The organism is Dokdonella fugitiva (assembly GCF_014138265.1).
GTDB classification, from domain to species: Bacteria; Pseudomonadota; Gammaproteobacteria; order Xanthomonadales; family Rhodanobacteraceae; genus Dokdonella_A; species Dokdonella_A fugitiva_A.
On sequence record NZ_JACGXL010000002.1, the window covers coordinates 911737 to 968144 of the forward strand.

The window sequence follows — 56408 nt, forward strand, 5'->3', positions numbered from 1 at the left end:
TGCACGGTGATCGCGAGCTTCACGATCGACACGCACACGGTGACGCCGAGCGTCTCGGGCGGCAACGGTGCGATCAGCCCGTCGACCCCGCAGGCCGTGAACCACGGTGCGACCATCGCGTTCACGTTGACACCGGCCGCGAACTACCACATCGGCAGCGTGGCCGGCACCTGCGGCGGCAACCTCGCCGGCAACGTCTACACGACGAACGCCGTCACGGCCGACTGCACGGTGATCGCGAGCTTCGCGATCGACACGCACGTGGTGACGCCGAGCGTGAGTGGCGGCAACGGCACGATCAGCCCGACGACGCCGCAGACCGTCAACCATGGCGCGACGGTGAACTTCACGCTGATGCCGGTGGCGGGCTATCACGTCGTGACGCCGCTCGGTGGCAGCTGCGCCGCGGGCACGCTCGTGGGCACGAGCTACACGACCGGGCCGGTCACCGCCGACTGCACGGTCGTGGCGAGCTTCGCCGCGAACCCGCCCGACCACATCAAGTTCCTGCAGCAGCCGGCCAACGTACCGCGCGGCGACCGCCTCGGCGCCGTGCAGGTAGCGATCGTCGATGCGTTCGACAACGTGATCACGACCGATTCGACCTCGCAGGTCACGCTCGCGACGACCGCGTGCGGCGGATCGATCGCCCTCGAGCAGGCCACCGTGAGCAGCGGCATCGCCTCGTTCCCGGCGAACGCGACGCAGCGCTTCTACACGCTGACCAGCGGCAGGACCTTGAGCGCGACGAGTGCCGCCCTGAGTGGAACGAGCGGGGTGTTCGGCGTGGCGCTCGCCGGCAGCGAGCTCGTGTTCGCCGACGACTTCGATCTCTGCCGACTCTGAGCCGGCCTGTTGGACTCCTATTCGACCCCGCTTCGGCGGGGTCTTTTTTTTTTCGGGACCCGCCAGCGCTTGCGTTCATGCGCGCGCCTGTCGAAGATCGGCGCACCCGATGGAGGTGTCGATCGTGTCCGAATCCGCCTTGCGCCTCGGCGTGCGCAGTGCCGGCAGCGTGCTGCTGATCTCGAGCGGCGTGCACGCGAGCGTGCATTACCGCGCGTTCGTCGACACCGCGTCGTTCGACGCGCCGCGTCGCGCGCTCATGCAGGCGATGCGCGGGTACGCGATCCTGCCGCGCTGGGGTGTCGACGCGTGGACGATGCTGTGCGGCTACAGCCTGTGCTTCGCGATCCTGCTCATGCTGAGCGGAACGCTGCTGTGGTGGATGGGCAAGCACCTCGTCGCGAACCGCCTGCGGCCGCTCGCGACCGCGACGGCGCTCGTGCTGTCCGCCGGTGTCGCATTCATCGCGCTGCTCGACCCGATGCCGGTGCAGATGAGCGTGCTCGCACTCGCGGCAGCGAGCCTGGCCGCCGGTGCCCTGTTCGGTCGCGTCCCGCGCGCCTGACGGCGCGCCACGAAGCGTCGCCTACCAGCGCGCCTCGAGGTCGAACAGAACGCGTCGCGTGTGATCGGCGATGCCGTCGCGCTGCTCGCGGAACCCGGCGAGGCGCAGGCTCACGCGGTCGGTGATGCCGTAGCCGATCCACGGCATCGCGCCGTGCGCGAAACTGTGGAACCACCAGTCGTCTTCGCTGAATGCGGCGAGCACCGCGTCGCGCTGCTGGCGCTGCCAGGCGAAGCCGAGTTCCCATCCGTGCGCGCGGCGGCGATCGCCCGCGACGAGGCTCAGGCGCGCGCCGTCGGCGTCGTCGTCGGCGCCGAGGTTGCGCACGAGGTCGATGCGCGCCTCGAATGGCCAGTCGCCGAATGCGTGCCGGCCGACGAGCTGCAGGTCGAGCAGGCGGAAATCGCTGGTGAAGCCGCTCGGCGTGCGCAGGTTGGTGCGGCCAAGGCCGTTGTTCGCGAGCCGGTCGATGTCGTCGAAGTCGATCAGCGAGAGCAGCACGGCGCCGTTGCTCGGCGCGCCTTCGTGCCAGCGCCAGGCGACCTGCAGCGCGCCGATGCGCGAGTCGTCGCCGTACAGGTGCTCGCCGGCGAACGCACCGGCGGTCAGCTGCAGGCGATTGAAGTCGCCGAGCGCGATGCCGTGGTCGATGCTGATGCCGGCCGGGCGCAGGTCGCGGTCCCACACCAGCGGCGACAGCTCGAGCGGCAGTGGCGCCTTGCCGAACAGCAGCGAGGTCGCCTCGCCCGGACGCCAGCGCACGAACAACTGGTCGAGCGCGGCGGCGTCGCTGCGCTCGTTGTCGTTGTTGATGCGGTTGTCGCGGTTCGCATCGGAGCCGAGCGCGAACTTGAGCGCACCGCCGATCTCGAGGTCCGCGCGCGGCGTCCACGCGACGCCCGCCCGCACGCGGCTGCGCGCGCGTTCGAGCGTCGGGCTCGGCCGCACGCCGGGTATGCCGTTCGTGTGCTCGTAGCGCACGGTTGCGTCGCCCGACCAGTTCAGCGTCGACGCGGGCGGCACGTCGGCCGGCGCCGCGAGCAGGGGGTCGTCGGTCGCCTGCGCCGCGGCGCAGGCGGGTCCGGCGAGCAGGGCGAGGCGGCACAACAAGGCGAGGCGGCGCATGCTCAGACCCTCAGGCGGGCGAGATCGGCGGCGAGTTCGGCCGCGGAAGCGTAGCGTTCGTCCGGCACGCGCTGCAGGCAGCGCAGGATCACGCTTTCGAGATCGGGCGGCACCTCGGGCCAGAGCGCCGAGGGTCGCGTCGGCTCCTGCTGCATCTGCGCCATGTAGATGTCCATCGTCGACTTGCCGCTGAACGGCAACCCGCCGCAGAACATCTCGGTCATGAGCACGCCGCAGGACCAGATGTCGGCACGCTCGTCGACCTCGCCGCCGGCGAGCTGTTCGGGCGCGCAGTAGTTCGGCGTGCCGAGGAAGGTGCCCGGCTCGGTGTGGCCCGGCTGGACTCGCGCGGTCGGTCGCGCGATGCCGAAGTCCATGAGCTTGGCGTTCGCGTTCGCCTCGAGGATGAGGTTCTCCGGCTTGATGTCGCGGTGCAGGACGCCGACCGCGTGCGCGGCGCCGAGGCCGGCCGCGAGCTGGCGCGCGATGCGCAGGCCGGCCGAGTAGGGCACGCGCTTGGCATCGCGCAGCAGGTAGCGCAAGGTGAGGCCGCGCACGTATTCCATCGAGATGTACGGCACGCCGCCGATCTCGCCGAAGTCGAACGTGCGCAACACGTTCGGATGGGTGATGCGGCGGGCGAGCTTGATCTCGTCCTTGAGGCGCTCGAGCTGGCTGCCGTCGGTGAGCGCGCCGGGCTTGACCATCTTCAGCGCGACGAGGTCGTTGAGCTCGAGGTCGTTCGCCTTGTAGACGACGCCCATGCCGCCTTCGCCGAGCACCGAGACGATGCGGTAGCGGTTGCCGAGCACGGCGCCCGGGACGATGCCGAGCGCGGTCTTCGCGCCCGGTGCAGGGGCCTGTGCGCGACGTGCCTCCGCGCGCACGACCGTGTGGTCGGTCGGCAGCTCGCTCGCGGCGCGTTGCCAGACGCCGGCGAGCACGGCCGCGCGCGGCTTCGCGCTGTACGCGCCGGTGACGGCCTGCACCGCGGTCGCGCCGTGTTCGCGCGCGAGCGCCTCGCCGAGCGTGCCGAGCGTGAGCAACTGGCCGGGTGCGGCGTCGCAGAGCAGGCGGTGCACCTGCGCCTGAGGCATGCCGAGCAGCGCGTCGCCGCCGTGCAGCAGCTCGCCTTCGACGACGCTGCCCGCCGGCGCCGGCTGGCGCTGCGCGGTCGAGGCGTCGAGCAACGCGCCCCAGCACGCGAGCGCGCGGCGGTGCGCCTCGTCGCCGTCGAACGCGAGCAGCCAGCGCGCGCCCTCGGCAACGTGCAGCTCGGCCGCGTGCGTGCGCGCGACGTCGTCGAGCCGCGCCTGCAGCGCGCCGAGGTCGGCGATCGCCTGCGCCGGCGTCGCGTCCGCGCGTTCGGCCAGCAGGTGGCGGAACTCGACGCCGAGCAGGGTCGCCGGCGCGCGCCGCGGCACCGTGTCGGTCGCCGCGCGCCGGCGCGTCGGTGCATCCGGCACGACGTCGGCCACGGGTTCGGGCAGGAAGCGCGCGAGGTGGCCGACGTAGCCTTCCATGTCGCTCTTCTCGCGCAGTTCCGACAGCAATGTGTCGAACGAGCGCGAGAGGCGGCCCAGATCATCATTGCCGCCGCTGCCGATGCGCGCCTGGTAGTTGCCCGCAGCGGCTTCCTCGGCCGCCTGCGCCATTCGCCGCACCGGACTCAGGATGCCGCGCGAGAGCAGCAGCGAGAGCAGCAGGGCGGCGATCATCGAAGCGAGGCCCGCGAGCGCGACCCAGTTGAGGATCGCGCGATAGCCCGAGACGAAGCGGTCCGCGGACGCGAGCACGAGCACGCTGCCGAGCTTGCCGTCCGCGCTCGTGCCCATCGGCCGTGCGCGGCCGATCCATTCCTGGCCGGCGAAACGCACGCGGAACTGGTCGACGCCGCGACCGCCGTCGAGTGCCGAGCGCACCGACGGTTCGAGCGCGGCGATCGCCGGCGCGAGCTCGGCGCTGTTCGCCGCGTCGAGCGAACTCGCCGCGAGCGTGACCTTGCCGCCGGCGGGGATGCGGAACGCGACCTGCGCGCCGCTCGCCTGCGCGACTTTCTTCGCGAGCGCGTCGTCGACGCCTTGCGCGAGCAGCAGGTAGCCGAGCAGGTCGCGGTCCTGCACGATCGGCATGATCGTCGCCTGGTAGAGCTGGTCGCGCTGGCGCCAGTAGCCGGCGAACGGCGGCGTGTCGTGCAGCGCGGCGGCGACGAGCGGATCCTCGGCGAGCGACTCCTGCACCGACTCGTTGCGGTCGCTGCGCACGAGCGTATTGCCCTGGCCGTCGAGCAGGATGCCGAGGTCGAAACCGAACTCGCGCTGGCGCTCGAGCAGCAGGTCGCGCATCGAGCTGAGGTCGGGGCCGCTCTGTCCTTCGACGCCGGGCAGCGCGCCGCCGCCGGCGGCGCTGCCGATGTAGCGCGCAAAGCCGGAATCGGACGCGACGAGGCGCGCGTTCGACTGCAGCGTCTCGAGGCGGTGCTGTTCGAACTCGCGCTGCACCGCGTCGCTCGTCGCGACCGCCTTGTCGAGCGCGTCGGTCGCGATGCGCTGGCCTTGCGTGTAGGTGACGAACACCGCGGCGCCGAGCGCGAGCGCGATCAGCAGCGCGGTCGCGAGGAAGAAGCGCAGCGCGAGCGGCAGGGTGAAGCCCTTCGCAGGGGAATTCTCAGTAGCCGGCATCGCTGGCCCTTCCGTATGGCTTGCCGAATTTGTTGAGGTGCGGCGGCACGCGTTTCTGCGTGAGGTCGAGCTGGATCGCGAGCGGCTTGCCGCCGGCCGCGAGCTTCTGGTGCCACGGTGTCGCGCGGTCGTGCCAGACGACGAGGTCGCCGCTGCCCGAAGGCAGGCCCTTGAGCACGAACTTGCCGGCCGCGTCGGGGTGGGTGAAGTACGGCGTGTCGAGCACGAGGATGTGGCCGACCATCGACTGGTGCACGTTGCAGAACACGCGCACGTAGCCCGCCTGCGGGAACGCGACCGTCTTGCCGTCGCCGTTGCCGTACACGCCGACGTCGAAGGTGTTCGCCGGCGAAGTCGAGAACGCGTTGTGCAGGATCGGGTCGCGGTTCGGGAAGCGCACCTCGCTGCCGACCGTGATCGGCAGGATGCGCGGCGTGAACTGCTTGCGCTGCGTGCCCATCACGTAGGGTTCGCTCGCGGGCGCGACCTTGGGCGGATTCGCCGGCCGGAAGTAGACGACCGCATCGGCCGCCTCCTCGCTGCGCAACGCCTGCCCGTCGGAGACGAGCGCCACGCTGCCCGAAAGCTCCGCCGACCACACCGGAGCCGACACGACCATGGCCAGAGCCAGCCAACAAGCACGCATCCGTCTTTCCCCTCAGTCGCGGCGGATGGACGACGACCGCAGGGCGGCCTCCCGCGTCGATCCCGCCTGCATCATAGAACAAGGCACCGCGCCGGCGCCGGACCGCACACGATGCGGAACGGCGGACCTCGGACCCCAGTGGACCGGGCATCGCGGCATTGCATGACACGTCGCGACGCAGGATGCACGGGCGATCGCCGCAAAAGGAAAGGCCGCCCGGAGGCGGCCTTTCGACGTTGCCGGTGACGCGTCCGCTTACAGCAGCGGCACGAGCAGCAGGGCGACGATGTTGATGATCTTGATCAGCGGGTTGACCGCCGGGCCGGCTGTGTCCTTGTACGGATCGCCGACGGTGTCGCCGGTGACCGCGGCCTTGTGCGCATCCGAGCCCTTGCCGCCGAAGTGGCCGTCCTCGATGTACTTCTTCGCGTTGTCCCACGCGCCGCCGCCGGTCGTCATCGAGATCGCGACGAACAGGCCGGTCACGATCGTGCCGATGAGCAGGCCGCCGAGCGCCTGCACGCCGGCCAACGGTCCGCCGATGAAGCGGAATCCGAATGCGACGACGATCGGCACGAGCACCGGCAGCAGCGACGGCACCATCATCTCCTTGATCGCCGACTTGGTCAGCAGGTCGACCGCGCGCGAATAGTCCGGCTTGGTCGTGCCTTCCATGATGCCCTTGATCTCGCGGAACTGGCGGCGCACTTCCTCGACCACCGCGCCGGCCGCGCGGCCGACCGCTTCCATCGCCATCGCGCCGAACAGGTACGGGATGAGGCCGCCGATGAGCAGGCCGATGATCACGTAGTGGTTGGAGATGTCGAACGTGTAGATCTGGTCCGGATGCTCGACGCCGAGCTTGTGCGTGTAGTCGGCGAACAGCACGAGCGCGGCGAGGCCGGCCGAGCCGATCGCGTAGCCCTTGGTGACCGCCTTGGTCGTGTTGCCGACCGCGTCGAGCGGATCGGTGACCGCGCGCACTTCCTTCGGCAGCTCGGCCATCTCGGCGATACCGCCCGCGTTGTCGGTGATCGGGCCGTACGCGTCGAGCGCGACGATCATGCCGGTCATCGACAGCATCGCGGTCGCGGCGATCGCGATGCCGTACAGGCCGGCGAGGTGGTAGGCGCCCCAGATCGCCGCGCACACGGCGAGCACCGGCCACGCGGTCGACTTCATCGAGATGCCGATGCCGGCGATGATGTTGGTCGCATGGCCGGTCGTCGATGCCTGCGCGACGTGGCGCACCGGGGCGTATTCGGTCGCGGTGTAGTACTCGGTGATGACGACCATCGCGCCGGTCAGGATCAGGCCGATCACGGCGCAGCCGAACACGTTCATTGCGCCGTACTGGCTGCTCGCCATGAGCTGCGTCGTGACCGGGTAGAACGCGATCAGCGCGAGGACGCCCGAGACGATCACGCCCTTGTACAGCGCGGTCATGATCTTCCCGCCGGAATGCTTGACGAAGAACGTGCCGATGATCGACGCGACGATCGACACGCCGCCGATCACGAGCGGATAGAGCACCGCGTTCGCGCCCGCCTGCGCCGCCATCACGCCGCCGAGCAGCATCGTCGCGATCAGGGTGACCGCGTAGGTCTCGAACAGGTCGGCCGCCATGCCGGCGCAGTCGCCGACGTTGTCGCCGACGTTGTCGGCGATCACCGCCGGGTTGCGCGGATCGTCCTCGGGGATGCCGGCTTCGACCTTGCCGACGAGGTCGGCGCCGACGTCGGCGCCCTTGGTGAAGATGCCGCCGCCGAGGCGCGCGAAGATCGAGATCAGCGAGGAGCCGAACGCGAGGCCGACCAGCGCGTGGAGCGCCTGGTCCTGCGTCTTGCCCATGTGCACGAGCGTGACGAAATAGCCGGCGACGCCGAGCAGGGCGAGGCCGACGACGAGCATGCCGGTGATCGCGCCGCCGCGGAACGCGACGCTGAGCGCGGCCGGGATGCCGCTGCGCGCGGCTTCTGCGGTGCGTACGTTCGCGCGCACCGAGATGTTCATGCCGATGTAGCCGGTGAGGCCGGACAGGATCGCGCCGAGCGCGAAGCCGATCGCGGTCGGCCAGTCGAGGGCGAAGCCGATCACGACGAACAGCACGACGCCGACCAGGCCGATCGTGCGGTACTGGCGGTTGAGGTAGGCGCGCGCGCCTTCCTGGATCGCCGCCGCGATCGCCTGCATGCGCTCGTTGCCGGCGGGCTTGGCGAGAATCCAGCGTATCGACCATCCGCCGTACAGGATCGCGAGCACCGCGCAGGCCAGCGCGATCGTCAAACCGTGTTCATGGAACAGCATCGAACCCTCCCTTGACTCACAGGACTGATAGGAAACCCCGGGAAACAGCGCGGTTACTCCGCCGGAGTATAGCCATGCCCCGAAGCGACGCGCATTGGCGCGGCGCAACACGCCGCTGAGGTCGATGCGGGCGGGATTTCGCTCGCGGAAAGGGGCGCCCGCGGCCGGCCCGGCCGGCGGGTCGGATGGCGCGCTCGGGCTGCGGTGGGGCGTGGTCGACCGGCCGGGTCGATCAGTCGGCGCCCATCAGTCGGCGCCGATCAATCGGCGATGTCGTAGCGCGGCAGCTTGCGGCGCACCGCCGCGTTCTTCAGGCGCACGTAGTCGGGCAGGCCGTCGCGCAGGTACGTCGGCGGGTCCTCGCCGCGGATCAGCGGTTCGAGGTAGCGGCGCGCGGCCGCGGTGATGCCGTAGCCGTCGCGCGAGATGAAGTTCTTCGGCAGCTTCTTCTCGTGGTTGGCGACGCGTTCGAGCGACGCGGGTTCGATCTTCCAGCGGTACGGCGCGTCGGACGTGCGCACGATCACCGGCATGACCGCGTTCCTGCCGGCGAGCGCGTACTCGACCGCGGCCTTGCCGACCGCCCAGGCCTGCTCGGCGTCGGTCTTCGAGGCGAGGTGGCGCGCCGAGCGCTGCAGGTAGTCGGGCAGCGCCCAGTGGTACTTGTAGCCGAGCTTCTGCTTGACGAGCTGTGCGAGCACGGGCGCGACGCCGCCGAGCTGGGCGTGGCCGAACGCGTCGCGCGTGCCCGCTTCGGCGAGGAACTGGCCCGCGGTGTTCTTCAGCCCTTCCGACGCGACCACGGTGCAGTAGCCGACGCGTTCGACGGTCGCCTTCACGCGCGCGAGGAAAGCATCCTCGTCGAACGCGACCTCGGGGAACAGGATCAGGTGCGGCGGATCGCCCGCCTTGCGCGCGGCGAGCCCGCCCGCGGCGGCGATCCAGCCCGCGTGCCGGCCCATGACCTCGACGATGAACACCTTCGTCGAGGACGCGCACATCGACTCGACGTCGAGGCTCGCCTCGGCCACCGACACCGCGGTGTACTTCGCGACCGAGCCGAAACCGGGGCAGCAGTCCGTGACCGCGAGGTCGTTGTCGACCGTCTTCGGCACGCCGATCACGTTGACCGGGTAGCCGAGCTCGCGACCGATCTGCGAGATCTTCAGCGAGGTGTCGGCGGAGTCGTTGCCGCCGTTGTAGAGGAACCAGCGGATGTCGTGCGCCTTCAGCACCGCGATCAGGCGCTCGTACTGGGCGCGGTTCTGCTCGAGCGACTTCAGCTTGTAGCGGCACGAGCCGAACGCGCCGCCCGGCGTCCGGCGCAGCGCCTTGATCGCGGCGGCGCTTTCCTTCGAGGTGTCGATGAGGTCCTCGCGCAGGGCGCCGATGATGCCGTTGCGCGCGGCGAGCACGGGCACCTTGCGCCGGCGCGCGGTGTCGATGACCGCGGCGGCGGTCGCGTTGATGACCGCGGTGACCCCGCCCGATTGCGCGTACAACAGCTTGCCCTGGCTCATTGCCGATCCTTTTCGTCCACGTTCCGGCGCGGTCGGCGTGGTTTGACACCATTCTGGCCAGCCGCTAGCGTTGTCGCCATTCTAGGCGCGCCGAGGGGCGCGTCGCGTCCCCCATCGTGAGCATGAGCGCCGCGCGGCGCCATCGGAGCACCATGCGACTCGTTCTACTCGGCGCGCCCGGTTCGGGCAAGGGCACCCAGGCCGAGCTGCTCAAGGCCACGCTCGGCGTGCCGCACGTCTCCACCGGCGACCTGCTGCGCGCGGCGGTCAAGGCCGGCACGCCGCTCGGCCTCAAGGCGAAGGCGGTCATGGAGGCCGGCCAGCTCGTCTCCGACGACATCGTGCTCGCGATGCTCGAGGAGCGCCTCGCCCAGCCGGATGCGAAGGCCGGTTTCATCCTCGACGGCTATCCGCGCAACGTCGCGCAGTGCGCCGCGCTCGAAAAACTGCTCGCGCGCATCGGCCAGCCGCTCGAGGTCGCGATCAAGCTCGACGTGCCGAGCGAACTCATCGTCGAACGCATCGCCGGCCGCGCCGCGGCGCAGGGCCGCAAGGACGACACGCCGGAAACCGTGCGCGAACGCCTGCGCGTGTACACCGAACAGACCGAGCCGGTCGCCGGCCACTTCGCCGAGATCGGCAAGCTCGCGGTCGTCGACGGCGTCGGCGAGCTCGCCGAGGTGTCGGCGCGCATCGTCGCGGCGCTGCCGCGCGCCTGATCGAACGCGGCGCGCACGCGTCGCGACGGACGCGGGCATGGACGAACGGCACGATTCCCTCTTCGCGCGCGTGCTCGGGCTGTGCCTGCTGCGCACGGCGCCGCAGGACTTGCCGCATGCGCCCGCGCTCGTCGCCGGCTTCGGCGTCGCCGGTGTCGCGCTCGCGACCGTCGTCGGTGCCGCGGTCGGTGAAGCCGACGACCTGCTGCCGCGCGCGCTGCTTTCCACCGCGGTCCTGCTCGGCTCCAGCGCGATCGCACTCGCGGTACGGCGTCTCGGCCACCGCTGGGTGCAGACCGCGACCGCGCTGCTCGCGAGCGACTTCGTCATGTCGCTGGTGCAGACGCCGTTCCTGCTCGCGATGCTGCCGATCACCGATCCGCCCACCGCAACCCAGGCGCTGCTCGGCTGGGTCCTCGTCCTGACGTTCTTCTGGCAGCTCGGCGTCAACGCGCACATCATGCGCCACGCGATGGATGCTGGTTTCGGCTTCGCGCTCGTGCTCGTCGCGACCTGGGCGATCGCGAACTGGTCACTCGCCCACCTGCTGCTCGGCGGCTGAGCGGACGCGCCACACGGAGACATCGAGTCTTGAAGCTGCACATCCTCGGCATCTGCGGCACCTTCATGGGCGGCATCGCCGCGCTCGCGCGCGAACTCGGCCACGACGTCGAAGGCTCGGATGCGAACGTGTATCCGCCGATGTCGACCCAGCTCGAACGGCTCGGCATCGTGCTCAAGCGGGGTTACGCCGCGGAGAACCTCGTGCCGCCGCCGGAGCTCGTCGTCGTCGGCAATGCGATGACGCGTGGCAACGCCGCGGTCGAGCACATGCTCGACGAGCGCCTGCGCTACGTGTCGGGCCCGCAATGGCTCGGCGAGACCGTGCTTGCGACACGCCGCGTGCTCGCGGTCGCCGGTACGCACGGCAAGACGACGACGACCTCGCTGCTCGCGTGGATCCTCGAATCGGCCGGCCGCGATCCGGGTTTCCTCGTCGGCGGCGTGCCGGCGAACTTCGGTGTGTCGGCGCGACTGGGCGGCGTTTCCCTCACCCCACCATCAGCATCCGCCGATGGTCCCCCCCTCTCCCGCTTCGCGGGCGAGGGACGGATGTCGCCGCCTGCGGCGGCGGATTTCGTGATCGAGGCGGACGAGTACGACACCGCGTTCTTCGACAAGCGCTCGAAGTTCGTGCACTACCGGCCGACGATCGCGATCCTCAACAACCTCGAATACGACCACGCCGACATCTTTCCCGACGTCGCGGCGATCCAGCGCCAGTTCCACCACCTCGTGCGCACGGTGCCGCGCAACGGGCGGTTGATCGTCAATGCCGAGGACGCACGCCTCGCGGAAGTGCTCGCGCAAGGCTGCTGGACGCCGGTCGAGACGTTCGGCGTCGACGCCGGCGACTGGCGCGCGCGGCTCACCGCGCCGGACGGCTCGTCGTTCGTCGTCTCGCACGCAGGCAGCGAGCTCGGCTTGGCCGAGTGGACACTGGGCGGTCGCCACAACGTGATGAATGCACTCGCCGCGATCGCGGCCGCGCACGCGGCCGGCGTCGCGCCGGCCGACGCGATCGCCGCGCTCGCGACGTTCCGCAACGTCGCGCGGCGCATGGAACTCGTCGCCGAGCACGCGGGCATCCGCGTCTACGACGACTTCGCCCACCATCCGACCGCGATCGCGACCACGCTCGCCGGCCTGCGCGCGAAGGTCGGCACGGCGCGCATCCTCGTCGGCATGGAGCCGCGCTCGAACTCGATGCGCATGGGCGCGCACGCGGACGAACTCGCGCCGTCGCTCGCCGATGCCGACGCGGTCGTATTCCTCAAGCGACCGGAACTGCCGTGGGACGCCGCGCGCATCGTCGACGCGCTCGGCGGCCGCGGCCGCACTGCAGCGAGCGTCGACGCGCTCGTCGACGCGCTGCTCGCGCAGGTGCACACGGGCGACCACGTCGTGTTCATGTCGAACGGCGGCTTCGAGAACGCGCCGCGCCGGTTCGCCGCGGCACTCGCAGCGAAGGGGTGAGGCGAGACCGGGGACAGCCGTCGTCGGCGATCGATCGGCGCGGCGCTGCGCCGCGTTCCGCCGCCGTGCTTTTTCGCTAGACTGGCCGCGTGCCGCTCGTCGACATACCGCTGTTCCCGCTGTCCGCCGTGCTCTTCCCGGGCGGCCCGCTCAGCCTTCGCATCTTCGAACGCCGTTACCTCGATCTCGTGCGCGACTGCGCGCGCGACAGCGCCGGCTTCGGCGTCTGCCTGATCCTCGCCGGGCGCGAGGCGGGCGAGCCGGCCGTGCCCGCCGCGATCGGCACGCTCGCGCGCATCACCGACTTCTGCACCTTGCCGGACGGCCTGCTCGGCATCAGCGCCGAGGGCGGCGAGCGTTTCCAGGTCGCGACGACGCGCGTGCGCGACAACGGCCTCGTGCACGGCGAAGTCCGCCTCTGGCCGGACGAACCCTGCGTCGAGGTCCCGCCAGAGCACGGCCTGCTCGCAACGATCCTGGAGCGCCTGCTCGACCAGGTCGGCGGTGCGGTGGCGAAGGTCGATCGCGCGCGTTTCGACGACGCGAGCTGGGTCGGCTTCCGCCTCGCCGAGATGCTGCCGCTCGCGCAACCGGAGAAGCAGCACCTGCTGCAGATGACCGACCCGCTGCAGCGGCTCGCCCAGTTGCAGCACTACATGCCGCGTTTTCAGCGCGGTTAGGAAAATCGGGGCGGGGAAAACCAGGGTCGGAGTGGACTTTCGGCGACATGCAGGGTTTCATGCCGGCGTCGCTTCCGAAGTCCACTCCGACCCCGGTTTCCTTCTTCACGTGAGTGATCGTCCGCGCCGCCACCCTTGCGAGGAACACGAATGAAATACCTGCACACGATGATCCGCGTGCACGACCTCGACGCCGCGCTGCGATTCTTCCGCGACGGCCTCGGCCTGCGCGAGACGCGGCGCAAGGAGAACGCCGCCGGCAAGTTCACGCTCGTCTTTCTCGCCGCCGACGAAACGCCGGATGCGGAGATCGAACTGACCTGGAACTGGGGCTCGGACGAGGACTACGGTTCGGCGCGCAACTTCGGCCATCTCGCGTTCCGTGTCGACGACATCTACGCGACCTGCGCGCACCTCGCGTCGATGGGCGTCGCCATCAACCGGCCGCCGCGCGACGGCCACATGGCGTTCGTGCGTTCGCCCGATCGCATCTCGATCGAACTGCTGCAGAAGGGCGACCCGCTGCCGCCCGCGGAGCCGTGGGCGTCGATGCCGAACAGCGGCAGCTGGTGAGGCATCGACAGCGCGCAAGAAGCGGAGCGCGCGCGTCGCGCGACGGCGGCAATCTCGCGCTTCGTCCGCACGCAGGTCCACCGATGACGCCTTCCGTTCCGCCACCGCCCGGCGCGGCCTTGCACGCATTCGACGACGGGCGCATCGAGCGCGCGCTCGATGCAGAAGGACACGCGCACGTCGCCGGGTTCATCGATGCGCGGACCTGCCGCGAACTCGCCGCGTGCTACGGCGACGACGCGCGCTTCCGCAGCACGGTCGTGATGGCGCGCCACGGCTTCGGTCGCGGCGAGTACCGTTACTTCGCGTATCCGCTGCCGCCCGTGCTCGCGCAATGGCGCACCGCGCTGTACGAGCGGCTCGCTCCGATCGCGAACCGCTGGCACGCGGCGATGGGCTTGCCGGCCGACTTCCCGCCCGCGCATGCGGACTTCCTCGCGCGTTGCCACGCGGCCGGACAGCGTCGGCCGACGCCGCTGCTGCTGCGCTACGGCGCGGACGACTACAACTGCCTGCACCAGGACCTCTACGGCGAGCACGTGTTCCCGCTGCAGGTCGCGATCCTGCTGTCGCAGCCGGGCGAGGATTTCGACGGCGGCGAATTCGTGCTGACCGAGCAACGCCCGCGCATGCAGTCGCGCGCGCAGGTCGTGCCGCTGCGGCAGGGCGACGCGGTCGTGTTCGCGGTCGCCCAGCGGCCGGTGCAGGGCTCGCGCGGCACGTATCGCGTCGCGATGCGCCACGGCGTGAGCCGCGTGCGGCGCGGGCGGCGCCACACGCTCGGGCTCATCTTCCACGACGCGCTCTGAGCGCGCCGCGGACTCAGCGCTCGCCACGGCGGGCGAGGCGGAAGCGGCAGGCATGGCCGCCGCGCACGAGGCATTCGAGATGCTGCACGGGCCGGCCGGTCGCCGCCTCCATGAAGGCGAGGTCGAACCGGCAGACGTCCGGATGCGCTTTCGCGAGCGCATGGAACACGCAGTTGTACGCCTCCACCTGGGTCTCGCCGTCGCGGCGCACCGCGAACGCCTCGTAGCCGAGCGCGTCGAGCTGCTCGGCGAGCGCGTGCGCGGTTTCGTCGTCGTCGACCGCGGCGACGCGCTCGGCCGCGGCGGCGCCGAGTTCGCGCCCGATCGTTCCGAGCAGATCCTGCACCCCGGCCTTGCCGCTGGACGCGTACAGGTGCTCGAGCACGCTCGTCGCGACCAGGCCGTAGTTGCGCGGGAACAATTCGCGTCCCGCCGGCTGCAGCACGTAGCGCGCTTGCGGCCGGCCGCCGCTCGGCAACGCGGTGCCGCGTTCGACGTAGCCGGCGGCGATCAACGCGGTCAGGTGCTGCCGGACCGCGTTGTGGCTGATGCCGAGCGCATCGCAGAGCGTCTCCACGGTCGCTCCCTGCGGTGAAAGCAGCAGCCGGCGCAGCAGGCGCTGCTGCGTCGGACCGAGCCGGGCGAGCGCGCTCGCATGCTTCATCGCGTGCTCAACCCGCCTTCGCCGGGAACTGCCTGGCGATGCCGTCGGCGAGCGCGTCGGCGATCGTGTCCATGTGCGCCTGCATCGCGCTCCAGGTCTTGGTCGCAGCAGCGGCATCGCCCTTCATGATGTCGCCGATCAGGTTCGCGTGGTGACCGGCGTGGGTGACGAGCAGGCCCTTCACCGCGCTTTCGGGCAGGTTGGGATTCGCGGCGGACAGGAATTTCGCGATCGCGTCCGCGTTCGCGGCGAGGTCCTGCATCGCCTTCGCGCCCGCCGCGCCGTCGCCCGCCTTGCCGGCATCGGTGAGCGCCTTCACGCCAGCCCAGTGGCCGGCGAGGAGTTCGAGCATCCGCTTGCCCGCGGCGTCGCCGTAGAAGCCGCCGACCGCATCGGCGATCTTCTTCGCGTTGCCGACGACCGCGTCGGCCGCCTTCTTCGCGCCGGCCGCATCGCCGGCCTTCACCGCGTCGGCGTAGTCGCGCGTGGTCGCGGCATGGCCTTGCCAGAGTTCGCGCATCGCCGCGTGCAGCTTCGATGCGGCGGGTGCGGTGGCCGGCGCAGTCGTCGCGGGAGCGGCTTGCGACGTCGTCGCGGCCCACGGCGCGGCGACGAGTGCGAGGGTCAGCGCGAATGCGCCGACGAGGGTCGGGTGTGCGTTCATCGGTAGGTTCCTCGAAGGGTCCGCCATGGGGCGGAGCACCATCGTGCCGGCCTGCGCCGGATAGTAAACCCACCTATGTGTAAAGTCCCCCGTGGCGGTGTCAGGCGGCTGCGGCGGCGTCCCTGAAGGCCGCGCGCGCGGCTTCGATCGTCACCGCGATGACCTCGTCCGAATGCGCGATCGAGACGAAACCCGCTTCGAATGCGCTCGGCGCGAGGTAGACGCCGCGCTCGAGCATCGCGTGGAAGAAGCGGTTGAACATCGCGACGTCGCAGGCGGTCGCCTGTGCGTACGTCTGGACCTTCGCGACGTCGGTGAAGAACAGGCCGAACATGCCGCAGATGCGGTTGACGCTGAGCGGTACGCCGGCCTCCGCGGCAGCGGCGACGAAACCGTCGGTGACGAGGCGGGTGCGGCGATCGAGTTCGGCGTGGAAGTCCGGTGTGCGGACCAGGTCGAGCATCGCGAGGCCGGCGGCCATCGCGACCGGATTGCCGCTCAAGGTGCCGGCCTGGTAGATCGGGCCGGCGGGCGCGATCTGCTGCATGATCTCGCGTCGTCCGCCGTAGGCGCCGACCGGCATGCCGCCGCCGATGATCTTGCCGAACGTGCTGAGGTCGGGCGTGATGCCGTAGTGCGCCTGCGCGCCGCCGAGCGCGACGCGGAAGCCGGTCATGACCTCGTCGAAGATGAGCAGCGCGCCGTGCTTCGTGCACAGCTCGCGCAGCGCGGCGAGGTAGCCGTCGCGCGGCAGGATGCAGTTCATGTTTCCGGCGACGGGCTCGATGATCAGCGCGGCGATCTCCTCGCCGCTCTCGGCGAACAGCTGCTGCGCGGCCGCGAGGTCGTTGTACGGCAACGTCAGCGTGAGGTCGGCGAGCGCCTTCGGCACGCCCGGCGAGGTCGGTACGCCGAGCGTGAGCGCGCCGGAGCCGGCCTTGACCAGGAACGCGTCGCCGTGGCCGTGGTAGCAACCCTCGAACTTCACGATGCGCTGCCGGCCGGTGTAGCCGCGCGCGAGGCGGATCGCCGACATAGTCGCTTCGGTGCCCGAGTTGACCATGCGCACGACGTCGATCGACGGCACGATCGCGGCGATCGCCTCGGCCATCGTGACCTCCGCCGGGCACGGCGTGCCGAACGAGAGGCCGTCGCGGATCGCGCGCTCAACCGCGGCGCGCACGGTCGGATGGTTGTGGCCGACGACCATTGGCCCCCACGAGCCGACGTAGTCGATGTAGCGCGTGCCTTCGACGTCCCACAGGTACGCGCCGTCGGCGCGCGCCGTGAAGAACGGTTCGCCGCCGACCGACTTGAACGCGCGCACGGGCGAGTTCACGCCGCCGGGGATGCGCGCCTGCGCACGCTGGAACAGTTCGTGGTTGGTCGTCATCGTCGGCTCGCGTCGGGATCGAAGAGGTCGCTGAAGCGGCGCGCGGCCGCGCGCACGTCGCGCGCGCCGAACAGCGCCGAGATCACCGCGACGGCGTCGGCGCCGGCGTCGATGAGTCCGCGTGCATTGTCGTGCGTGATGCCGCCGATCGCCACCAGCGGCAGGCCGAATGCCTTCGCTTCGCGCAGCAGGCGTGGCGTCGCCACGCGTGCGTGCGGCTTGGTCGGCGAGGCGAAGAACGCGCCGAACGCGAGGTAGTCGGCACCGGCTGCGGCGTAGTGTCGCGCCCGCTCGATCGAGTCGTAGCACGACACGCCGATGATCGCCCGTGCGCCGAGGCGCGCGCGTGCGGTGGCCGGCGTCGCATCGTCCTCGCCGAGATGGACGCCCGCGGCGCCGCAGGCGAGGGCGAGGTCGACGTCGTCGTTGACGATCAGCGGCACGCGATGGCGCGCGCACAATGCCTGCAGCGCGCGGGTCTCAGCGAGCCGGCGCGGCGCATCGGTGGTCTTGTCGCGGTACTGCAGCACGCTCGCGCCGCCGGCGAGTGCGGCCGCGCAGGCGTCGACGAGGTCGGCGCGCGGACCGTCGCTGATCGCGTACAGGCCGCGCAGGCGGCCGCTCGTGCTCGTCATCGTCCGTAACGTCCCGTTCGCGCACGGCCGGGTCGGCCGTGCTTCCGCGCGCGCGCGCAAGCTGCGAGAATACAAGGCCTTTCGATACCGATCGCCGTCCCCGCAATGTCCGATACCGCTTCCGCCGCCGTCGACGCGCCCTACCGCACCTTCATGTGCGTGGTCTGCGGGTTCATCTACAACGAAGCCGAAGGCTGGCCCGCGGACGGCATTGCGGCCGGCACGCGCTGGGAAGACGTGCCCGAGACCTGGACCTGCCCCGATTGCGGCGTGACCAAGTCCGACTTCGAGATGGTCCAGATCTGAAGCCTTCCCTCGAGGCGAGGGTCCTGCGCCAGCAACGCGCCATCTGGCGTCCCGATTCCGTCATGCGTGCGACGCGGCCACGGCACGGCCGGCTGATTGACTGTGGTCGTCAATCAGCCGGAGTCGTCATGCGCGTATTCGTACCGGTCGAGGATGCCGTCCTCGACCTTGCTTCCGACCAGTCGCTCGTACCATATCGCTGCGGGCTCGCCTGCGCGCACGAACTGCGCGGCGAGCTCGTCCTGCGCGACGGCGTGTGGAGCGAGCGCGTCGCGCTCAGCGCTGGATCGTCAGCTCGTCGCCCGGAACCAGGCCCAGCTTGCGAGCCTGCCCTGCGTTGAGCTCGAGCACGTAGCGCGCGGGCGCGCCGCTCGAGTAGGCCGGGCACGGGTCGGCCAGGCACGGCGGCACGTCGTGCTGCACGCTCACGAGGTGGCGGTCGGCGTCGAAGAACAGCATGTCGAGCGCGATCTTCGTGTTCTTCATCCAGAACGCGCGCGGGATGTCGTCCTGGAACACGAACAACATGCCGTGGTCGATCGCCATCTCGGTGCGATCCATGAGGCCGTGCTCGCGCGCGGCGTCGTTCTCGGCGACCTCGATCGAGTAGCGCTGGCCCTTGAGTTCGACGTACGGGCCCTTGGCCGCGCAGGACTGGATCAGCGCACCGAGCACGAGGCCGGCGGCGAGGCGTGCGAAGAGGGACGGGGTGCTCATCGATGGACTCCTGCGATGGTCGCGAAGGTTCAGCCGAGCGCGTAACCGAACTGCTGGCGGAACTGGTCGGCGAACTCGGAATAGGTGAAACGCTGGTTCTGCGTGCCCGGATGCTCGATCTTGAGCGTGCCCATCAGCGAGGCGATGCGCCCCGTGGTCGGCCAGTCCATGTCGCGCATGAGGCCGAAGATGAGCCCGGCGCGATAGGCATCGCCGCAGCCGGTCGGGTCGACGACGCGGCGCTCCTGCGCGGGCGGGATCACGTGGGTGTTGCCGTCGGCATGGATGGTCGAGCCCTTCGGGCCTTGCGTGACGATGTACGCCTTCACGCGCTGCGCGATCTCGGCCGCGCTCCAGCCGGTGCGCTGCTGCAGCAGCTGCGATTCGTAGTCGTTGACGATCGCGTAGTCGGACTGCTCGATCATCGTGCGGAATTCCTCGCCCGAGAACAGCGGCATCGCCTGGCCCGGATCGAAGATGAACGGCGTGCCGCGCTCGGCGAACTCGCGCGAATGCTGCAGCATGCCGTCGCGGCTGTCCGGCGCGACGATGCCGAAGGTGACGCCCTCGACGTCGCGCACGTGGTGCTCGTGCGAGTTGAGCATCGCGCCCGGATGGAAGGCGGTGATCTGGTTGTTGTCGAGGTCGGTCGTGATGAAGCACTGCGGCGTGAACAGGTCCTCGAACACGCTGACGTGGTCGAGGCGGATGCCGCACTGCTTCATGTGCTCGCGGTACGGGCCGAAGTCCTGGCCGACCGCGGCGAACGGGATCGGGTCGTCGCCGAGCAGCTTGAGGTTGTAGGCGATGTTGCCGGCGCAGCCGCCGAACTCGCGGCGCATCCTCGGCACCAGGAACGACACGTTCAGGATGTGCACCTGGTCGGGCAGGATGTGTTTCTTGAACTGGTCCTGGAACACCATGATGGTGTCGTAGGCGAGCGAACCGCAGATCAGTGCAGACATCGAAGGCATCCGGGGATGGTGGGCAGGGCGCGAAGGCGACGCCCAAAACCGGCGAAGCTTACCGGTCGCCGCGCCGCTCGGGAATCCTCGCGCGCAGGCGGAGCGCGCGCCGCCCGGGCCGAACGCGGCCGGAAACCCGCTTCGGGGAAGGGTTTGTTAACTCGAATGTCCTTGCCCGCGCATCGGCACACGACTAAAATCGCGCGCTTTTCCCGCATTTGGAGCGCCCGCGGGGGCGTTCCGACGCACAAGGAGTGCGGCCGCGCCGGCTACCTGGCCCGGCACGGCGGGCCAGGCGGGCGTCCGCGCCCCGACCATTGCATGCGAACCGGACAGGACGAACCGGCATCGCGCCCCCACCCGATATTCCCAAAGGCTCGCGCCGCACACATGTTCAAAGGTCTCCGCGGACTCTTCTCCAACGATCTCTCGATCGATCTCGGCACCGCCAACACGCTGATCTACGTGCGCGGCCAGGGCATCGTCCTCAACGAACCGTCGGTCGTCGCGATCCGCCAGGACCGCGGTCCGGGCGGGCCGCGCTCGATCGCCGCGGTCGGTGGCGACGCCAAGCTCATGCTCGGCCGCACGCCGGGCAACATCATCACCAAGCGGCCGATGAAGGACGGCGTGATCGCCGACTTCACGATGACCGAGGAGATGCTCAAGCAGTTCATCCGCAAGGTGCACCGCGCGCGCATGTTCCGGCCGAGCCCGCGCGTGCTCATCTGCGTGCCGTGCGGTTCGACCCAGGTCGAGCGCCGCGCGATCAAGGAATCGGCCGAGTCGGCCGGCGCGCGCGACGTCTACCTGATCGAGGAACCGATGGCCGCGGCGATCGGTGCCGGCATCCCGGTGCACGAGGCGCGTGGCTCGATGGTGCTCGACATCGGCGGCGGCACTTCCGAAGTCGCGGTGATCTCGCTCAACGGCATCGTCTACTCCGCGTCGGTGCGCATCGGCGGCGACCGTTTCGACGAGGCGATCATCAACTACGTGCGCCGCAACCACGGCACGCTGATCGGCGAAGCGACCGCCGAGAAGATCAAGGTCGAGATCGGTTGCGCGTTCCCGCAGTCCGAGGTCAAGGAGATCGAAGTCTCCGGCCGCAACCTCGCCGAGGGCGTACCGCGCATGTTCACGGTCAACTCGAACGAAGTGCTCGAGGCGCTGCACGAGCCGCTCTCCGGCATCGTCAGCTCGGTGCGCAGCGCGCTCGAGCAGACCCCGCCGGAACTGTGCTCGGACGTCGCCGAGCGCGGCATCGTCCTGACCGGCGGCGGCGCGCTGCTGCGCGACATCGATCGCCTCATCTCGGAAGAGACCGGCCTGCACGTGCACGTCGCCGACGATCCGCTCACCTGCGTCGCCCGCGGCGGCGGTCGTGCGCTGGAGCTGATCGACCTGCACGGCAGCGATTTCTTCGCGCCGGAGTGACGGCCGTGCAGGAGGCGGCCGGCTGACATCGCCGGCCGCGTGGCGCAGCATGATCCACCCGCCATCCGCCCGAACCCCGTCCTGACGCCACCCACGTGCCGCTCGCCCGCACCGACAATGCCACCACGCTGTTCGCCGAGGGCGCGGTCAGCACGTTGCGGCTGATCGTCTACCTCGCCTGCGCGATCGGCCTCATGGTGCTCGATCATCGCGGCAACTACCTCGAGTCGCTGCGCCGCACCGGCGGCGTGCTGATCGAACCGGTGTACCGCCTCGCCGCGCTGCCGGCGAACCTCGCGCGCGCGACGCGCACCGCCGTCGCGACGCAGGACCAGCTCGCGAGCGAGAACCGCGCGCTGCGCGAACAGCTGCTGTTCGCGCAGGCGCGCCTCAACCGCCTCGACGCGCTGGTCGCGCAGAACGCGCGCCTCAAGGGCCTGCTCGACGCGCAGAAGAACCTCGGCCTCACCGTGCAGTTCGCGCGCCTCATCAATGTCGACCTCGACCCGTTCCGCCATCGCATCGTGCTCGACGTCGGCGCGAGCCAGGGCATCGACGTCGGCCAGCCGGTCATCGACGCACAGGGCGTGATGGGGCAGATCGTCGAAGTGCTGCCGAACAGCTCGATCGCGATGCTGATCACCGACGCGACGCACGCGATCCCGGTCGTGATCGAACGCACCGGCTTGCGCACGATCGCCTACGGCAGCGGCGCGATCGATGAACTGCAATTGCCGACGATCCCGATCAGCGCCGACGTCAAGGTCGGCGACCGCCTGCTCACCTCGGGGCTCGGCGGGCGCTTCCCGGCCGGCTTCCCGGTCGGCGAAGTGCGCCAGGTCGGCCAGGACAAGAGCGGCATGTTCATCGCCGCGGTCGCGCAACCGGCAGCGGCGCTCGACCGCAGCAGCGAAGTGCTGCTGCTGCGCGACCAGCCGCAGCCGTACGGACCGCCCGCGCCGCAGGACGAAGTCGGCCCGCCGTCCGACCTGGCCGGACCCGCGCCGGCCGCCGCGCCGGGGACGCCGACGCCATGAGTCGCCTGCGCGCTCGCACCTGGCTGTTCGCCGGCAGCATCGTCTGCGCGTTCCTGCTGCAGCTGATGCCGTTGCCGCCGCTGCTCGAACCGCTCAAGCCGTACTGGATCGGCCTCGTCCTCGTGTACTGGGCGATCGAGACGCCCGAGCGCGTCGGCCTCGGCTTCGCGTTCCTGCTCGGCGTCTCGGCCGACCTGCTCGTCGGCGAGCTGCTCGGCGAGCAGGCGCTGCGCCTGCTCGTGATCGCGTTCATCGTGCTGCGCTTCCGCGCGCGCCTGCGCTTCTTCCCGGTCTGGCAGCAGGCGCTCGCGGTGCTCGCGCTGCTGCTCAACGATCGCATCGTCATGCTGATGGCGCGCGGGTTCTCCGGCGAGCCGATGCCGCCTTCGTCGTTCTGGTTGGCGCCGCTGACCGGCATGCTCGCGTGGCCGTTCGTGTTCCTGCTGTTCGACGACCTGCGCGCCCGCCTGCGCGCGCACGAATGACGGCGGCCGATCGATGCGCATGCGCCGCTCCCGCGTTCGTGAAGGCCGTTACAAGCCGCTGAAGGAAGCGCGCCACGAGGAGGCGCTGTTCCGCCGGCGCGCGCTCGCCGGCTTCCTCATCATCGTCGCCTGCCTGGTCGCGCTCGGCGTGCGCTTCTCGTTCCTGCAGATCGAGCGGCACGACGAGTTCAGCGCTCGCTCGGAGGCGAACCGCGTGCTAACGCGGCCGCTCGCGCCCGCGCGCGGCCTCATCTACGACCGCAACGGCGTGCTGCTCGCCGAGAACGTCGCTGCGTTCCGCCTCGAGATCACGCCCGAGCAGGTGCACGACCTGCCGGCGACGATCGCGCGCCTCGGCGAGGTCGTGCCGATCAGCGACGACGACGTCGAGCGCTTCAACGCGTTGCGCAAGAGCAAGCGTTCGTACGAGGGCACGCCGATCCGCCTCAAGCTCTCGGAAGAGGAGATCGCGAAGTTCTCGGTCAACCGCTGGGCCTTCCCTGGCGTCGACGTCGTGCCGTACCTGACCCGCTCGTACCCGCTCGGCGAGGAATTCGCGCACACGGTCGGCTACGTCGGACGCATCGACGAGGCCGACCTCGGCAAACTCGACAAGGGCGACTACGCCGGCACCACGCACGTCGGCAAGACCGGCATCGAGCGCTACTACGAGGATCGCCTGCACGGCGAGGTCGGCTACGAGAAGATCGAGGTCAACGCCGACCACCGGCCGATCGGCGAGCCGCTCGGCCGCGTCGCACCGAAGCCGGGCGAGAACCTCTACCTGAGCATCGATGCACGCCTGCAGGAAGCGACCGAGGCCGCGTTCGAGGGCCGCGCCGGCGCTGCGGTCGCGATCGATCCGCGCACCGGCGAAGTGCTCGCGATGGTCAGCGTGCCGAGCTTCGATCCGAACCTGTTCGTCAACGGCATCGCGAGCGTCGACTACGCCGCGCTGCTCGACGCCGAGGACAAGCCGCTGCTGAACCGCCTGCTGCGCGGCAACTACGCGCCGGGCTCGACGATGAAGCCGTTCGTCGGCCTCGGTGGCCTCGAGCTCGGCCTGCGCCGTCCCGAGGACACGGTGCTGTCGACCGGCGAGTTCTTCATACCCGGCCAGTCGCGCGCGTATCGCGACGACGTCCGCGGCGGCCAGGGCCGCGTCGACCTCGTGCAGGCGATCGCCAAGTCGGTCAACACGTATTTCTATTCGCTCGCGCTCGACATGGGCATCGACCGCTTCAGCGGCTTCATGAGCCGCTTCGGTTTCGGCCAGCCGACCGGCATCGACCTCATGGGCGAGGGCAGCGGCGTGCTGCCGTCGCGCGAGTGGAAACGCGGGCGTTTCAACCAGGCGTGGTATCCGGGCGAAACGGTGATCGCGGGCATCGGCCAGGGCTACTGGGTGGTCACGCCGCTGCAGCTCGCCAACGCGGTGTCGACGCTCGCCGCGCGCGGCGTGCCGCACACGCCGCACCTGTTGCGTGCGGTGCAGCGCGGCGTCGATGCGCGGATCGAGCCGCTGCCGCCCGCGCCGCCGCGCAAGAACGTGATCGAGCGCGCGGCGAACTGGGCGTCGGTGCAGCAGGGCATGCAGGAAGTCGTGCGCAGCGGCACCGCGCGCGGCATCGACGCGGGCTTCCCGTATCCGATCGCGGGCAAGACCGGCACGGCCGAACGCTATTCGCGCACCGGCACCGAATGGACGAGCATCAGCGCGAGCCCGATCGAGCGCCACCAGGTGCTGTTCGAGGCGTTCACGCCGGCGGACGACGCGCGCATCGCGGTGATCGTCGCGCTCGAAGCGGGCCGCAGCGGTGCGCACGACGCCGCACCGATCGCGCGCAAGATCCTCGACGCGTGGCTGCCCGGCGACCAGCAGCGCCAGGCCGAGCGCGTCGCCGGCGGCGGTGAAGGAGCGGCATCGCCGTGATCGACGAACTCTTCCATGAATGGCGCCATCGCCTGATGTCGATGTGGCGCAAACCGCGTCTGGACCTGCCGCTGCTCGGTGCGCTGCTGCTGCTCATGGGCATCGGCCTGGCGACGCTGTACAGCGCGAGCGACCTCGATCGCAGCCAGGTGATCTCGCAGGCGCTGCGCTTCATGCTCGGCCTGCTGCTGATGACGGTGATCGCGCGCGTACCGCCGCTGACCTTGCGCAACTGGACGCCGTGGCTGTACGCGGCGAGCGTCGTGCTGCTGGTGATCGTCGTGATCCACGGCGAGGGACGCGGCGCGAACCGCTGGCTCGACCTGCGCATCGTCCGCTTCCAGCCGTCCGAGCTGCTCAAGCTGACGATGCCGATGATGATCGCGTGGTACCTCAACGGCCGGCCGCTGCCGCCAGGCTGGATCACGCTCGGCGCCGCCGGCGCGCTGATCGCCGTGCCCGCGGCGCTGATCGCCAAGCAGCCCGACCTCGGCACCGCGCTGCTGATCGTCGCGAGCGGCGCGTTCGGCATCTTCCTGTCCGGCCTCGCCTGGTGGCGCATCGGCGCGCTGCTCGCCGCGTTCGCGGGCGTCGTGCCGGTCGCCTGGCATTTCCTGCACGACTACCAGAAGAACCGCGTGCTCACGCTGCTCGACCCCGAGGCCGATCCCCTCGGCAACGGCTGGCACATCATCCAGTCGAAGATCGCCGTCGGCTCGGGCGGCCTGTGGGGCAAGGGCTGGCACCACGGCACGCAGTCGCGCCTGGAGTTCCTGCCCGAACACACGACCGACTTCATCTTCTCGGTGTTCGCCGAGGAGTGGGGCCTCGTCGGCGTGCTGCTGCTGCTCGCGCTGTACATCTTCATCATCGCGCGCTGCCTGTGGATCGCCGCCGAGGCGAAGGACACCTACGCGCGCCTGCTCGCGGGCGCGATCAGCATGTCGCTGTTCGTCTACGTGATGGTCAACGGCGGCATGATCACCGGCATGCTGCCGGTGGTCGGCGTGCCGCTGCCGCTCGTGAGCTACGGCGGCACGTCGGCGGTATCGCTGCTGGCGGGCTTCGGCGTGCTCATGTCGATCCACGCGCACCGCAAGGTGCTGGCCAATTGACGGGCGCCGCGCGGACGGGCACCTTCGCGTCCCTTCCCGCGAGAGCGTCCCGGCGGCGTGCGCGCCCGCGAACGCCGGTCCGGATAGGATCGCCGCATCGGAGCTGCCGCACATGAGCGACACCGCGAACGATCATTCGCGCAAGGATATCGACTATCACGAGGCGATCGCGGCCGAGTACGACCGAGTCGTCGTGGCGCCGCGGCGCGCGAGCATCGATGCGCTGTTCGCACCGCTGTCGGCGCGGATCCCGCGCGGCGCGCGCATGCTCGACCTCGGCACCGGCACGGGGCACATGCTCGAACGCTACGCCGGCCGCTTCGACGACGTCGTCGCGGTCGACCACAGCGACGCGATGCTCGCGTTCGCGCGCGAGGCGATGCGCCGGCGCGGCTGGTCGCACGTGCGCTTCGTCGACGCCGACGCGACGTCGTTCCTGCGCGACGACGACGGCCGCTACGACCTCGTTACCTGCGTCGGCTTCCTGCACCACCTGCTCGCCGAACAGCGCGTCGCGATCTTCCGCGGAGTGCGCGACCGCCTCGCCGGCGACGGCCTGCTGGTGATCGCCGAACCGATCGAGACCGATCGGCGCGAGCCGCCGGCGATCGAATGGTGGAACCGGGCCTACCGGCGCCGTCCCGAGGAGTACCGCGTGCACGCGGAGGATCCCGACGAGGCGCCGTTGCCGCGCGAGCAGCTGCATCGCGAATTCACCGACGCAGGGCTCGCGGTCGTCGCGGACGGCAGCGGCTGGGAAGTTTTTCCGCGCCCCGGCCTCGCGCCGATGCTGAACCGCTGGGCGATCCGCGCGCTGCACGCGGGATTCGGCGCCGGCGGCCCCGTCTACTGGGCCTGCTGCCGGCGCGCGTGATCGGCGCGCCGGCGCGTGCCGGCGGCGTCGTTCAGAGGCAGTGCGTGAGGCCGTCGTAGACCGACAACGTCGTGCCGGGCAACGGCGTGTGCAGCGGATCGTCGCCGGCGAGCCCCGCGAGCAGCGCGTCGATCGTCGTGTGCGGCGCGACCGGGATCGGGCATTGCCAGGTCGGCTGCAGCACCTCGATGCGGCCGGTGGTCGGCACGATCTCCTCGCTGCTCGCGGCGAACGACCAGACGCAGCCGCCGATGCGGCCCGAGCCGCGCTGCACCGAGCATTCGAATCGCAGCGACGCGATGTTGCTGAAGTCGCCTTCGCAGAACGTATCGCCGCAGACGTCGTCGAAGCCGGTCGCGAGCCGCGCGCGCAACGAGTACCACGCCTCGTACTGGGCGTCGGTCGTGAAATATCCGTAAGGGTCGGTGTACTGCGTGCGCGCCGTCGATTGCGCGGAAGCGACGCTGGTGAACATGGCGACGGCGACGAAAAGCACGTGGCGAAGCATGGGGATCCTCCGTGGATGCGGTCGTTCGCGCGCGCCGACCCTATGGACGGCGCGGAACGGGCGCCAGATTGCCGATCGCGAGCGCCGACGGCTGTGGCGCGACATCGTCGTCGCTTGTGCGAAATCCGGCGCGCGCGGCGCGGGAAAGCGGCGATGCCGCGCGTGCAGGCAGTAGGGCGCGCGCGCGACAACCTGCTAGAGTACGGCGCATGCAGGCATGGCTTCGCGCCGCAGGCGCTCATCTGGTCCTCGTGTCGATCTGCCTGCTGGGCGCCGGTCGCGGTGCCGTCGCCGCCGACGATCCCGCTGCCGAGCAACGCGCGTTCGCCGCAGAGGTCGCGCACGACGGCGGGCCGTCCGAAGCCGCCGTGCTCGCGACGCTCGCCGGCGCCAAGGTGCAGCAGTCGATCCTCGATGCGATCGCGCGACCCGCCGAGGCGACCAAGCCGTGGAGCGAGTACGCGCCGATCTTCCTCACCGACAAGCGCATCGACGACGGCGTCGCGTTCTACCGCGCCAACCGCGAACTGCTCGAGCGCGTCGGCAAGGAGTACGGCGTCGCGCCCGAGTTCGTCGTCGCGATCATCGGCGTGGAGACCAGCTACGGCGCGATCACCGGCAAGTACCGCGTGCTCGACGCGCTGTCGACGCTCGCATTCCACTATCCGCCGCGCGGCAAGTTCTTCCGCGGCGAGCTCAAGCAGCTGTTCCTGCTCGGCGACACCCACCTCGCCTATCCGATCGACGCGTTGCGCGGCTCGTACGCGGGCGCGATGGGCTGGGGCCAGTTCATGCCGACGAGCATCGCGAAGTGGGCGAAGGACGAGGACGGCGACGGCCGCATCGATCTCTGGAGTTCGCTGCCCGACATCACCGCGAGCATCGCCAACTATTTCGCCGACCACGGCTGGCAGCAGGGCCAGCCGGTCGCGGTGCGCGCGCAGCCTGCGGCCGACGCGCGCGTACTGCCCGATCCCGGCCTCGATCCGGTCTATCCGCTGCAGCAGATGGAAGCCTGGGGCTACGCACCGCTCGAGCGCGTCGATGCCGACACGCTCTCGACCCTGCTCAAGCTCGACGGCGATCGCGGTCCCGAATACTGGCTCGTGTTCGGCAACTTCCGCGCGATCACGCGCTACAACAAGAGCCCGCTCTACGCGATGGCGGTGTTCCAGCTCGCGCAAGCGATCGCGCGTGGGGCGGCGACGCCGTGAAGCGCACGCGTGCCGTCGCCTGCGCGGGGCTCTGCCTCGCGCTCGCGGCCTGCGCCGGGCATCGTCCGCGCGAGAACGCGGGCGCGTCGCGGCCGCCCTCGCGCGACGCGTCGCGGCTGCCGCCGGACACGGCGCGGCCGCAAGCGGAGCGCTACGCGCAGAACGCCGACGACGGTCCCGCGGCGCCGCCGATCGACGTCAGCAAGATCCCCGAGCCGGTGCCCAAGGCGGAGCCGCGCTCGCGCTACGGCAACAAGGACAGCTACAGCGTGCTCGGCCGCACCTATCGCGTGCTGCCCGATTCGCGCGGCTACGTCGAGCGCGGTATCGCCTCGTGGTACGGCAACAAGTTTCACGGCTACATGACGTCGTCGTTCGAGCCGTACGACATGTACGCGTTCACCGCCGCGCACAAGACGCTGCCGCTGCCGAGCTACGCGCGCGTGACCAACCTCGACAACGGCAAGAGCGTGGTCGTGCGCATCAACGACCGCGGGCCGTTCCACGAGGACCGCATCATCGATCTGTCGTACGCGGCCGCGGTGAAGATCGGCGTCTGGCCCAAAGGCACCGGCCGCGTCGAGGTGCGCGCGCTCGATCCGGACCATCCCGACGAGCTGCCGCCGTCGCGCGTCGCCAGCGCGCCGCCGCCGCAACGACGCGCGCTCGGGCCGGTGCCGCCGCCGGTCGCGCGCTCGGCAACGGTGGCGTCCGCGCCCGCCGCGCCGGCTCGCGCAGCGAGCGCCGATCCTGCGGCCGCGCCGCGCATCTACCTGCAGCTCGCCTCGTTCGGCGAGCGCGCCAATGCGGAGCGCGCGCTCGAGCACGCGAGGCGTGCGGGCCTCGACCAGGTCGGCATCGAGTCGGTCGCGGTGGCCGGTCGCACCGTGCACCGCCTGCGCATCGGTCCGCTCGCCGACGTCGAAGCGGCCGATGCGCTGAGCGCGCGCATCGAGCGGCTCGGCTTCGGCGCGCCACGCGTCGCGATCGAGCACTGAGCGCCGTTTCGCCTGAACGGTTCGCATCCGTGGCCGCAATTCGCCCGTGTATTGCCCGACGCGCTCTGCGACAATCGGGGCTTTGTTGTTAGCCGGACCCGACCCCGCGATGAAGCTGCCGTTTCTGTTCGCCCCTGCCGTCCTCCTCGCCCTCGCCGGCGTTGCCGTGCACGCCGATCCGCCCGCGCCCGCCGCGCAGGCACCCGCCGCGACACCCGCATTGCCGACGCCGCAGCCGGTCGCAAAACCCGCGCCGGCGACGCCCGTGCCAGGCGCGACCGGCGCCGGTCCGACGCCGCCGGCACCGGCGATCGACGCGAAAAGCTGGGTGCTCATGGACTACGCGAGCGGCCAGGTGCTCGCCGAAAGCAACATGGACCAGCGCGTCGCGCCCGCGTCGATCACCAAGGTGATGACGTCGTACGTGGTCTCGGCCGAGATGGCGCAGGGCAAGATCCACCTCGACGACGAGGTGTTCATCAGCGAGCGCGCATGGCGCTCCGGCGGCGCCGGCACCGACGGTTCGACGAGCTTCCTGCAGCTCAACAGCAAGGTGCCGCTGAAGGACCTGCTGTACGGGATGATCATCCAGTCCGGCAACGACGCCGCGATCGCGCTGGCCGAGCACACCGCGGGTTCGGAAGAAACGTTCGCCCAGCTCATGAACCAGTACGCGGCGAAGATCGGCATGACCGGTACGCACTACGTCGACGCGAGCGGTCTGCCCAATCCCGACCACTACACGACCGCGCACGACGTCGCGCTGCTCTCGCGCGCGCTGATCCACGATTTCCCCGAGGAGTACAAGATCTACGCGATCAAGGACTTCGAGTGGAACGGCATCAAGCAGCACAACCGCAACACGCTGCTCTGGCGCGACGAGACCGTCGACGGCATCAAGACCGGCCACACCTCGGAGGCGGGCTTCTGCCTCGCGACGTCGGCCAAGCGTGGCGACCAGCGCCTCGTCGCGGTCGTCATGGGCGCGCCGAGCGAGAAGCAGCGTGCCGACGACAACCAGGAACTGCTCAACTACGGCTTCCGCTTCTTCGAGACGAAGAAGCTGTACGCGGCGAACACGCCGCTGGCGACGCCGGAACTGTGGAAGGGCGCGGTCGCGAACCTGCCGCTCGGCGTCGCCGAGGACGTGCTCGTGACGTTCCCGCACGGGCGCTACAACGAACTCAAGGCGAGCCTCGACATGCCCTCGCGCCTGGTCGCGCCGATCGGCAAGGGCAAGCAGGTCGGCACGCTCAAGGTGCAGCTCGACGACAAGGTGCTCGTGCAGCGCCCGCTCGTCGCGCTCGACGAGGGCGGCGAGGGCGGCTTCTTCAAGCGCCTGAGCGACGGCGCCTGGATGTGGTTCAAGGGCGACGCGGGCGCGAACGTGTCGGCGGCGGCGCCGAAGGGCAACTGAACCCTGTCCCGCGGCGTTGAAAACCGCCGCGGGCGCCGTCATTTCACGGGCATGGACGAAGCGCCGCACACGATGCGGCGCTTCGCGTTTGGCGCGCCGCGAAGGCCGCGCTTGCCCCGACATCACGGATCACCGATGCTGACCGCAATGAAAGACCTCGACGATATCCGCGCCCAATCGCCCGAGCAGGGCTTCCAGTTTCCCGGCGTATTCGAAATCAACGCGATGGGCAGTGCGTCCGCGCAGCTCGAGCGCAAGGTCGTCGAGGTCCTCGAAGGCCTCGGCCTCGGCGTGCTCGCCGGATCGCAGCGCGTGAAGCCGTCGCGCGCGGGCAACTACGTGTCGGTTTCGGTGAGCTTCACCTGCCCGTCGCGTGAGCTCTACGACGCCGCACACGCGGCGCTGCGCGCCGATCCCGCGGTGCGCTGGACGCTCTGACGCAGGGGCGTGCCGGTCGGCATCGTGGTCGCGCACAGGGTGCGCTCCTACAACGAGTTCCTTCGGCCCGCTGACGTGCGTGCCCGTGCGGTAGGCCGGACGACCGCAGGTCGGCCGGCATTGCGGCGCCGCCGTCGCGCACAGGGTGCGCTCGAGCGGGCGCCGCGATGCACAGGATGCGCTCCCACGACGATCATTCCTTCGGCCGGGCGCGCGTGCGGATCGGCCGGCGTCACGGTCGCTCAGTGGATCACCGGCGGATCGATCGGCGCGTCGGGCGGCCGCCAGCGCCAGTCCGCCGGCGGGTCGCTGGCGCCGAAGCGTCGCGCGAAGGCCTCGAGGGTGGCCGGCGCGTCGTCGCTCGCGACGAGTGCGTCGAACCACGCGCGTTCGAGCGCGTCGTCGTACGCGATCCGGCGGTCCACTCCGTCGCGCCACCACGCGAGGCGTCGCGCTCGCTCGCGCTCCCGGCCGTCGAGCGCGTGCAACGCGCGCAGCACATGTTGCGCATTCGCGATCGTCGTCAGGTCGGTCGATCGGCGGAACACGACGTGCATCGCCGCCGTGCACGCCGCGCGCAGCGCGTGGCGTGGCTCCGCTTCGCGCGGCGCGCAGGCGGAGAACAGGTGCCCGGCGAGCGAGCCCGAATCCGCCGCGAGCCAGGCGCGGCGGTTCACGTCGTCGACGCCGCCGGCCGCGCGCAGCTCGGTGGCGATCGCGCGTGCCGCCGTGCCCTGGTGTTCGTCGTAGACGGTGCCGCGGGCCATGTGCGAGAGCGCGGTGCGCTCGTCCGTGCCCGTGCCGGGCACCGCGAGCGAGAGCGCCCATGCGGCGGCGTTGCGCGGCTCGCGTCGCTGCAGTCGCATCACCGTGCGCGCGGCTGATGGGCTGTCACGATCGCCGATCAGCGCGATCCATTGCAATGCGAGGTCGTCCGGCTGCTGCGCCGCGCGCGCGGCGAGGCGTGCGACTGCCGCGTCGGCGTCGGTATCACCGCTCGCCGCCGCGGCGATGCCGGCCGCGAGCGCAATGCCGGCACACGCGGCGCGCAGCGCGTGTCGTGCGCGCCGCGCGCCGACGCCGGAGGCGTGCCGCATCGCTGCGCCGATGCTCAGGGCGACGGTAGGGCCACCTGCTTCTCGCCCGGCGACTGCCAGTCGGCGGGCGGCTCGAGCTTGCCCGCGCGCTGCATCGCGAGGCGCAGCGCCTCGGTCTCGCCGTGCGCGAGCGCGTCGCGCAGGTAGCGTCCCATCTCGCTCGGCGTCGACAGACTCCGCATGCCGGCCTGCCACCAGTCGAGGCGGCGCGCCTTGGCGGTGTCGTCCGCGGTCATCGCGTCCTGCTTGCGCAACAGCATGAAGCCGATGCGCGTGCCGATCAGCGTGTCGGAGCGATCGGACAGGATCCGGCCGATCTTCGCGCAGGTGTCCGACTTCTCCGCGCACGCCTTGGAGATCGTCGAGAGCGACCCGACGCCCTGGATCGTGCTCGTGAATGCGAACATCGCGGCGACCATCGCCGCGCGGTCGTCGTCGGACGGGGGCGTCGGCGTTGCGTCCGACGATTCGGCAACGCCGTCGAGATCGAGATCCGCCGGCGGCGGGTATTTCTTCGCCGCGGCGCTCCAGACCTCGCCGGCCTCCTTGAGGTGCAGCGCGTAACGCGTGCTCGATGCCATGTGCTGCAGGGTCTGCGCGCGGTCGATCGCCGCGTCTTCGACCGACAGCGCCCAGGCGGCCGCATTGTCGGGCTCGAGTCGCTGCAGGTTCCGGCGCGCCCGCTCGTCGCCCTCGCTCGCCGCGACCCATTGCACGAAGGCATCGTCGGGATGCGCTGCGGCGAAATCGGCCAGGGCGGTGGTCGCGTCCGTCTCGGCCGCGTCGCCGGTGCCGCCCTTCTTCGACGCGGCCGCGTCGAGCATCGCGCGCATCGGTGCCGCCGCGAGCGCGAGCACGCGCATGCGCACGTCACTGTCCGCTCCCATGCCTTCGAACAGCTCGCGCGAATAGGTCGTCCAGGTCCGCTCGCCCGCGTCCTCTTCGGAGGCCTGTTCCGCCTCTTGCCGCTTCGCGTCCCAGCCCGTGGGCGGTGTCGCCGGCTTGCCGAGGCGCGCGAGGCGGCGTCCGGTCGCGGCGATCTCGCTCTTCGCATTGCGCCAGTCGGAAACCACGTCCGCGGGGGCGTCGCGGAACGCGTCGGTGTTGCGCATCGGATTGGCGGCGTTCGCCGCGAGCCAGTCGTGCTGGCGCTGCAGGTCGGCGAGATCGGCCGGCGTCGCGCCCGCCGCGGTGAGCATCTTGAGGCCGGTTTCGCGCAGGGCGAAGCTGTTGCCCTTGCGGGCGAGCAGCATGCCCGCGTCGACGCACCAGCCGAGGCGTTGCCAGGTGCGCTCGCTGTCGCCGTCGGGTTTGCACGCGGCTTCGAGCGCGTCTTCGGTCGGCGTCGAGCGGTAGCCGGTCTGTTGCAGCGCGCCGAGCAGCGCACGCTCGCCGACCGGCGCCTCGCTCCACAGCATCGCCGACAGGTTGGCGCCGGGATGTGCCGTGTACGCGGTGCGCCATTCGGCGATCTCGTCGCCGAGGTGGTCGTCGGCGCGCGTCGCCGACGCCATGCGCGCGAGGGCGTCGTCGAGTGCGGCGTCATCGTGCCTGGCCTGCGCGAGGGCGACGGCGTACTGCAACGCACCCGCATTGCCGGGTTCGAGGCGCACGAGGTTGGCGACTTCCGCGACGGGCCAGCGCGTCGGCCCGCACTGGCTGCTGGTGTAGCTGCCGGTATCGGCGGCCATCCATTGCACGTACGCGTCCTGCGGCACCGCGCGCGCGGCCTGCGCGACGACGTCCGCGCGCTTCGGACGCAGTGCGCTCGGTGTCTCGTCTTCGCCGAAATAGAGGCGGCCGGCGAGCACCTGCTGGCGCGGCGACGGGCTCGCGCGCAGCGCGTCGTAGAGGTCGCGCTGCGCCTGCCGGTAGTCGACCGGCGTCGTGCCGCCGGCGTCGGCGGCGGCAAGCGGTTCCGAGGCGGCCGCGAGGCCGTGGGCGAGTGCGAAGGCGATGCCTGCAACGAGGATTCGTGCCACCATGACTCCCTCCCGTCGTGTGCGCGTGACGGCAGTCTAGCAACGCGTCAGCGGCGATTCCGGGGTCGATGCGGATCTTGCGAGATTTCGCGCATTCGACCGGTCTTCCTTCTTGCGCCGCGTGCGCACCGTCCCCATGTCGCCGCGATGTCCCGATCCGTCCTCGTCCGCCGCCTCGGCCGCCAACCCTACGAACCCGTCTGGCGCGCGATGCAGGCGTTCACCGACACGCGCGGGCCGGACACGCCGGACGAACTGTGGGTACTCGAACACGATCCCGTGTTCACGCTCGGCCAGGCCGGCAAGTGGGAACACGTGCTGCTGCCCGGCGAGATCCCGGTCGTGCCGGTCGACCGCGGCGGCCAGGTGACCTACCACGGCCCGGGCCAGGTCGTCGCCTACCCGCTGTTCGACCTGCGCCGGCTCAAGGTCGGCGTGCGCGAACTGGTCGAGCGCATCGAGCAGGCCATCATCGACACGCTGTCGACCTGGAACATCGTCGCCGCACGCCGCGAGGGTGCGCCGGGCGTCTACGTCGGCGACGCCAAGGTCGCCGCGCTCGGCCTGCGCGTGCGCCGCGGCTGCTCGTTCCACGGCCTCGCGTTCAACGTCGCGATGGACCTCGAGCCGTTCCACCGCATCAATCCGTGCGGTTATCAGGGCCTCGCCGTCACCCAGGTGCTAGACTTGGGCGGACCAGGCTCGCTCGCCGCGGTGGAAGCGGTCCTGATCGGCGAACTGGCCCGCCAGTTCGGGCTGGACCCCGTGCCCGCCGCCGCCGAAATCCCCCGCGTTCCGACCGGCGATGCCCCGCGCGTCGCGCAGCCCGCATGAACGACCCCCTGAAGACCATCCCGCTGACCGTCGTCGAGGCGCCCGAAAAGCAGCTCGGCGAAGACAAGATCGCGCGCAACCGCGCGGGTTTCGCCGACGCGCCGATGTTGCGCAAGCCGTCGTGGATCCGCGTGCGCATCCCGTCCGGCAACGCGGTCGCCAAGCTCAAGGCGAAGCTGCGCGAGAACCGCCTCGTCACGGTGTGCGAGGAAGCGTCCTGCCCGAACATCCACGAATGCTTCGGCAAGGGCACCGCGACCTTCATGATCCTCGGCGAAGTCTGCACGCGCCGCTGCTCGTTCTGCGACGTCGCGCACGGCCGGCCGAAGCCGCCCGATCCGCTCGAACCGGCACACCTGGCCGGCACGATCCGCGACATGGCGCTCAAGTACGTCGTGATAACGTCGGTCGACCGCGACGACCTGCGCGACGGCGGCGCCGCGCATTTCGCCGCATGCATCAAGGCCGTGCGCTTCGAGAATCCCGGCATCCGCATCGAGATCCTGACCCCGGACTTCCGCGGCAAGGGCCGCATGGAGCGCGCACTCGAGGTGTTCGCCGACGAGCCGCCCGACGTGTTCAACCACAACCTCGAGACGCCGCGCGCGCTCTACCGCGAAGTGCGTCCGGGCGCCGACTACGACTGGTCGCTCGAGCTGCTCAAGCGCTTCAAGGCGCAGCACCCGGACGTGCCGACCAAGTCCGGCATCATGCTCGGACTCGGTGAAACGTTGGAACAGATCGAGGAAACGTTGAACGATCTGCGTGCGCACGATGTCGATATGGTTACGATCGGCCAGTACCTGCAGCCGACCGCGCACCACCACCCGGTGCTGCGCTACTGGACGCCCGACGAATTCAAGGCGATCGAGGAGATCGGCTACCGGATCGGCTTCCAGCACGTCGCGTCGGGCCCGCTGGTGCGTTCGTCGTACCACGCCGACGAGATGGCGCACGCGGCCGGTTACGTTCAGGTTGCCTGAGTTAAGTAGAAGGTCCGGGTGATTTCACCCTCGCCAAATTGCCGTGCAGGACGTACGGTTTGTCGGTGTCACGTCGCGAAGTCCCCTTCGCGCCCAGGAGATTGATTCATGCGGAAGTCGCTGCTCTGCCTCGCCTTGGCCGCCCTCGTCGGCCCGGTCGCGTTCGCCAAACCCACGACCGAGGAAGGCGCCGCGCCACTGCTCAAGGCGAGCGCGTCGGAGAGCGAGGCCGCGGTCTGGGCGACGCGGTTCCTCACCCATTTCCACTACAAGCCGACGCCGCTCGACGACGCGATGAGCGAGCAGATCTTCAAGCGCTACCTCGACGCGCTCGACGGCGACCGCCTGTTCTTCACCCAGGCCGACATCGACAAGTTCGCGCCGTATCGCATCACGCTCGACGACGCGATCTACAACCAGGACCTCGCCGCGCCGTACGCGATGTTCAACATCTACGAGCAGCGCGTCGGTGAACGCGTCGCCTACGCACGCTCGCTGCTCGCCAAGGGCTTCGACTTCAGCAAGGACGAGAGCTACGTCTACGAGCGCGAGAAGGCGCCGTGGCCGAAGGACGAGGCCGAGGTCAACGACGTCTGGCGCAAGCGCATCAAGAACGACTGGCTGCGCCTCAAGCTCGCCGGCAAGGCCGAGAAGGACATCCGCGACACGCTCGACAAGCGCTACGCGAACTACCTCGACCGCGTGCGCCAGCTCAACAGCGAAGACGTGTTCCAGACGTTCATGAACGCCTACGCGTCGTCGATCGAGCCGCACACGAACTACCTCGGCCCGCGCGCGTCGGAGAACTTCGACATCGCGATGAAGCTCTCGCTCGAGGGCATCGGCGCGGTGCTGCAGCGCGACGACGACTACACCGCGATCCGCGAGATCGTGCCGGGCGGCCCGGCCGCGCTGTCCAAGCAGCTCAAGGTCGGCGACCGCGTGGTCGGCGTCGGCCAGGGCGAGAACGGCCCGATCACCGACGTGGTCGGCTGGCGCCTCGACGACGTCGTCGACAAGATCCGCGGTAACAAGGACACCGTCGTGCGCCTCGAGGTGCTGCCGGCGGACGCGGGTCCGGACGGCAAGCACATCACGCTCTCGCTCGTGCGCAAGAAGGTCAGCATCGAGGAGCAGGCGGCGAAGAAGTCGGTCATCGAGATCAAGGACGCGCAGCACACGCGCCGCATCGGCGTGATCTCGCTGCCGACGTTCTACCAGGACTTCGACGCGCGCCGCCGCGGCGACCGCGACTACAAGAGCGCCACGCGCGACGTCGAGAAGCTGCTCGGCGAACTCAAGGCCGACAAGGTCGACGGCGTCATCGTCGACCTGCGCAACAACGGCGGTGGCTCGCTCGCCGAAGCGACCGACCTCACGGGCCTGTTCATCGACAAGGGCCCGGTCGTGCAGGTGCGCAACGCGAGCGGCCAGGTCGAGGCCGACGCCGACACGCGCGCCGGCATGGCGTGGGACGGCCCGCTCGCGGTGCTCGTCAATCGCGCATCCGCGTCCGCTTCGGAGATCTTCGCCGCGGCGATCCAGGACTACGGCCGCGGCGTCATCGTCGGCGAGCCGACGTTCGGCAAGGGCACGGTGCAGAACCTCGTCGACCTCGACGACGTCGCGCACAACGAGAAGCCCGCCTACGGCGAGGTCAAGATGACCATCGCGCAGTTCTTCCGCATCAACGGCGGTTCGACCCAGCTGCGCGGCGTCACGCCCGACATCAGCTTCCCGCTCACCGTCGACGCGCAGGACTTCGGCGAGTCGAGCTACGACAACGCGCTGCCGTGGACGTCGATCGCGCCGGCGAAGTACCAGCCGGTCGCCGACCTCAAGCCGATCGTGCCGCTGCTCGCCGAGCGCCATACCGGCCGCGTCGCCGCGAACGGCGAGTGGAAGAACTTCGAGGCCGACCTCGCCGACCTGCGCACGCTGCGCGAACAGAAGACCGTGTCGCTCAACGAGCAGGTGCGACGCAAGGAACGCGACGAGCAGGAAGCCAAGCGCAAGGCGCGCGACGCCGCGGTCGGCCACGCGGTGCCCGACGCGGATCCCGCGGCGAAGACGCAAGCCAAGATCACCGACGAAGCCAAGGACAAGGGCGGCCGCAAGCCGGGCGCCGACGGCAAGAACGGCGTCGCGGGCGCGGACGGCAAGACCAGCGTCGCCGGCGCCACCGCCGAGGACGACGGCGACAAGCCCGCCCTGCAGGACGACGGCCTGCAGCCGGACGAGCGCGGCATCTCGACCGAAGTCGCGCGCGAGAAGGAAGCGAAGGAGAAGCGCGACATCATCCTCGACGAAGCCGCGCACATCCTCGCCGACGAGATCGGCCTCGTGCGCTCGGATACCAAGCTTGCGCAGCAGGTGCTGCCGCGCGGTGCGGTGGTACCGCTCGAGGTGAACTGATCGCGCCCTGCGCAATGTGGTGAAAAAAGGCCCGGGATTCCGGGCCTTTTCGTTGCTTGGCGTGCCTGCGTCCCTCCGACGAAAGGCAGGGGGCGATACCCACCAAAGTCAGTGTCACTGGTCCGGACGCTCTGGAATGCTCGCTGCCTCGCATTCTCGACGACTGGAGTCCGCCATGCCCTGCCGCCCGCCCCTGCATCGCCCGACACTCGGACCGGCCGCCCTCGCGCTGCTCGTGCTCGCCTCGGCATCACTCGCCCAGGGCGGAAACGCCGCAGCGGCACCGCCACCGGCCGGCTGCATCAGCGACGCCGTCGTCACCAGCGACGCCGACGACGGCACCGGCACGCTGCGCTCGGCCGTTGCCGGGCTGTGCGACGGCGGCACGATCACGTTCGCCGATCGCATCGTGCTCGAACTCTCGAGCGAAATCGTCGTCGACAAGCACGTCACGATCGACGGCAGCAGCGTCGCCGGCGACGCCTCGGCCGGCGGCGACGCGCTGGTGCAGATCCGCGGCCGCACCGACGTGCGCAGCTTTCGCGTCACCACCGACGGCGACCTCACGCTGCGCCGCTTGCGCGTCAGCAACGGCGTGCTGGACGACCTCGGCGGCGGCGTACGCAGCGCCGGCCGGCTCGCGGTGTTCGATTCGCGCTTCGACCACAACGTCGGCGGAACCATCAACGGGCTCGGTGGCGGCGCGATCTTCAGCGCCCTCGACAGCGTGCTCGTCGTCGACGGCAGCACGTTCGACGCCAACGACGCGCAGCGCGGATCGGCGATCTTCAACTCGGGCTCGGCGCAGATCAGCAACAGCACCTTCAGCGGCAACGGCCTGACGCTGCAGCGCGAGGGCGCGATCCAGAATCGCGGCACGCTCGTCGCCGTCCATCTCACGATCTCCGGCAACGGCAACAACGGCGGATTCGGTGGCGTGTTCGCCTTCAGCGCGGACACGACCTTCGCCAACACGGTCATTGCGGGCAACACCGGTACCGAATGCGCCATCAGCGGCGGCACGGTTACCTCGATCGCGCTGCTGGCGCCGGGGGGGCTCGTGCCAGCCGACGCTGTCCGACGATCCGCAACTGGCACCGCTCACCGCCAACGGCGGTCCCACGATGACCCACGCGCTGGCCGAGGGCAGCCCCGCCATGGATGCCGGCGACAGCGAATTCTGTCCGCCGATCGACCAGCGTGGCGTCGAGCGCCCGAACGGATCCGGCTGCGATCTCGGTGCCTTCGAGATCGAACAGGAGCGCCTTTTCCATGACGGATTCGACGGCCTGCCGGTACCGGAGGCGGCCCCCTCGAGCCGGTGATTCGCGGTGGCGTGCTTCGCTCGGCGGTGCGCGACGTCCATCCGGGCGCGGCGCGCAGGCGGCGCATCCGATATCCTCGTGGACCCGATCGCCGCTCGTGTCCGAGGATGACCGATCCGCACTCCGACGCGACGGATTCGCCGCAGGCCCTGCTACGGCACTTCGTCGAGGAGATCAGCAGCGAGCTGCAGCTGCAGCCGCTGTTGGCGCGGATCGCCGAATACGCCTGCCTGCTCATCGGCGCCGACGACGGCACGATCGGACTGCACGATCGGCACCGGAATCTGATCCGCACCGCCGCGGTCTACCGCATGCCCGAGCGCGAACTGGGCGCCGAGATGGGGCCGGGCGTCGGCTTGGCGGGTGCCGTACTCGAGTCCGGCCAGCCGGTGGTCGCGCGCTACGGCGACATCGCGCGCATCACATTGCCGGAACTCGCCGACAACCAGGTGATCGGCGTGCCGATCCACTGGAAGGGCGAGCTCACGGGATTCTTCGGCATCGGCGTTGCGCCGCCGCGCGTTTTGCCGCCCGATGCATTGGAGACGCTGCAGACGTTCGCACGCCACGCCGGCATCGCGATCGCGAACGCGCACCGCTACGAGCGTGCGCGCCGGCGCACGGCGCGCTTCGAGCTGGTCGCGCGCGTCGCGAAGATCATCAATGCGGGAGCCGATCTCAAATCGATGCTGCAGCAGGCAGCGGACGCCGTGCACGACGTGCTGGAGTTCCCCAACGTCGATATCCCGCTGCTCGATCCCGACGATCCCGGCGTGCTGGTCGTGGAGATCCGCGGCGGCGGCTACAAGCGACAGATCCAGGGCATCGATCGCCTTCCGATCGAACGGGGTGTGATGGGAAAGGCCGTGCGCGAACGTCGTGCGCAGCGCGTGGACGACGTCGGCGCCGTGCCGGGCTACATCACCCCGCCGACGACCGAGGGCGCGCGCGCCGAACTCGCCGTACCGATCTTCTGCGCCGGCGAAGTCGTCGGCGTCGTCAACGTCGAGGGCGAGCAGCCTTACGACGAACTGGATCAGCGCACGATCGAGATCATCGCCGACCATCTCGGCATCGCGATCCAGAATGCGCGCTTGCACGAACAGAACCGCGAGGCGGCGGTGTGGCAGGAGCGCATGCGCCTGCGCGGCGAGTTGCACGACTCGGTGACGCAGATCCTGTCGAGCATCAGCCTCCTTGCACAAGCATTGCCGTCCGCATGGCGCAGCAGCGCGCAGGAGGGCGAACGCCGCGCGAAACGCCTGGCGGAACTGGCGCAATCGGCCTTCGCGGAAATGCGCGCGCTGTTGCGCGAACTCAGACCCCCGCACGAGAGCCACAGCGGCCGGCACATCCTGCCGCAGAACCGGGATTTCCTCGGCCTGGATCGCCTGCGCGACGGCGGCCTCGGCGCGGCGCTGCCCAAGCTGCTCGAAGCGATGATCCCCGAGACGCTGGCGCGGCGGTACCGGTTCGACCGCTATCGACCGCAGCATCTCCCGCACGAGGAGGCCATGTATCGGGTCTGCCAGGAGGCGGTCTCCAACGTGATCCGCCACTCGGGTGCCCGGGAAGTGGCGGTCGAGGCACATGTCGATGCAAACCACGCCTACCTGTCGATCCGCGACGACGGCGGCGGCCTGCCGCCGACCGCCCGCGGCGGAATCGGCCTCAAGAGCATGCGCGATCGGCTCGCGCGCCTGGGCGGCGAACTCCAGCTGAAGCCGATGCTGCCGAACGGACTCGACGTCGTCGCTTGCCTGCCGCGCCGCGACCGCGAGATCGGGAACGCATGAACGCCGTTGTCCTGCGCCTGATGCTGGTCGACGACCACGCGGTCGTCCGCGAGGGCCTGCGAGCGGTGCTCGAGGACGGCAATGGCTTCGTCGTCGTGGCCGAAGCGGATTGCGGCGACGACGCGCTGCGCACAGTCGAGGCGGCTGCGCCCGACGTCATCCTCATCGACCTCGTCATGCCCGGCCTGCCGGTCGCCGAGACGATTCGCCGCCTCAAGCAGAAGGTGCCCACGTGCCACATCGTCGTCTTCACCAGTTTCGCCGAGGATGAGCGGTTGCGCGACACGTTGCAGGCGGGCGCGATCGGTTACCTGCTCAAGGATGCGACGCGCGACGACCTCGTGAGCGCGGTGCGCGCGGTCGCAGAAGGACAGCCGTGGTTCCATGAAACCATGCGGCGGCAGCTCGTCGAGCTGCTGCGCGGCTCCGCGACCGCCGATCCGTTCGCCGCACTCACGCCGCGCGAGCGCAACGTGCTCGAGCTGATCGGCGAGGGCCTGAGCAATCGGCGCATCGCCACCCGCCTCGGTCTCACCGAAGGCACGGTGAAGGGCTATGTGAGCACGGTACTCGAGAAGATCGGCGTCGACGATCGCACACAGGCCGCGCTGTACTTCACCCGGGCCAACACCGGCCCGACGACGCGTTGAGGCGAACACGGCGACTACGAGTCCGAGCGGTGCCCGCGCGGTCGCGCGCCAATGGTCCCGCCTCGATCATCCCCGCTTTCGGCGCGGAAGATTCTTGTCGAGGATCGCCGCCAGGATGAGGCCATAGGAAACGATGCGCAGGATGTAGACGGTCGTGCTTCCCTGCTCGGTCCACTGCCAAGCCACCGTCAAGGCTCGTCCAGCGGCCTCGAGCAGGAACGAGGCGACGAAGTACAGGAAAAACCGGTCGCGCGTGCGCCGATGGAAGCGCAGGAAGATCAGTGCGGCCGCCATGGCCGCCATCGCGATCGCGCCTTGCAGGAAATTCGTCACGATGACTCACTCGCCCGAGTTGATCAGGCCGTAAAGGAGCAGGCCAAGGGAAACCAGGGTGATCCACAGGCGCAGGCCGAGCAGGTCGATCTGCGGGAACACCAGCTTGTCGACGATGAGGATCACGTTGCTGAGCATCAGGCCGCTGAAGCACAGCCCGCTCCACCACAATACTGCCGATCGCGTGGCGTGGTACGCCCGCAGAAGCAGGAACGCGCACATCAGCGCCGTGAGGGCACACAAGCCGTAGACGAAAATCGCCATGTCATGGGTCCTTGCGAATGCGAAATGCCTTCGCGAATTGCTCGGCCGTGCGGTCGTGCGCGGCGTGCACGAGTCGGGTCATCGGTACGAGATGCTGCGAATAGGCCAGCTCCAATCGATCCAGCAATCGGGCGAAATCCTCAGGGCGTGGACGATAGCGATATACCCCTTCAGCCTCTTCGCGGTCGATCACGCCCAGTGTCTCGAGGTCGCTGAGAATCTTGCAGGCGCGGTCTTCCTCCACGTACAGACGAGGTGCCATTTGCGCTGGCGTCCACGTCTTCGACTCGCGTCGGAACAGCAGGATCGCCTCGATGTGGGGAATGGTCATCGCATTCGCGAGGACGAGGCGGCGGACATCGGCGGGAATCACATCACTCATCGCGTGAATCCAGTACGAGATGCGTGTCTGAAAGCCTGGGCGACTCGCTCGGGCGAATGCCGGGGGTGATGAGATGACGGACCAGCGCGCGATGTTTCTCAGTTTCGTGGCAGCGATACATCGGAGTAGTCCTGCTCCTCGCTGCCCGAGGTTTGGGCGAGCGCACGGATGAAACGCGTCCGCCATGCCGTGACGTCCTGCCTTCGTAGCGCGGCCATCGACTCTTCCCAGCGCAGACGCCGGTCGCCCAGCGACATGTCGAGGGCGGCATTCAGCGTACGCGCGGTCGCCTCGATGTCGTTCGGGTTGACGAGCAGCGCGCCGCGCAGATCGTTCGCCGCGCCGGCGAAACGGAAAAGCACGAGCACGCCCGGATCGCGCGGATTCTGGCACGCGACGTATTCCTTGGCGACGAGATTCATTCCATCGCGCAGCGGCGTCACCAGGCCCACGCGCGCGTGCCGGTAGCAGCCGGACAGGACGTCCGGGCGGTAGGTCTTGTTGACGTAGCGGATCGGTGACCAGTCGGCATCCGCGAGCTTTCCGTTGATCGAGCCGGCGAGCCGCTCGAGCTGTCGGCGCAGTCGACGGTATTCGGGCACTTCACTGCGCGAAGGCGGTGCGATCTGCAGCAGGATGACGGAACGGCGCAACGAGGTTTCCTTGTCGAGCAGCTCCGCATACGCCTTGAAGCGCTCGGGAAGGCCCTTGCTGTAGTCGAGGCGGTCGACACCAATGATGAGTGCGCGCGAGCCGATGCTGGCCTTCAACGCTCGCACGGGCTCGAGCTCGCCGGCTGCGGCGGCCTGCTCGGCGGTCCTGTCGACATCGATACCGATCGGGAACACGCCGGCCCGCACGCTGTGCCGGCCGCCGCGTATGCTGATGACACCGCGTTCGTTGATCTCGCCGTTCGCTTCCCCGACGATGTATTCGCGGAAGGCCTTGAGGTAGGACTCCGTCTGGAATCCCACCAGGTCGTAAGCGAGCAGCGCTTCGAAGAGCTCGCGATGCACCGGCAGCGTGACGAGAAGCTCGCTGGGCGGGAACGGCGTGTGCAGGAAGAAGCCGATGCGCGAAAGAACCCCAAGTCGCCGCAGCGCCGCGCCGAGCGGGATCAGGTGATAGTCGTGGATCCAGACCAGGTCGCCGGGGCGGAGCAGGGGAGCCAGCCGTTCGGCGAAATGCGCGTTCACCCGCACGTAGGCTTCGTAGGTCGAGCGCGTGAAGTCGACCAGGCTCGGGCGAAAATGGAACAGCGGCCAGAGCGTGCGGTTGGCGAAGCCGGAGTAGTAGTCGGTGAAGTCGCGCTGGGTGAGCCCCAGCGTCGCGTAGGTCACGTTGCCGTCGGTCTGCGTGTTCACCTCGTCCGCGAGGGTCGCGACCACGCGGCCGTTCCATCCGAACCAGATGCCGCCGCTGTCGCGCAAGGCCGCCATCACGCCCGACGCGAGGCCGCCTGCACCGTGCTCGTTCGGAATCGCGACGCGATTGCTCACGACGACGAGCCTGCTCATGGTTCGAAGCACTCGCGCGACCGGCGTGCATCGGCGCGAAACATCGCCGAGCCGGATTCCAATGCGCCGGTCACTCGCTCGACGACCTTCGCGTCGATGCGGGTGTCGTGACGCGACATGTCGACGACCGTCGTGGGTCGGACGCGCAAACAACGATGCAGTCAGCGGATGTGGCCATGGGCGGATCCCCTTCACGGTGCGCGGATCGATCGAAGCGATCGCGCCTTGCGCGGTCACCGGCCACCGTCCAGATCGAAAGGATCGTCGCTAAACCACCAGCCCCTGCGCTCGAGGTGTACTATACGCCTTCGAGACTATATAGCAACGAATGTATCTGGTCGGCCGGAGTCGAGAGCTCTCAGGAGTCGGCGAGGGGACGGAAGCGCGCGCTGTCGTCGCGGGATTTCATCGCCTGCAGCACCGCGTCCAGCGATCGGCCGAGCATGGTTCGGGCGGACGGGCTCAACGAGGCGAGCGCGTCGGCGAGGATCCCGACGATCGGACCGGGCGCACGGGCGAGCAGGCGGCGCGCCTTCGGCGTGATGGTCAGCTCGCTCGCGCGCTGGTCGACGCCGCTCTTCTTCTTCTGCAGGAGTCCCAGCGTCACCAGTTGCTCGACGAGATTGCTGGCGGTCGGTTGGCGGATCAGCATGGCGCGTGCGAGCGCGGAGATGCCGACGTTCGGTTGCGCGGCGACGATGGCGAGCGCCTGCAGTTGCGCGCCGCCGATGCCCACCGAGTCTTGGATGGCCTGGTAGTGCTGGCGGGTGGACTGCAGGATGATGCGGAACTTCGCCAGCAGTGCCATCACGTCTTCCGACGGCACCGCGCTGTTCACTGGTTCGGCAATCGTGTGCTTGCGGGTGCGAGGCATTCGTTGAATCGGCTCGGGTTGCGCGAAAATGTCGGTCCGCGATCGGATCGAAGGCTGCGATCGCACGAATGGAGTACAGCTCTATCATGAAACCACGGCGGTCGTGTGTGCGAGTCCGGGCAGCGATGCAGACGGAGCGGGGGCGGGTCCCCGTATTCGCGTGCCGGGCGGATCCGGTTTCGTGAGGCATGGCATGGCGTCCCGCATCGATCGCCTGAAGAACCATGACTGGCTGTCGCCCCATCAATGGCGGCGACGCACCCTGCTCTGGGGCGGTGCCGTGCTGGTCGGACTGTCGGCGATCCTGTTCGCTCGGGCAAGCGAGGTCGTCTATGGACTGTTCCTGCGCCTGCTCGAGCACAGCCGCTACTGGCCCCTGCTGCTCACGCCGGCGGTGTTCGCCCTGTTGTCGTGGTCGACGAGCGGTGTCTTCAAGGCCACTCGCGGCTCGGGCATTCCGCAGGCGATCGCGGCGCTGCAGGTCGACGACCCGGGATTCCGCGGGCGATTGCTTTCGCTGCGCGTCGCCGCCGGCAAGATGGCCCTGACGTTGGCCGCGCTCGCGGCCGGCGCGTCGATCGGGCGCGAAGGTCCGACCGTGCACGTGGGTGCCGGCCTCATGTATGCGCTCGGTCGCCGGTTCGGCTTTGCCGATCCGCAGGCCGCCGCGCGGTTCGTGCTCGCAGGTGGCGCGGCCGGCATCGCCGCGGCCTTCAATGCGCCACTGGCCGGCGTCGTATTCGCGATCGAGGAGATGGCCGGCGCGTTCGAATCGCGCATGAGCGGCGTCGTGCTGACCGCGGTCATCATCGCGGGCGTGGTCTCGCTCGGCATCGTCGGCGAGTACGCCTACTTCGGCAAGATCACCACCGCGTTCCCGCTCAGCCGCAGCTGGCTGGCGATTCTCCCGTGCGCGCTGGCGTGCGGGCTCGCCGGCGGCACGTTCGCGCGCGTGATCCTGCTCGACAGCGGCCGCGTGCTCGCCCGGGTCGCGCGGCTGCGCGAACGATGGCCCGTGCGGTTCGCCGCGGCCTGCGGCTTCGTGCTGGCGCTGCTCGGTCTGGCCAGCGCCGGCAGCGTATATGGAACCGGCTACGACCAGGCACGTGCGATTCTCGAAGGCGCGGCTCCGGCGCCCTCCGGGGCGTTCGGCGCACTGAAGTTCCTCGCCAACATCGTGTCCTACTGGGCGAGCATCCCCGGCGGCATCTTCTCGCCCGCACTCGCGGTAGGCGCGGGCATCGGCCAGAACATCGCCGCGATCATGCCCGGCGCCGAGTCTTCGGCGGTCGTGTTGCTCGGGATGGCCGGTTATCTCGCCGCAGTGACGCAGGCGCCGCTGACCTCGGCGATCATTTCGATGGAACTGACCGACAATCGTGACATGGTGATTCCGATCCTCGCCGTCTGCATGCTCGCGCGTGCCGTCTCGTCGCTGGTCTGCAGGACGCCGGTCTACAAGGCGATCGCGCAGCGCCTCATCCGCGATTTCGAACAGGAACGCATGAAGGGGGCCGCCGCATGAGCCCGGGCGTCCCGCTGGCCCTGCTGTCCGCGCTCCCGGCCGTCGCCGAAGGCGAGGCCACGAACTTCCACCTGACGGCGCACCCGGTCGGCTGGATCTGCCTGGCGTTGTTCGTGCTCGCCTACGCGGCCGTGATCCTCGAGGAGCGCATCCACGTCGCCAAGTCGAAGCCGGTCATGCTCGCGGCCGGACTGATCTGGGGATTGCTCGCGTGGCAGGTCCCGGCATCAGGCAGCGATGCCGTGCGCGCGGCGTTCGAAGGCATGTTCCTCGAATACTCGGAAGTGTTCTTCTTCCTCGTCGTCGCGATGACCTACGTGACCGCGATGGGCGAGCGAAACGTCTTCGAAGCGCTCCGCTCGCAACTGACGCGACGCCATCTCAGCTACCGGCAGCTGTTCTGGGTCACCGGCGCGATCGCCTTCCTGATTTCCCCCGTGCTCGACAACCTGACCACGGCGCTGGTCATGTCGGCGGTCATCCTCGCCGTGTGCTCCGGCAACGCGCGCTTCATCACGCTCGCGTTCGTCAACCTCGTGGTCGCCGCCAACGCGGGCGGCGCGTGGAGTGCGTTCGGCGACATCACGACGCTCATGGTGTGGCAGGCGCGCAAGGTCGAGTTCGCGCAGTTCTTCGCGATCTTCGTTCCGTCGCTGGTCAACTGGCTGGTGCCGGCCGCGATCATGGCCTTCGCCGTGCCGAAGGGGCGGCCCCATCCCGCGGACCAGGCCGCGCGGGTCAAGGACGGCGGCATCGGCATCTGCGTGACGTTCGCGATCACCATCCTGATCACGGTCGTCGGCCGCCAGTGGCTCGGGATGCCGGCCGCCTACGGCATGCTGACCGGCCTCGCGTTGCTCAACATCCTCGCGACCCGCATCGATCGGCGCCAGCGGCGCTACGCCCTCGCGCAAGGCATCCAGGACGACAACGGCTACTCGATCTTCAGGATCATCGCGCACGCCGAATGGGACACGCTGCTGTTCTTCTACGGCGTGTTCGCCTGCGTCGGCGGCCTCGCCGCCCTCGGCTATCTCGAACTCGCTTCGCACGCGATGTACGGCGGCTTCGGCTTCACGCTCGCGAACACGGGCATGGGCGTGCTGTCCGCCGTGGTCGACAACATCCCGATCATGTTCGCCGTGCTCAGGATGGATCCGCCGATGGATCTCGGCCAATGGCTGCTCGTCACGCTGACTGCCGGTGTCGGCGGCAGCCTGCTGTCGATCGGTTCGGCGGCCGGTGTCGCCCTCATGGGCGTGTCGCGCGGTCTTTACACGTTCAACGCGCATCTTCGATGGAGCGCCGTCATCGCGCTCGGCTACGTCGCGAGCATCCTCGTGCACCTGTGGCTCAATGCGCGCCTCTTCACCGGTTGAGGCGCGCGCGGATCGCCCGCGGTCCGGGCATCAGGCGTAGCGGCGCCGCAGGAACTCGAAATACGCGCGCAGCCCCTGCGCCTCGCCGCCGCGCGGCCGACCCGGCTTGTCGGCGTCGTTCCACGAATAGACGTCGAGGTGCGCCCAGGCCTGCGCCTCGGGGACGAAGCGTTCGAGGTAGAGCGCCGCGGTGATCGCGCCGGCGTGGCGCGAGGCGCCCGCGTTGGCGAGGTCGGCGACGTGCGAGTCGAGCATCGCCAGGTACGGGCGCCACAGCGGCAGGCGCCAGAGCGGGTCGCGCGTCGCCTGGGCGGCATCGAGCAGCGCGCCGGCGACATCGTCGCGGTTGGCGAACAGCGCGGGCAGTTCGGGGCCGAGCGCGACGCGCGCGGCGCCGGTGAGCGTGGCGAAGTCGAGGATGAGGTCGGGCTTGTGCTCGGCCGCGTAGGCGAGCGCGTCGCACAGCACGAGGCGACCCTCGGCGTCGGTGTTGTCGACTTCGACGCTGATGCCCGCGCGCGTCGTGATGACTTCGCCGGGGCGGTACGCGTTGCCGGCGATCGCGTTCTCGACCGCGGGCACGAGCAGGGTCAGGCGCACCGGCAGCTTCGCCGCGAGCACGAGCGAGGCGAGCGCGATCGCGTGCGCGGCGCCGCCCATGTCCTTCTTCATCCAGCGCATGCCGTCGGCGGGCTTGATGTCGAGGCCGCCGGTGTCGAAGCAGACGCCCTTGCCGACGAGCACGAGATGCGGTGCGCCGGCGGTGCCCCACGCGAGTTCGGCGAGGCGTGGCGCGCGGTGGCTCGCGCGACCGACCGCGTGGATGGTCGGGAAATTCGCCGCGAGCAGGTCGTCGCCGACCCATTCGCGGTACTGCGCGCCGTGCCGTTCGGCGAGCGTGCGCACGGCGCCGGCGAGTTCGGCCGGGCCCATGTCCTCGGTCGGCGTGTTGACGAGATCGCGCACCTGGTACGCCGCGGCGCCGAGTGCTTCGATGCGTGTCGCGACCGCGTCGTCGACGACGAGCTGCGCGGGCTTGCGCGCGGGCTTCTTGTAGCGCGTGAACTGGTACGCGCCGAGCGCCCAGCCGAGCGCGACGTCGCCGGCATCGAGCGCGAGACCGCGCGCGTCGAGCGTGTAGCGTCCCTCGGGCAGGCGCACCGGCAACGAAGCGAGCGCGAACAGGCCCTCGCGCGCGTCGCAGCCGGCGAGCACGACGCCGGCGCCGCCGTCGGCGGCCGGCACGAGCACGAAGCGGCCCGCCTCGCCGGCGAAACCGTTCGCCGCGCACCAGCGCCGCACGGTCGCGCCGAGCGCGTCGGCGACCGCGGCGAAGTTCGTGCGGTCGACCGCGATCAGGGGTGTCGCGCCGTCGGCGTCCTTGGTCATGCTCCACGCATCCATCGCTGTCCTCGTCGTCGATCGCCGCGGCGTGCATGCACTGCGCCGGCGGCCGGTGTACCCGCCGGGCATCGGTATCGAGCGGCGGCGAACGCGGATTGTGCCTCGTCGGGGGCCGCGCGGGGATACCGTTCAGCCGGCCCGGTCGCCCGCGACCGCGTGCGCCTCGATCCAGCGCGCGAGCTCGCCGAGGTCGCGCAGCTCGAGGTCGGGCCGCACGTCCGCGAGCGCCTGGTGGTCCGGCCAGGCGCCGCCGCCGCGGTTGAGCCAGGCCGTGCGCAACCCGGCCGCGCGCGCGCCGGCGACGTCGAGCCAGGGATCGTCGCCGACGTGCAGCACCTCGCCCGGCGCGATGCCGAGCGCGTCGCAGGCGGCGTGGAAGATCGCCGCGGCCGGCTTGGCGATGCCGTATTCGCGCGCCGAGATGCAGGCGCGGAAATGCGTGCGCAAGCCGATGCGGCCGAGGTCGGCGTTGCCGTTGGAGATGCTCGCGAGCGGCACGTGCGCACCGATCGCATGCAGCGCGGGCAGTGCGTCGGCGTAGCAGTCGACGCGGTTGCGCGCGGCGAAATAAACCTCGTACGCGTCGGCGACGTGCTGGTCGCCGATGCCGCACGCGGCGAACGCGCGCTCGAGCGTGATCAGGCGCTGCGCGGTGAAGTCGTGCGCGAGGTGCGGGTGCTCGTCCGACACGCGCTCGCGCAGCTCACGCAGCGCGGCGATCGGCCACGCCGCGGCGACCGGCGCGTGGTGCGTGCGCAGCCATTCGTCGAGCGCCTGTTCGGCCGCGACGATCGCAGGCTCGATCGGCCACAGCGTATCGTCGAGGTCGAGCGAGACCGCGCGGATGCGCATGACGCCGCGCGCGGGATTCAGTTGCCGCTGGTGCCCGCGCTGACGTTGCCGAACGTCGGCGCCTTCGCGGGTTCGGGCTTCGCGGGCGCGTCGGCCTTGGCGGTCGCCTTCGGCTTCGCCTCGCCCTTCGGCTTCGCCGGGGCGGCCTTCGCGACCTTCGGCTTGGCCGGCGCGGCGGCCTTCTTCGGCGCGGCGTCGTCCTTCTTCGCGACCGTGGCCGGCCCGGCCTTCGGTGCGGCGGCCTTCTTCGCGTTCGCCTCGGCGGTCTTCTGCGCCTCGGCTTCGGCCTGCTTCTTCGCCTCGGCACGCGCGAGGTTCTCGCGCGCGGCCTGCGCGGTGTCGGAGGTCGGCGCGATGCCCTGCTTCGCGGCGAGCGTCGCGCGCGGTGCGGCGACCGGCGGCGGCGGCGTCGTGCCCGCGGCGAGCGCCGCGGCGGCGACCGCGTCGCGGCCGACGCGCGCGTCGATGAACTTCATGCGGTCCTCGTTCTTCGCGACGAGGTCGCTCGCGTCCGCGTACGGGATCAGCTGGTGCTTCTTGAGGATCTCCTTCGCCGCCGGGGTGGCGAGGAAATTGCGGAACTTGTCGATCGCGGCGAGCTTGGGCGAGTCGGCGCGGTTGACCGAGTAGAGCGTGATGTAGAGCGGGTAGGTGCCGTCGGTGACGTTGCGCACCGAAGGCTCGACGCCTTCGATCGCCATCGCGCGCACGCCCTTGTTCGCATAGGTGTTGGCGAGCGTGGACAGGCCGAGGCCGGCGGGATCGAGCGTGACCGCTTCCTCGAGCTTGAGCGTGTTGAGGTACAGGCGCGGCACCGCGACCGGCTGGTCGCCCTTGCGGTAGACGAGTTCGCGCAACGAGTACTCGACGCCGTCGAGCGGTGCGGCGATGCCGTACAGGTTGATCTCCTTGTCCTCGCCGCCGAGGTCCTTCCAGTTCTTGATGCGGCCGAAGTAGATGTCGTAGACCTGCTTGAGCGTGAGGCTGCGCACCGGGTTCTTCGGGTGCGTCACCAGCACGGCCGCATCGAGCGCGACTGGCGAGAACTCGAGCGGCGCCTCCTCGGCGCGGCGCAGGTACTTGCCGCGCGCGCTGCCGGCGATGTCCGCGCTGCCGTTGGCGACCGCGTCGAGGCCCGACACGGTGCTGAACGGCTGCAGCGTGATCTTGCCGAGCTTCTGCTTGGCGTACTCCTTGGCGAGGTCGTCCATGATCGCGCGCCCGGTGGCGTGGTCGCCGCGCCAGACGAGGTCGTCCTGCGGGGCGGCGACGGCGGAGCCCGTGCCGAGCAGTGCGGCGGTGGCGAGCAGCAGCGGGCGAAGGAAGCGGCGTGGCGACATGATGTGCGGTTCGTGCGGTGAGCGGAGAGGGGCGCACATTAGCACGCAGGTCCGGCCCCTGCCGCGACCGCGCGCACAGGCGGGCGGGGCTCGCCGAATGATCCGTCGGGGAAGGCTTCGAAGCGCGGAAAAGCACCGTGGGTAGGGTGGGACGCAGCGGCGCGGAAACGTGAACGGTTGCGACACGCACCCACCGCGAGTCCCACCGTGCGTTCGGTAGGCGATCTGGCGCGGGTAGGGTGGGACTTAGCGGCGCGAAACCGTGAACGGTTGCGACACGCACTCACCCCGAGTCCCACCGTGCGTTCGGCAGGCGATCTGGTGCGGGTAGGGTGGGACGCAGCGGCGCGGAACCGCGAACGGTCGCGACACACACCCACCGCGAGTCCCACCGAGTAGCGTGATGCGCGCGCGCGGTGGGACTTGCCGCTACGCGGCTGCGTCCCACCCTACCGGCTCCGTCGTCATTGCAGCAGCAGGTAATACGCCTCGTCGCCGCGCAGCAGGGTCAGCATGAGCTGGCGCGGGTGCGCCGCGAGCAGGCGCGTGAAGTCGCTCGCGCCGCCGAGGTCGCGGCGGTTCAGTGCGACGATCACGTCGCCATTGCGCAATCCGGCGGCGTAGGCGCGACTGGTCTCGGCGATGCGGCTCACGCTGACGCCGCCGATGCCCTGGCGGCGCAGCGTGTCGGCGAGTTCGCTGAAGGTGACGCCGGCTAGGCGCGCGTCGAGCGCGTCGCCCTTGAGCACCGCGAGTTCGGTCGGCTTGAGCGTCGTGCTGATCGTGATGAGCTTGCCGTCGCGCTGCACGCCGACCTCGACCGCCGCACCCGGCGCGGTGAGGCCTTCGATGTTGTGCAGGTCCTGCTCGCCGGCGACGCTCTTGCCGTTGAGCGTGATGATCACGTCGCCCGCGCGCAGGCCGGCGGTTTCCGCGGGCGAGTTCGCGCGCACGCGCGTGACGACCGCGCCGTGCGCGCCGTCGAGCGCGAGCACGCGCGCGAGGTCGGGCGTGAGGTCCTGCGCCTCGACGCCGAGCACGCCGCGCTTGACCTGGCCGGTCGCGACGAGCTGGCGCAGCACGTCGCTGGCGAGGTTGGACGGGATCGCGAAGCCGATGCCGACGCTGCCGCCCGACGGCGAGTAGATCATCGAGTTGATGCCGACCAGTTCGCCGCGCAGGTTCACCAGCGGGCCGCCCGAGTTGCCCGGGTTGATCGACGCGTCGGTCTGGATGAAGTTCTGGAAACCCGAGCCGCGCAGGCCGCTGCGGCCGAGGCCGGAGACGATGCCCGTGCTCGCGCTCTGGCCGATGCCGAACGGGTCGCCGACCGCGACGACGAAGTCGCCCATGCGCAGCGCGGCCGAATCGGCGACCGGCAGCGCGGTGAGCTTCTCGGCCGGGATCTGCAGCACCGCGAGGTCAGTGTCGGGATCGGTGCCGAGCACCTTCGCCTTGAGGGTGCGGCCGTCGGCGAGCGTGACCGCGATGTCGTCGGCGCCGTCGACGACGTGGTTGTTGGTGAGGATGTAGCCCTTGGCCGCGTCGACCACCACGCCCGAGCCGAGCGACTGCTGCACGCGCTCGCGCGGCATGTTCGGCACCCCGAAGAAGCGGCGGAAGATCGGATCGTCGAAGTACGGGTTGCGCACCGCGACGTGCGTCTTCGAGGCGATGTTGACGACCGCCGGCGTCACGCGCTCGAGCATCGGCGCGAGCGACGGCAGCGCCTGGCCGTCGATTGCCGGCGGCAGCGCCGCGGTCGCCGGCTGCCCGCCGCCCGTGCTCAACGCACCGAGGGCGAGGCCGATCAGCAACGGCAGCGAGGCGTAGGCGAAACGACGGGTGGTCGGGGTCATGGGCAACGTCCTTGGATGTGTTCGATGGAAGTGTCGATGGTGGAGTCGGGTGCGCGCGCGGAGCTCGCCCGCGGCGCACGCCACGCTCTGACCGCACGGATAGGCGCCGGTTTCGGCCCATTCAAGCATTGGCGCACCGCCTGCAGGGAGCCGTTCAGTTTCGGCGCCCGGTCGACCCCGGATCGACCCTGCGCGCGTCCGATCCAGGCCCCGCCGGGCGTTTTCAAAAGGGTCGCCTGCCACGAATCGCGTCAGATCGCGATTCGCTGTGAGTCAAGCTTTACTTCATCCGGCGAGCGGCGTAGTTTTGCCCGTCGGCGTCACAACATCTTGTGTTCGCCTTGTGCGGCGCAACCTATAGATTGTGCCGCGCAACAGATTGGGTGCAGCAGGAAGCAGGAGGCTGCGTCGCCTCGGGAGGGTGGCGCAGGCATCGGTTGGCAACGTCGGCGTGAGCCGACGGGTAACGGGAGCAAGAAAACAATATGAGCACGGTGCGCCTTGAGCAGCTCGCGCGCGGCGCGGCGGAGATTCCGCTGCAGCCGGCGTCCTACGACATCTGGGACAAGAAATACCGCCTCAAGTCCAAGCAGGGCGAGCCGGTCGACAAGGACATCGACCACAGCTACCAGCGCATCGCGCGGGCGCTCGCCGAGGTCGAGGAAAACCAGGAAAAGAAGACCTACTGGTACGAGCGCTTCCTGTGGGCGCTGCGCCGCGGGGCGATCCCGGCCGGCCGCATCACGTCCAACGCGGGCGCGCAGGAACACAAGCCGAAGACCTCGACGATCAACTGCACCGTCTCGGGCACGATCGAGGATTCGATGGACGACATCCTCGAGAAGGTGCACGAGGCGGGCCTCACCCTGAAGGCCGGCTGCGGCATCGGCTACGAGTTCTCGACCCTGCGTCCGCGCGGCGCGTACGTGTCGGGCGCGGGCGCGTACACGTCCGGGCCGCTGTCGTTCATGGATATCTACGACAAGATGTGCTTCACCGTGTCGTCCGCGGGCGGTCGCCGCGGTGCGCAGATGGGCACGTTCGACGTCTCCCATCCGGACGCGCGCGAGTTCATCAAGGCCAAGCGCGAGGACGGGCGCCTGCGCCAGTTCAACCTCTCGCTGCTGATCACCGACGGCTTCATGGACGCGGTCGAGCACGACGCCGACTGGCCGCTGGTGTTCCCGATCCACGTGAAGGAGCAGGGCGAGATCGACCTCGCCGACGCCGCCAAGGTGGTCTGGCGCGACTGGCCGACGCACAAGAACTACGTCACGCGCGACGACGGCCTGGTCGCCTGCAAGATCTACGGCCACCTGCGCGCGCGCCACCTGTGGGACATGATCATGGTCTCGACGTACGACTACGCCGAGCCGGGCTTCATCCTCATCGACCGCGTCAACGAGATGAACAACAACTGGTGGTGCGAGAACATCCGCGCGACCAACCCCTGCGGCGAACAGCCGCTGCCGCCGTACGGCTCGTGCCTGCTCGGCTCGGTCAACCTCACCACGTTCGTGCGCGACCCGTTCGGCCCGAACGCGCGCTTCGACATGGAGGAATACAAGGAAGTCGTGCGCGTGTTCACGCGCATGCTCGACAACGTCGTCGAGATCAACGGCCTGCCGCTCGCGCAGCAGCGCGCCGAGATCATGGGCAAGCGCCGCCACGGCATGGGCTTCCTCGGCCTCGGCAGCACGTTGACGATGCTCAAGAAGCGCTACGGCACGGCCGACGCGTGCGCGTTCACGGAGGACGTCAGCCGCGAGATGGCGCTCGCCGGCTGGGAAGTCGCGCTCTCGCTCGCGAAGGAGAAGGGGCCCGCGCCGATCCTCAGCCAAGACTTCGCCGTCACCGGCGAGATGCTGCGCAAGCGCCCGGAAATGGCCGCCGACGGCTGGAAGGTCGGCGACGCGATCCCCGGTCGCCTGCTGCACGCGAAGTACAGCCGCTACATGCAGCGCGTGGCCGAAGTGGCCCCCGCGCTCGTCGCCGAACTCGCCGAGACCGGCGCGCGCTTCACCCACCACAGCTCGATCGCGCCGACCGGCACGATCAGCCTGTCGCTCGCCAACAACGCGAGCAACGGCATCGAGCCGTCCTTCGCGCACCACTACAGCCGCAACGTGATCCGCGAGGGCAAGAAGTCGAAGGAGAAGGTCGAGGTGTACAGCTTCGAACTGCTCGCCTACCGCGAACTCATCAACGGCAAGGCGATGCCGTTCTCGCAGGACCCGGCCGAGAAGCTGCCGGAATACTTCGTCGCCGCCGACGACATCAGCCCGGTCG

General features: G+C 69.9%; 52 protein-coding genes and 1 pseudogene (1 of these 53 running past the window's edge). 29 read left to right on the forward strand and 24 right to left on the reverse strand.

Features of this window, described 5'->3' with window-relative positions; translation table 11 throughout:
- Both FHW12_RS10105 and FHW12_RS10110 read left to right on the forward strand, forming a co-directional pair.
- The coding region (locus FHW12_RS10105) for an InlB B-repeat-containing protein (RefSeq protein ID WP_220484386.1) at positions 1-846 on the forward strand (846 nt) is incomplete at its 5' end.
- A 124-nt stretch (positions 847-970) separates the two neighbouring features.
- Positions 971-1411 carry a hypothetical protein gene (locus FHW12_RS10110; RefSeq protein WP_182530863.1) on the forward strand — a complete coding sequence of 147 codons (441 nt, stop codon included), beginning with the start codon at positions 971-973 and terminating at the stop codon, positions 1409-1411.
- Positions 1412-1432: 21 nt separating this feature from the next.
- Here FHW12_RS10110 and FHW12_RS10115 read toward each other — a convergent pair whose 3' ends face one another.
- The 5 genes from FHW12_RS10115 to FHW12_RS10135 all read right to left on the reverse strand — a co-directional run bounded on the left by FHW12_RS10115 (position 1433) and on the right by FHW12_RS10135 (position 9690).
- A complete protein-coding gene (locus FHW12_RS10115; protein WP_182530864.1) occupies positions 1433-2536 on the reverse strand; it encodes a putative porin in 1104 nt (367 codons plus the stop codon).
- A 2-nt stretch (positions 2537-2538) separates the two neighbouring features.
- Positions 2539-5217, reverse strand: a complete 2679-nt coding sequence (locus FHW12_RS10120; RefSeq protein WP_182530865.1) for a serine/threonine-protein kinase — start codon at positions 5215-5217, stop codon at positions 2539-2541.
- The gene (locus FHW12_RS10125; RefSeq protein WP_182530866.1) at positions 5204-5836 is read right to left on the reverse strand and encodes a methylamine utilization protein; all 633 of its coding nucleotides are present in this window, start codon (positions 5834-5836) and stop codon (positions 5204-5206) included. Before FHW12_RS10125 ends, FHW12_RS10120 begins: the two co-directional genes overlap by 14 nt.
- 282 nt (positions 5837-6118) lie before the next feature.
- A complete protein-coding gene (locus tag FHW12_RS10130; protein ID WP_182530867.1) occupies positions 6119-8170 on the reverse strand; it encodes a sodium-translocating pyrophosphatase in 2052 nt (683 codons plus the stop codon).
- 260 nt (positions 8171-8430) lie between these two features.
- On the reverse strand, positions 8431-9690 hold the full coding sequence (locus tag FHW12_RS10135) for a 6-phosphofructokinase (protein ID WP_182530868.1): 1260 nt from the start codon (positions 9688-9690) through the stop codon (positions 8431-8433).
- Between the two features lie 152 nt (positions 9691-9842).
- Between FHW12_RS10135 and FHW12_RS10140 the strand changes: the two genes are divergently transcribed.
- The 6 genes from FHW12_RS10140 to FHW12_RS10165 all read left to right on the forward strand — a co-directional run bounded on the left by FHW12_RS10140 (position 9843) and on the right by FHW12_RS10165 (position 14508).
- Positions 9843-10409 (forward strand): adenylate kinase, encoded by a 567-nt coding sequence (locus FHW12_RS10140; protein WP_182530869.1) that lies wholly within the window; start codon positions 9843-9845, stop codon positions 10407-10409.
- Positions 10410-10446: 37 nt separating this feature from the next.
- A complete protein-coding gene (locus tag FHW12_RS10145) occupies positions 10447-10971 on the forward strand; it encodes a hypothetical protein (protein WP_182530870.1) in 525 nt (174 codons plus the stop codon).
- Positions 10972-11000: 29 nt separating this feature from the next.
- A complete protein-coding gene (gene mpl, locus FHW12_RS10150; RefSeq protein ID WP_182530871.1) occupies positions 11001-12446 on the forward strand; it encodes a UDP-N-acetylmuramate:L-alanyl-gamma-D-glutamyl-meso-diaminopimelate ligase in 1446 nt (481 codons plus the stop codon).
- Between the two features lie 89 nt (positions 12447-12535).
- The gene (locus tag FHW12_RS10155; protein ID WP_310735206.1) at positions 12536-13126 is read left to right on the forward strand and encodes an LON peptidase substrate-binding domain-containing protein; all 591 of its coding nucleotides are present in this window, start codon (positions 12536-12538) and stop codon (positions 13124-13126) included.
- A gap of 150 nt (positions 13127-13276) precedes the next feature.
- A complete protein-coding gene (locus FHW12_RS10160) occupies positions 13277-13699 on the forward strand; it encodes a VOC family protein (protein ID WP_182530872.1) in 423 nt (140 codons plus the stop codon).
- An 83-nt stretch (positions 13700-13782) separates the two neighbouring features.
- Positions 13783-14508, forward strand: a complete 726-nt coding sequence (locus tag FHW12_RS10165; RefSeq protein ID WP_182530873.1) for a 2OG-Fe(II) oxygenase — start codon at positions 13783-13785, stop codon at positions 14506-14508.
- Positions 14509-14521: 13 nt separating this feature from the next.
- On the opposite strand, the gene FHW12_RS10170 is transcribed toward FHW12_RS10165, so the two are convergent.
- The 4 genes from FHW12_RS10170 to thiE form a co-directional block, all read right to left on the reverse strand.
- Positions 14522-15172, reverse strand: a complete 651-nt coding sequence (locus FHW12_RS10170) for a helix-turn-helix transcriptional regulator (protein WP_182530874.1) — start codon at positions 15170-15172, stop codon at positions 14522-14524.
- 7 nt (positions 15173-15179) lie between these two features.
- A complete protein-coding gene (locus tag FHW12_RS10175) occupies positions 15180-15836 on the reverse strand; it encodes a hypothetical protein (RefSeq protein WP_182530875.1) in 657 nt (218 codons plus the stop codon).
- Between the two features lie 100 nt (positions 15837-15936).
- Entirely contained in the window at positions 15937-17229 is a 1293-nt protein-coding gene (hemL, locus tag FHW12_RS10180; protein WP_182530876.1) for a glutamate-1-semialdehyde 2,1-aminomutase, read from the reverse strand.
- Complete coding sequence (thiE, locus tag FHW12_RS10185) at positions 17226-17864, reverse strand: thiamine phosphate synthase (RefSeq protein WP_182530877.1); 639 nt, start codon at positions 17862-17864, stop codon at positions 17226-17228. Before thiE ends, hemL begins: the two co-directional genes overlap by 4 nt.
- A 105-nt stretch (positions 17865-17969) precedes the next feature.
- Between thiE and FHW12_RS10190 the strand changes: the two genes are divergently transcribed.
- Complete coding sequence (locus tag FHW12_RS10190) at positions 17970-18170, forward strand: rubredoxin (protein WP_182530878.1); 201 nt, start codon at positions 17970-17972, stop codon at positions 18168-18170.
- 276 nt (positions 18171-18446) lie between these two features.
- On the opposite strand, the gene FHW12_RS10195 is transcribed toward FHW12_RS10190, so the two are convergent.
- Both FHW12_RS10195 and FHW12_RS10200 read right to left on the reverse strand, forming a co-directional pair.
- Positions 18447-18887 carry a DUF192 domain-containing protein gene (locus FHW12_RS10195; protein ID WP_182530879.1) on the reverse strand — a complete coding sequence of 147 codons (441 nt, stop codon included), beginning with the start codon at positions 18885-18887 and terminating at the stop codon, positions 18447-18449.
- A gap of 29 nt (positions 18888-18916) precedes the next feature.
- Positions 18917-19852: a carbohydrate kinase family protein gene (locus FHW12_RS10200; protein ID WP_182530880.1), complete on the reverse strand. Its 936-nt coding sequence runs from the start codon at positions 19850-19852 to the stop codon at positions 18917-18919.
- Positions 19853-20242: 390 nt separating this feature from the next.
- Here FHW12_RS10200 and FHW12_RS10205 point away from each other — a divergent pair, with 390 nt between their 5' ends.
- From FHW12_RS10205 to FHW12_RS10230, 6 genes are all read left to right on the forward strand, one after another.
- Positions 20243-21289, forward strand: coding sequence for a rod shape-determining protein (locus FHW12_RS10205; RefSeq protein ID WP_182530881.1), 1047 nt, complete (start codon positions 20243-20245; stop codon positions 21287-21289).
- Between the two features lie 95 nt (positions 21290-21384).
- Positions 21385-22326, forward strand: coding sequence for a rod shape-determining protein MreC (mreC, locus tag FHW12_RS10210; protein ID WP_182530882.1), 942 nt, complete (start codon positions 21385-21387; stop codon positions 22324-22326).
- Complete coding sequence (gene mreD, locus FHW12_RS10215; RefSeq protein ID WP_182530883.1) at positions 22323-22811, forward strand: rod shape-determining protein MreD; 489 nt, start codon at positions 22323-22325, stop codon at positions 22809-22811. Before mreC ends, mreD begins: the two co-directional genes overlap by 4 nt.
- Positions 22812-22830: 19 nt before the next feature.
- Positions 22831-24744 (forward strand): penicillin-binding protein 2, encoded by a 1914-nt coding sequence (gene mrdA, locus FHW12_RS10220; protein ID WP_259392951.1) that lies wholly within the window; start codon positions 22831-22833, stop codon positions 24742-24744.
- The gene (rodA, locus tag FHW12_RS10225; RefSeq protein ID WP_428993619.1) at positions 24741-25859 is read left to right on the forward strand and encodes a rod shape-determining protein RodA; all 1119 of its coding nucleotides are present in this window, start codon (positions 24741-24743) and stop codon (positions 25857-25859) included. Before mrdA ends, rodA begins: the two co-directional genes overlap by 4 nt.
- Positions 25860-25971: 112 nt before the next feature.
- On the forward strand, positions 25972-26733 hold the full coding sequence (locus FHW12_RS10230) for a class I SAM-dependent methyltransferase (RefSeq protein ID WP_182530885.1): 762 nt from the start codon (positions 25972-25974) through the stop codon (positions 26731-26733).
- A gap of 31 nt (positions 26734-26764) precedes the next feature.
- Here FHW12_RS10230 and FHW12_RS10235 read toward each other — a convergent pair whose 3' ends face one another.
- Positions 26765-27241, reverse strand: a complete 477-nt coding sequence (locus FHW12_RS10235) for a hypothetical protein (protein ID WP_182530886.1) — start codon at positions 27239-27241, stop codon at positions 26765-26767.
- 209 nt (positions 27242-27450) lie between these two features.
- On the opposite strand from FHW12_RS10235, the gene mltB reads away from it, so the two are divergent.
- From mltB to FHW12_RS10255, 4 genes are all read left to right on the forward strand, one after another.
- A complete protein-coding gene (mltB, locus tag FHW12_RS10240; protein WP_182530887.1) occupies positions 27451-28455 on the forward strand; it encodes a lytic murein transglycosylase B in 1005 nt (334 codons plus the stop codon).
- On the forward strand, positions 28452-29453 hold the full coding sequence (locus FHW12_RS21590; RefSeq protein WP_182530888.1) for a septal ring lytic transglycosylase RlpA family protein: 1002 nt from the start codon (positions 28452-28454) through the stop codon (positions 29451-29453). Before mltB ends, FHW12_RS21590 begins: the two co-directional genes overlap by 4 nt.
- A gap of 109 nt (positions 29454-29562) precedes the next feature.
- Positions 29563-30870, forward strand: a complete 1308-nt coding sequence (locus tag FHW12_RS10250) for a D-alanyl-D-alanine carboxypeptidase family protein (RefSeq protein WP_182530889.1) — start codon at positions 29563-29565, stop codon at positions 30868-30870.
- Positions 30871-31005: 135 nt separating this feature from the next.
- The gene (locus tag FHW12_RS10255) at positions 31006-31308 is read left to right on the forward strand and encodes a YbeD family protein (RefSeq protein ID WP_259392952.1); all 303 of its coding nucleotides are present in this window, start codon (positions 31006-31008) and stop codon (positions 31306-31308) included.
- A gap of 242 nt (positions 31309-31550) precedes the next feature.
- Here the strand turns inward: FHW12_RS10255 and FHW12_RS10260 are convergent, their stop codons facing one another.
- Both FHW12_RS10260 and FHW12_RS10265 read right to left on the reverse strand, forming a co-directional pair.
- Positions 31551-32405, reverse strand: coding sequence for a hypothetical protein (locus FHW12_RS10260; protein WP_182530890.1), 855 nt, complete (start codon positions 32403-32405; stop codon positions 31551-31553).
- 14 nt (positions 32406-32419) lie between these two features.
- Positions 32420-34390 carry a hypothetical protein gene (locus FHW12_RS10265; protein WP_182530891.1) on the reverse strand — a complete coding sequence of 657 codons (1971 nt, stop codon included), beginning with the start codon at positions 34388-34390 and terminating at the stop codon, positions 32420-32422.
- 144 nt (positions 34391-34534) lie between these two features.
- Here FHW12_RS10265 and lipB point away from each other — a divergent pair, with 144 nt between their 5' ends.
- From lipB to FHW12_RS10280, 3 genes are all read left to right on the forward strand, one after another.
- The gene (gene lipB / locus FHW12_RS10270; protein WP_182530892.1) at positions 34535-35221 is read left to right on the forward strand and encodes a lipoyl(octanoyl) transferase LipB; all 687 of its coding nucleotides are present in this window, start codon (positions 34535-34537) and stop codon (positions 35219-35221) included.
- On the forward strand, positions 35218-36204 hold the full coding sequence (gene lipA / locus FHW12_RS10275; protein ID WP_182530893.1) for a lipoyl synthase: 987 nt from the start codon (positions 35218-35220) through the stop codon (positions 36202-36204). The genes lipB and lipA overlap by 4 nt, the downstream gene beginning before the upstream one ends.
- 108 nt (positions 36205-36312) lie before the next feature.
- Positions 36313-38619, forward strand: a complete 2307-nt coding sequence (locus FHW12_RS10280; RefSeq protein WP_182530894.1) for a carboxy terminal-processing peptidase — start codon at positions 36313-36315, stop codon at positions 38617-38619.
- Between the two features lie 250 nt (positions 38620-38869).
- Here the strand turns inward: FHW12_RS10280 and FHW12_RS21815 are convergent, their stop codons facing one another.
- A complete protein-coding gene (locus FHW12_RS21815; RefSeq protein WP_428993620.1) occupies positions 38870-39514 on the reverse strand; it encodes a hypothetical protein in 645 nt (214 codons plus the stop codon).
- 229 nt (positions 39515-39743) lie between these two features.
- Here FHW12_RS21815 and FHW12_RS21820 point away from each other — a divergent pair, with 229 nt between their 5' ends.
- The 4 genes and pseudogenes from FHW12_RS21820 to FHW12_RS10295 all read left to right on the forward strand — a co-directional run bounded on the left by FHW12_RS21820 (position 39744) and on the right by FHW12_RS10295 (position 42390).
- Positions 39744-39944 carry a choice-of-anchor Q domain-containing protein gene (locus tag FHW12_RS21820; RefSeq protein WP_428993621.1) on the forward strand — a complete coding sequence of 67 codons (201 nt, stop codon included), beginning with the start codon at positions 39744-39746 and terminating at the stop codon, positions 39942-39944.
- 107 nt (positions 39945-40051) lie between these two features.
- Positions 40052-40474 (forward strand): annotated as a pseudogene (locus FHW12_RS21825) (GAF domain-containing protein); the annotation flags it as partial.
- Between the two features lie 156 nt (positions 40475-40630).
- Positions 40631-41740: a GAF domain-containing protein gene (locus tag FHW12_RS10290; protein WP_259392954.1), complete on the forward strand. Its 1110-nt coding sequence runs from the start codon at positions 40631-40633 to the stop codon at positions 41738-41740.
- Positions 41737-42390, forward strand: a complete 654-nt coding sequence (locus FHW12_RS10295; RefSeq protein WP_182530897.1) for a response regulator — start codon at positions 41737-41739, stop codon at positions 42388-42390. Before FHW12_RS10290 ends, FHW12_RS10295 begins: the two co-directional genes overlap by 4 nt.
- Before the next feature lie 66 nt (positions 42391-42456).
- Here the strand turns inward: FHW12_RS10295 and FHW12_RS10300 are convergent, their stop codons facing one another.
- From FHW12_RS10300 to FHW12_RS10320, 5 genes are all read right to left on the reverse strand, one after another.
- Positions 42457-42723: a DUF5985 family protein gene (locus FHW12_RS10300; protein ID WP_182530898.1), complete on the reverse strand. Its 267-nt coding sequence runs from the start codon at positions 42721-42723 to the stop codon at positions 42457-42459.
- Positions 42724-42729: 6 nt separating this feature from the next.
- Complete coding sequence (locus FHW12_RS10305) at positions 42730-42987, reverse strand: DUF5985 family protein (protein ID WP_182530899.1); 258 nt, start codon at positions 42985-42987, stop codon at positions 42730-42732.
- Between the two features lies 1 nt (position 42988).
- A complete protein-coding gene (locus tag FHW12_RS10310; protein ID WP_182530900.1) occupies positions 42989-43369 on the reverse strand; it encodes a hypothetical protein in 381 nt (126 codons plus the stop codon).
- 98 nt (positions 43370-43467) lie between these two features.
- Positions 43468-44886 (reverse strand): alpha,alpha-trehalose-phosphate synthase (UDP-forming), encoded by a 1419-nt coding sequence (locus tag FHW12_RS10315; protein WP_182530966.1) that lies wholly within the window; start codon positions 44884-44886, stop codon positions 43468-43470.
- Between the two features lie 358 nt (positions 44887-45244).
- Positions 45245-45760 (reverse strand): MarR family winged helix-turn-helix transcriptional regulator, encoded by a 516-nt coding sequence (locus FHW12_RS10320; RefSeq protein WP_182530901.1) that lies wholly within the window; start codon positions 45758-45760, stop codon positions 45245-45247.
- Positions 45761-45953: 193 nt separating this feature from the next.
- Between FHW12_RS10320 and FHW12_RS10325 the strand changes: the two genes are divergently transcribed.
- Both FHW12_RS10325 and nhaD read left to right on the forward strand, forming a co-directional pair.
- Positions 45954-47285: a chloride channel protein gene (locus tag FHW12_RS10325; RefSeq protein WP_182530902.1), complete on the forward strand. Its 1332-nt coding sequence runs from the start codon at positions 45954-45956 to the stop codon at positions 47283-47285.
- Positions 47282-48664, forward strand: coding sequence for a sodium:proton antiporter NhaD (gene nhaD / locus FHW12_RS10330; protein ID WP_182530903.1), 1383 nt, complete (start codon positions 47282-47284; stop codon positions 48662-48664). The genes FHW12_RS10325 and nhaD overlap by 4 nt, the downstream gene beginning before the upstream one ends.
- A 30-nt stretch (positions 48665-48694) precedes the next feature.
- Here nhaD and FHW12_RS10335 read toward each other — a convergent pair whose 3' ends face one another.
- From FHW12_RS10335 to FHW12_RS10350, 4 genes are all read right to left on the reverse strand, one after another.
- Positions 48695-50053, reverse strand: coding sequence for a leucyl aminopeptidase family protein (locus FHW12_RS10335; protein WP_259392955.1), 1359 nt, complete (start codon positions 50051-50053; stop codon positions 48695-48697).
- A gap of 144 nt (positions 50054-50197) precedes the next feature.
- A complete protein-coding gene (locus FHW12_RS10340) occupies positions 50198-50920 on the reverse strand; it encodes an HAD family hydrolase (protein ID WP_182530905.1) in 723 nt (240 codons plus the stop codon).
- A gap of 17 nt (positions 50921-50937) precedes the next feature.
- Positions 50938-52260: a substrate-binding domain-containing protein gene (locus FHW12_RS10345; protein ID WP_182530906.1), complete on the reverse strand. Its 1323-nt coding sequence runs from the start codon at positions 52258-52260 to the stop codon at positions 50938-50940.
- A gap of 464 nt (positions 52261-52724) precedes the next feature.
- A complete protein-coding gene (locus FHW12_RS10350; protein WP_182530907.1) occupies positions 52725-54119 on the reverse strand; it encodes a Do family serine endopeptidase in 1395 nt (464 codons plus the stop codon).
- 485 nt (positions 54120-54604) lie between these two features.
- On the opposite strand from FHW12_RS10350, the gene FHW12_RS10355 reads away from it, so the two are divergent.
- Positions 54605-56408, forward strand: partial view of an adenosylcobalamin-dependent ribonucleoside-diphosphate reductase gene (locus FHW12_RS10355; RefSeq protein ID WP_182530908.1) — the 5' portion only. The gene runs 344 nt beyond the window's last position; the window shows 1804 of its 2148 coding nt (coding positions 1-1804); it begins with the start codon at positions 54605-54607; the stop codon falls past the right edge of the window.

Excerpts from the sequence above, each read along its gene's own strand:
- FHW12_RS10115 (WP_182530864.1), bottom strand. The coding sequence starts at position 2,536 with ATGCGCCGCCTCGCCTTGTTGTGCCGCCTCGCCCTGCTCGCCGGACCC.
- FHW12_RS10120 (WP_182530865.1), bottom strand. The coding sequence starts at position 5,217 with ATGCCGGCTACTGAGAATTCCCCTGCGAAGGGCTTCACCCTGCCGCTC.
- FHW12_RS10125 (WP_182530866.1), bottom strand. The coding sequence starts at position 5,836 with ATGGTCGTGTCGGCTCCGGTGTGGTCGGCGGAGCTTTCGGGCAGCGTG.
- FHW12_RS10130 (WP_182530867.1), bottom strand. The coding sequence starts at position 8,170 with ATGCTGTTCCATGAACACGGTTTGACGATCGCGCTGGCCTGCGCGGTG.
- FHW12_RS10135 (WP_182530868.1), bottom strand. The coding sequence starts at position 9,690 with ATGAGCCAGGGCAAGCTGTTGTACGCGCAATCGGGCGGGGTCACCGCG.
- FHW12_RS10140 (WP_182530869.1), top strand. The coding sequence starts at position 9,843 with ATGCGACTCGTTCTACTCGGCGCGCCCGGTTCGGGCAAGGGCACCCAG.
- FHW12_RS10145 (WP_182530870.1), top strand. The coding sequence starts at position 10,447 with ATGGACGAACGGCACGATTCCCTCTTCGCGCGCGTGCTCGGGCTGTGC.
- FHW12_RS10160 (WP_182530872.1), top strand. The coding sequence starts at position 13,277 with ATGAAATACCTGCACACGATGATCCGCGTGCACGACCTCGACGCCGCG.
- FHW12_RS10165 (WP_182530873.1), top strand. The coding sequence starts at position 13,783 with ATGACGCCTTCCGTTCCGCCACCGCCCGGCGCGGCCTTGCACGCATTC.
- FHW12_RS10170 (WP_182530874.1), bottom strand. The coding sequence starts at position 15,172 with ATGAAGCATGCGAGCGCGCTCGCCCGGCTCGGTCCGACGCAGCAGCGC.
- FHW12_RS10175 (WP_182530875.1), bottom strand. The coding sequence starts at position 15,836 with ATGAACGCACACCCGACCCTCGTCGGCGCATTCGCGCTGACCCTCGCA.
- hemL (WP_182530876.1), bottom strand. The coding sequence starts at position 17,229 with ATGACGACCAACCACGAACTGTTCCAGCGTGCGCAGGCGCGCATCCCC.
- thiE (WP_182530877.1), bottom strand. The coding sequence starts at position 17,864 with ATGACGAGCACGAGCGGCCGCCTGCGCGGCCTGTACGCGATCAGCGAC.
- FHW12_RS10190 (WP_182530878.1), top strand. The coding sequence starts at position 17,970 with ATGTCCGATACCGCTTCCGCCGCCGTCGACGCGCCCTACCGCACCTTC.
- FHW12_RS10195 (WP_182530879.1), bottom strand. The coding sequence starts at position 18,887 with ATGAGCACCCCGTCCCTCTTCGCACGCCTCGCCGCCGGCCTCGTGCTC.
- FHW12_RS10200 (WP_182530880.1), bottom strand. The coding sequence starts at position 19,852 with ATGTCTGCACTGATCTGCGGTTCGCTCGCCTACGACACCATCATGGTG.
- FHW12_RS10205 (WP_182530881.1), top strand. The coding sequence starts at position 20,243 with ATGTTCAAAGGTCTCCGCGGACTCTTCTCCAACGATCTCTCGATCGAT.
- mreD (WP_182530883.1), top strand. The coding sequence starts at position 22,323 with ATGAGTCGCCTGCGCGCTCGCACCTGGCTGTTCGCCGGCAGCATCGTC.
- mrdA (WP_259392951.1), top strand. The coding sequence starts at position 22,831 with ATGCGCCGCTCCCGCGTTCGTGAAGGCCGTTACAAGCCGCTGAAGGAA.
- FHW12_RS10230 (WP_182530885.1), top strand. The coding sequence starts at position 25,972 with ATGAGCGACACCGCGAACGATCATTCGCGCAAGGATATCGACTATCAC.
- FHW12_RS10235 (WP_182530886.1), bottom strand. The coding sequence starts at position 27,241 with ATGCTTCGCCACGTGCTTTTCGTCGCCGTCGCCATGTTCACCAGCGTC.
- mltB (WP_182530887.1), top strand. The coding sequence starts at position 27,451 with ATGCAGGCATGGCTTCGCGCCGCAGGCGCTCATCTGGTCCTCGTGTCG.
- FHW12_RS10250 (WP_182530889.1), top strand. The coding sequence starts at position 29,563 with ATGAAGCTGCCGTTTCTGTTCGCCCCTGCCGTCCTCCTCGCCCTCGCC.
- FHW12_RS10255 (WP_259392952.1), top strand. The coding sequence starts at position 31,006 with ATGCTGACCGCAATGAAAGACCTCGACGATATCCGCGCCCAATCGCCC.
- FHW12_RS10260 (WP_182530890.1), bottom strand. The coding sequence starts at position 32,405 with ATGCGGCACGCCTCCGGCGTCGGCGCGCGGCGCGCACGACACGCGCTG.
- FHW12_RS10265 (WP_182530891.1), bottom strand. The coding sequence starts at position 34,390 with ATGGTGGCACGAATCCTCGTTGCAGGCATCGCCTTCGCACTCGCCCAC.
- lipB (WP_182530892.1), top strand. The coding sequence starts at position 34,535 with ATGTCCCGATCCGTCCTCGTCCGCCGCCTCGGCCGCCAACCCTACGAA.
- lipA (WP_182530893.1), top strand. The coding sequence starts at position 35,218 with ATGAACGACCCCCTGAAGACCATCCCGCTGACCGTCGTCGAGGCGCCC.
- FHW12_RS10280 (WP_182530894.1), top strand. The coding sequence starts at position 36,313 with ATGCGGAAGTCGCTGCTCTGCCTCGCCTTGGCCGCCCTCGTCGGCCCG.
- FHW12_RS21815 (WP_428993620.1), bottom strand. The coding sequence starts at position 39,514 with ATGGACGGCGACGAGCGTGCCGCGATTCTGGATCGCGCCCTCGCGCTG.
- FHW12_RS21820 (WP_428993621.1), top strand. The coding sequence starts at position 39,744 with ATGACCCACGCGCTGGCCGAGGGCAGCCCCGCCATGGATGCCGGCGAC.
- FHW12_RS10290 (WP_259392954.1), top strand. The coding sequence starts at position 40,631 with ATGCTGCAGCAGGCAGCGGACGCCGTGCACGACGTGCTGGAGTTCCCC.
- FHW12_RS10295 (WP_182530897.1), top strand. The coding sequence starts at position 41,737 with ATGAACGCCGTTGTCCTGCGCCTGATGCTGGTCGACGACCACGCGGTC.
- FHW12_RS10305 (WP_182530899.1), bottom strand. The coding sequence starts at position 42,987 with ATGGCGATTTTCGTCTACGGCTTGTGTGCCCTCACGGCGCTGATGTGC.
- FHW12_RS10310 (WP_182530900.1), bottom strand. The coding sequence starts at position 43,369 with ATGAGTGATGTGATTCCCGCCGATGTCCGCCGCCTCGTCCTCGCGAAT.
- FHW12_RS10315 (WP_182530966.1), bottom strand. The coding sequence starts at position 44,886 with ATGAGCAGGCTCGTCGTCGTGAGCAATCGCGTCGCGATTCCGAACGAG.
- FHW12_RS10320 (WP_182530901.1), bottom strand. The coding sequence starts at position 45,760 with ATGCCTCGCACCCGCAAGCACACGATTGCCGAACCAGTGAACAGCGCG.
- FHW12_RS10325 (WP_182530902.1), top strand. The coding sequence starts at position 45,954 with ATGGCGTCCCGCATCGATCGCCTGAAGAACCATGACTGGCTGTCGCCC.
- nhaD (WP_182530903.1), top strand. The coding sequence starts at position 47,282 with ATGAGCCCGGGCGTCCCGCTGGCCCTGCTGTCCGCGCTCCCGGCCGTC.
- FHW12_RS10335 (WP_259392955.1), bottom strand. The coding sequence starts at position 50,053 with ATGACCAAGGACGCCGACGGCGCGACACCCCTGATCGCGGTCGACCGC.
- FHW12_RS10340 (WP_182530905.1), bottom strand. The coding sequence starts at position 50,920 with ATGCGCATCCGCGCGGTCTCGCTCGACCTCGACGATACGCTGTGGCCG.
- FHW12_RS10345 (WP_182530906.1), bottom strand. The coding sequence starts at position 52,260 with ATGTCGCCACGCCGCTTCCTTCGCCCGCTGCTGCTCGCCACCGCCGCA.
- FHW12_RS10350 (WP_182530907.1), bottom strand. The coding sequence starts at position 54,119 with ATGACCCCGACCACCCGTCGTTTCGCCTACGCCTCGCTGCCGTTGCTG.